Genomic DNA, 53,026 nt, shown 5'->3' on the forward strand with positions numbered 1-53,026 from the left:
AACACAGAAAGGCCGTCCATCGCCGTGCGCCTACCGCCGCACGCTGCAGCATCCCCAGCCCTCCTCGCAGCAGCCCGATCCGGCTTGCCCCATGCGTAGCCGCAGCGCCAGAAACAGCAAGCGCCGCGCAGTATAAAACCTGCAAACAACAAGCCGCGTGAGTTTCATCGCCTCCCGCATCGTGCCCCTTAAGGTCTCTCTGTGCGCACTGTGCAGCGTCATGCCGTCTTAACATCATCCTCAAAATACTGTATAAATATACAGTAAAAATCTGTCGCCTGATGCTGGCCCGATGTCGGGTGGGGCGAAGCATTACCCATTAAAAGAGCGTGTCTATGGCAGCAGCAATTCAGCTTGCGGCGACTGCACTGTCGTCGCAATTGCGGCGTCAGGTGTGGACGGGCAATGAGCTTGCCGAGGCGGACTCGCGGGTAATTTCCAGCGGCTACGCCGCGCTGGATCAGCTGCTGCCGGGGCAGGGCTGGTCGGCTGGTGGCTTGACGGAGCTATTGATCGAACATGGTGGCGTGGGAGAAGTACGCCTGCTTGCCCACACGCTTCGGCATCTCACGATACAAGCCGAACGGCATGTCATGCTCGTGGCGCCGCCTTATCAGCCCTGTGCCGCGGCGTTGAGGGCGTGGGGTGTCGATGTCGGGCGCGTCGTATGGGTGCGCTCGGAGGAAGATCAGTCTCTGTGGGCCGCCGCTCAAGCATTGAAGCAGGATGGCATCGGCGCGGTACTGGTGTGGCTGCCGAATGCGCGCGCCGATAAGATTCGGCGTCTTCAGGTGGCGGCTCAGGAATCGGCATCGCTGGCATTTTTGATTCGCCCTGTCGAAGCCGCCACGCAATCCTCGCCGGCGCCATTGCGAATGATCTGCGAGCCACTTTTGCCGGCTAATGCGCAGACGATCAACCGTCGTCAATGGTTGCAGGAGATCGGTATGTCGATCGATATCTTCAAGCGTCGAGGCCCGCCGCTAGCAGAACCCCTGCGCCTCATTTTGCCGTTGCAAGACGTCGTGTTGCCGGAGAACGGAGCCGGCAGCAATCAAGGGCGAGAGATCAATCATGTTGTGGATCGCAGTCACATTGCCACTCTTGTCGCTGGAAGCGGTGAAGCCTCTCGTGCCGCTTCCGGATGGTTCGCCCGCGAAGCCGAATCAGCCTGAGCCGCGCGGCGATGCAAGCCAACGTCTCGCCAGCGAAGATGTCGGCGGCGAGCATTGTTATGCGCTGGCGGATCACGCACACATTCTGCTGCCCGATTTCGCCGCATTGCGCGCCGGTGTGCGTGCCGGTCATTCGCGCTCGTATGCATTGGCGTTGGCACCAGGTCTCAAAATGCTTGTCGCAGATAGCACCCGTGAAACTCAGGCATTCGAAGCGATGGCGCTTGCCTTGCTGATGTACACACCGAAAGTATCGCTCGCCCACGCGCACACGTTGCTGCTGGAAGTCGGCTCCGGTTTGAGATTATTCGGCGGCTTGCGCGTGTTGTTGTCGCGAGTGTCGGCCACGGCGGCTGAGTTCGGCTATACGACGCGCATCGCGTGTGCGCCGACCGCCTGGGGTGCGTGGTTGCTGGCGCAAGCGCGCGCCAATTGTCAGGGGCATTGCTGGCATGTGGTGAAGGAGACTTCGCTTGCGCGTGTCCTCGACCGATTATCCGTGTTGTTGCTGCCGGTTGAACAGGCGCATCGCGATGCGTTCACGCAAATCGGTTGTGCTACGTTGGCCGATTTGCGTCAGTTGCCACGGGCGGGCGTCGTGCGGCGTTTCGGCAGCGGCATTCTGGATCTGCTGGCGCAAGCGTATGGCACGCGTCCGGATCCGCGCGAATCGTTTCGTGCGCCGGCGTCGTTTCATGCGCAGCTGGAGTTGCCGTCGCGGGTCGATAATGCCGACGCACTGTTGTTTGCCGCGCGTCGGCTGATCGTGCAGCTGGCCGGCTGGCTGAGCGCGCATCATGCGGCACTCAGTGGTTACACGCTATTGCTCGAGCATGAATTGGCGTCCCGTCATGCGCCGAAGACGTCGAGTTTGGCGGTCGCGTGGGCCGTACCGTCGCGCGATGCCGAACATCTGATCTGGCTGTTGCGCGAAAAGTTGAATCAGACCGTACTGGTGGCGCCGGTGATCGAGTTGAAGCTGATCGCGGATCAGATTGGCGAGTATGCGAGGCAATCGGACACCTTGTTTCCGATGCCGGAAACCGACGGTGATTCGATTGCGCGTCTGCTCGAACGCCTGAGCGCGCGATTGGGACCGGAGAACGTGCTGCAGATGTCTGAGCAGGACGATCATCGGCCTGAGCGGGCAATGCGTGTCGATCCATACCAGGCACAGGCGTTTTCACGCAAGAAGCGTTCGCCTGCTAAAACCAGGGTGAAGATCAAAGCGGATAAAACCTGGCTGACGGATGAGTTGCAACATGCAGCGTCTGAAGAAAATCACGCAGATGGCGATGCGGTGACGCGATCGGCAAACATGACGCGATGGCTGGCTGAAATGGCCGGCGATACAGGCAGCCATACGTCTACCCCGAAGCCGGGCGATGCACAGGTCTCGCTCGATCTGCCCGACAGCGCGTTGCCGTCGCAACCTCGTCCTGTCTGGATGCTCGACAAGCCACTGCGCCTGATGATGCGCGATCAGCGCCCGATCTATCGTCGGCCGCTGAAAATGCTCACGCGTACCGAGCGGATTGAAGCGGGGTGGTGGGACGGCAATCGCATCGAGCGGGATTACTACGTCGCGGCCGACGATCGCGGTTACATGTTCTGGGTATATCGAGAACGTATTGGCGGCGAGTGGTATTTGCAGGGTTTGTTCGGCTGAGCACCATCATGGCAACTTCCCGGTTTTCATTTTCATCGGAGCAGGCGCTTGCGGCCCAGTTGCCGGCGTATGCAGAATTGCATTGCCTGACCAATTTCTCCTTTCTGCGCGGCGCCTCGCACCCGCACGAGCTAGTCGAGCAGGCGATGTCGTGCGGCTACAGCGCGCTCGCGATCACCGACGAATGCTCGCTGGCGGGAGTCGTGCGCGCGCACACCGCGGTGAGAGAAATGACGCAGGAGCGGGAGCGCAAACAGAAAGAGCGCGAGGAGAAAGCGCAAGCCGCGCAGGCACGAACGCCCTCGGAAACCAAGGAGTCTGAAGAAACTAAAGAGGAAGCTGAAGAAGCGCTCAATCCCATTCCTCACCTGATCATCGGCAGCGAACTCAACCTGACCGGCGTTCAAGGCGAACCGTTCTGCACATTGGTTGCGCTGGCAACCAACCGCAACGGTTACGGCAACCTTTCCGAACTGATCACGCTGGCTCGCTCGCGTGCGGACAAGGGCAGCTATCGCCTCAGCCCATCCGACTTCACCGATTCGCTATCGCATCTCGAGCATCTCAAGACGTTGCCCGATTGCATCCTGATCCTCGTGCCGCAGCGCGCGGCGACGCTCGCGCACACACTGCGCTGCGCGCATTGGCTCGCCTCGTTCGCACCGCAGCGAGCATGGATTGCGCTCGAACTCTGGCAAACCGGCAGCGACGACCTTCAGATCGACGCATTGCGGATGATTTCAAAGGCCAGCGGTTTGCCTCTGGTTGCTGCGGGTGGCGTCCTGATGCATGTGCGCTCGCGCAAACCGCTGCAGGACACCATGACCGCAATCGGCCTGGTCACGCCGCTATCGGCTTGCGGTTATGCGCTCGAGGCGAATGCCGAGCGGCATATGCGTACGCGCGTGCGTCTCGGCAAACTGTATCCGCGCGATACGCTCGAAGAAGCGCTGCGTATCGCAGCCCTATGCCGCTTCTCGCTCGATGAACTCAAGTACGAGTATCCGGAAGAACTGGTTCCCACTGGCGAATCGCCATCGAGCTATCTGCGCAAACTGGTGATGGCCGGTGCAATGGAGCGCTGGCCGAACGGCATGGATCTCAAACGAATCGATCAGATCGAGAAAGAGCTGATGCTGATCGCCGAGCTCAAATACGAAAAGTATTTCCTGACAGTGCACGATATCGTGAGCTTCGCGCGCTCCAGAAACATACTGTGTCAGGGGCGGGGTTCGGCGGCGAATTCGGTCATATGTTATTGCCTGCATGTAACGGAAATCGATCCGGTGCAAATGAACATGCTGATCGAACGGTTTATCTCGCGCGCGCGTAACGAACCACCTGATATCGACGTCGATTTCGAGCACCAGCGCCGGGAAGAGGTGATTCAGTATATCTACGGGAAATACGGCCGTCATCGCGCGGCGCTGACCGCATCGCTGATCACGTATCACTCGCGCAGCGCGCTGAAAGACGTCGGCAAGGCGTTGGGGCTCGAAGCGTCGTTGATCGAGCGGATCAGTAAATCGCAGCAATGGTGGGACGGCACGGATGCGGTCGCCAAATATCTGGCCGAAGCGGGCTTCGATCCCAGTTCGCACATCACGCAGAATCTGATTCGCCTCACGAAAGAGTTGCGCAATTTTCCGCGTCATCTGTCGCAACACGTCGGCGGCTTTGTGATCGCGAAAGACAAACTGTCGCGGCTCGTGCCGATCGAGAACGCGACAATGAAAGACCGCAGCGTGATCGAGTGGGACAAGGACGATATCGATGCGCTCAATCTGCTGAAAGTCGACGTGCTGGCGCTCGGCATGTTGTCGGCAATCCGGCGCGCGCTGGAATTCGTCGCGTTGCGGCGCGGCTTCCCGGAATTCAGAGTGCAGGATATTCCGCGCGAGGATCGGGCCGTCTACGAGATGTGCGGCCATGCCGACACGATTGGCGTGTTCCAGATCGAATCGCGCGCGCAGCAAAGCATGTTGCCGCGGTTGAAGCCGAACAAATATTACGACCTCGTGATCGAAGTCGCGATCGTGCGGCCCGGGCCGATTCAGGGCGGCATGGTGCATCCGTATCTGCGCCGCAAGCAGGGTCTCGAGGCGGAGGACTACGCCAAGGATGAATTGCGGCCGGTGCTCCAACGCACGCTCGGCGTGCCGATTTTCCAGGAGCAGGTGATGCACCTCGCGATGGTTGCGGCGAAATACTCCGGTGAGCAAGCCGACCAGTTGCGGCGCGCGATGGCCGCGTGGCGGCGCACCGGCAACCTGGCGAAATATCAGAAGGATTTGACCGAGCGCATGCTCAAGCGAGGTTATGAACCCGGGTTTATCAACCGCATCTGCAAGCAGATCGAAGGCTTTGGCGAGTACGGCTTTCCGGAAAGCCATGCCGCGAGCTTCGCGTTGCTCGTTTATCTCAGTGCGTGGCTGAAGCGTTATGAACCGGCCGCTTTTCTGGCAGGCTTGCTGAACAGTCAGCCGTTGGGTTTCTATTCGCCGTCGCAGCTCGTGCAGGACGCGAAGCGTCACGGCGTCACAGTATTGCCGCCCGACGTGACGCTGAGCGACTGGGAATCGACCTTCGAAAGAAACGGTCCGCAGCAGCAGGGGCAGCGAATTTCAGCGGCCGAAACCTGTTTGCATCGTCAGCAGGCCGTACTATCCGCGCAGCAGTTGCGCGATCTGGCACTGCCGCGCTTTGCCCTGAGCCGGACAGTCCGGCGCGCGGCACAACGGCTGACCGCGCGTGTATTTCAGCCGCCGAACATTTATGGAGCGAAAGGGCCCGCTGTGCGCATCGGCATGCATCTGATCAAAGGCCTTTCACAGACGGCCGCGGAACGCATCATGGCGGCTCGCAGCGACGCGCAGTTTACCGACGTCGACGATCTGGCGCGCCGCGCGGCATTTACGCGCCGCGATCTCGAAGCGCTTGCCGCTGCGAACGCACTGGTCAGCATTGCGGGCCATCGGCGCGAAGCGTGGTGGGCGGTGACCGCGCAGCATACGGTGCCCAGACTGCTGCGCGATGCGCCGATCGCCGAAGCGCCGCTGGCGTTGCCGCAGGCTGCCGAAAGCCGCGAGATCGTCGACGACTACGCGAGCCTTGGCCTCACGCTCAATCGCCATCCGCTCGCGCTCTTGCGCGCGCGTCTTGCCCAGCAGCGTTTTCGCACGGCGGCCGAACTCGCCGCGTGTCGGCACGGCACGCTGGCGCGCGCATGCGGCATCGTCACCGTACGGCAGCGGCCGGGAACGGCGAACGGCACTGTGTTCGTTTCCATCGAAGACGAAACCGGCTCGATCAATGTGATCGTCTGGCCGTCGCTGGTGGAACAGCAGCGCAAGGTGTTGCTGGGTTCATCGTTGCTGGCGGTGTACGGCGTCTTGCAGCGTGACGACGGTGTCGCTACCGGCGGCGACAGCGCCGGCAACGTGGCGAACGTCGGTAAAGCGGGCAAGGCGAAACAGAAACACAAAGGCGAGGTGATTCACCTGGTCGCGCATCGACTCGAAGATCGCAGCGAATTGCTCGGCGAACTGGCCACGGCGAGCCGCGATTTTCATTGACGCCGGCTCGCCGCGGCTGACGTTGCATGCCAGATGCTAGGCCGGCTTATCGCCTGTATCGCCTGTATTGCCCGTATTGCCTGTATTGCCTGTATCGCCTCGCCATGGAAAGCTGGCCAGCACCTGCCGGATCGCGGTGTCGAACGGCGTGCGGCGGCCAATGCCGAGCACCTCGAGCCGGCTCGAAGCAAGGTGGCAGTTATGCGGACGCGGAGTCGCGTCGGTGGGCGTGTGCTGCGGCGTCAGTTGCGCATCGAGTTGCAGCGCTTCGGCGAGACGCAGGGCGATCTCGTACTTGGTCATCGGTTCGTCGCCCGACCATTGCACGATGCCGCGAATCGCTTGACCATGCGCATGCCGTTCGAGCATTTGCCGGATCACAAACGCGACGTCCGGCATGAACGTTGGATAACGGATCGCCCATGCATCCATGACGGCAGCCTCGCCATTGAGCGAAGCCGACGCGGCGATCGCCGGCACGAGACTCGTCACTGCCGATTCTGCCCAACTGACGATCGGCCCAAACAGCAGCGGTAAACGCAGCACGCAACCGAGATCGGTCGTCTCCGCCAGCGCTCGCTCGCCTTCGAGCTTGCTGCGCCCATAGGCATTGAGCGGCGCGGGCTCGGAATCATGCTGGTAGGGCGGGTGAGCGCCGTCGAACACGTAGTCGGTGGAGATCGACAGCGTCCACGCGCCGCGCCGTTTGGCCGCCGCGGCCAAGGTGCGCACCGCATCGACGTTCAGCGCACGGGCGAGCGCCGGATCGTGCTCGCACACATCCGGACGACGCTCTGCCGCCGCAATCACGAGCGCATCCGGCGCTTCGCGCTCGACAAACTGGTCGACCGCCTGCGCGTCGCGAATATCGAGCGCGACCGTGTTCGGGCCGGGCCGGCTGAATGCCGTGGCGACAACTTGCCAGCCGGTTTGCAGCGCCAGTTCACCGACGAGCGCGCGGCCAAGCAGGCCGGACGCACCAATGACTGCGACTTTGAACATGACAGGAGCGCGCCTTAGCGGGCCGCGCCGCTGGCCACGTTCGTGACCGTGTAACCGGCCTCGTCGATGGCGGCCTTCAGCATTTCGGCCGGCTGCGTCGATTCGACCGCCACGCGGCCGGTTGCCAGATCGACCTGCACCTGCGCGGCGCCGTCGTGTTCACGGATCGCCTGGGTGACCGCCGCCACGCAATGCTGACAGCTCATGCCTTCTACCTGGAATTCGATCGTCATCTGGATTGCCTCGGAAAAATGAATGTTGCGATGGTTGAATTATGCCTGCCGTGCGCACTTGAGTGGCTGACCTTCCCATTGTGGGAAGGTGTACGATCGACGTACATATTGGGGAAACAGTCATGAACATTGGTGCAGCGGCCCGCGCGTCGGGCGTCACGGCGAAAATGATTCGCTACTACGAAAGCGTCGGTTTGCTGGCAGCAAAGGCGCGCACGAGCGCCGGTTATCGCGTCTATGGAACGCCGGAGGTGCATTCGCTGCGCTTCATCCGGCAGGCTCGCCGGCTCGGTTTTCTGGTCGAAGACATTCGCCGGCTGCTGGCGCTGTGGCACGATCGATCGCGCGCCAGTGCCGAAGTCAAGGCGATTGCGCTTGAACACGTCGCGGATCTGGATCGCCGCATCGCCGAACTCACCGATATGCGCGACACGTTGGCGCATCTGGCCGATCATTGCCACGGCGACGAGCGTCCGGACTGCCCGATTATCGAGCGGCTTGCGGATACGGATCTGGTGTCGGGGAAGGGTTGTCATCCGAGTTAAGGGGTGGGGCGCAACCCAAACGAGGGATTTGTTGCAACCTGTCACGCGCATGCACCAATATTGTGCTGTTTTGATGCGGATAATTCCGTCAACATCGAAAAATCCGCAATACCTCTCATAAAATCAAAAACTTAGATGCACAATTTGCGTGCACCATTCCAAAACGGAATGCACGTCATGCGGGCATTTCACTAGCAAGGTTGCACCAGAAGGCTATAATCCGGGTTAACCCTTTTACGGGAAATCCCTGATGCATAACTCACCGGGGATTCAATCTGATCCTTGGAGAACATCATGTTTGCATACCTTCTTGAAAAGCTGAGCATCTGGTTTGAAACCGCAGAACGTAGCCGTCGTGAAGCCTATCTGGCCTCGTCGTCGGATATCGTTCAGCTTGAGCAACGCATCCGCTCGCTCGAAACCAACGGCTACTCGTTGTAAGCAGCGCGAGCATCAAAGTTTGACCCGGCAGCGCATGTTGCGCGGCCATAGCAGTACAGCGTTGAGCCCCGTATAGACGGGGCTTTGTCACATCTGGGCTTCCCGGATTGCGGGTAATCTGTGCCCGACAAGCGTCTGCAGGCCAATATCGACTAGCCTGAAGGTTGTCACCGCGGTAAGGTAAAGCGTTTTTTTGCGCAATCCGGCATTCTCAAAACTTATCCGGCCCGGTCATGCTTCCTGCTCGCTCGCTCCACTCCATTCTGGCTGCCGCCATCGCGGCATCGCTGACAACGGTTCTCGCAGTACCGGCAACTTTCGCCGCGTCGAGCAACGGCGGCAAGCCGTTGATCCTCGACACGCAGAGCGGCATTAGCGACGGCCAGAGCGGCACCGTGCTGCAAACCGCGCCGCTTTCGCGGCAGCGGATCGTCGAAGCACAGCCAATCGCTGCGCCCACCGAACTGGCGCCGAATTCGTCGATACCGATCGTTGTCGCGCCGTACATCCAGTTGCCTGTCGGCGGGGCAGCCCCGCAGTCGCAACCACAGGCGCAGCCACAACCACAGCCTCGCCCGGCGCTACGTCCGCAATAAGCGTCTTCCGCGCGATGCTCCTCTGTAGTTCCTCTGTGATCCGTTAACCTTTCGAGCGGTTCCGAGCGGCGAGCCCTGCGCGGCGCCGCCACGCGTCAACGCGCGCCTTCGGATCACGCGCATTGCATGGAGCCATTCGGGTTTCGGCGCATGGCGCGGGTGAAACCGTCCGATGACAATCGTTACGCGGTCTCTTGCTGACGACGTGGACCATGCACATTGCGCTGCGCCGCCGCATCGAACGAAAACAGAACAAGGAGACATCGAAATGCTTACTCACTGGATGCAGCGTGCCGCCTGCGCCACGCTGATCGCGCTCGTCGCGCTCCCCGGCGTTGCGCTCGCCAAGGACACCCCGGAAAAATCCACGCTGACGATGGCCGTCGGCGGCTTGCCGGGTCTTTACTATTTGCCGGTGCTCGCGGCGCAGCAGTTGGGATACTTCAAAGACGAAGGGCTCGACGTCACCCTCGAAGATTTCGCGGGCGGATCAAAGGCCCTGGAAGCGGTAGTGGGAGGCAGCGCCGACGTGGGCGCCGGCGCATTCGAGCACACGCTGTTCATGCAGGCGAAAGGGCAGCATTACCGCGCATTCGCGCTGATGGGCCGCGCGCCGCAGATCGTCGTTGCGGTGGTGAAGTCGAAGGCCGATCAGATCAAGACGCTGGCGGACTTCAAGGGCGCGAAAGTCGGCGTGAGCGCGCCGGGTTCGTCGACCGATCTGGTGCTGACCGTGGCCTTGCGCAAGGCCGGCGTGCAGCGCAACGAGATTTCGGCGATCGGTGTGGGCAGTGGTGCGACGGTACTGGCCGCGGTAAGCGGTGGTCAGATCGACGCGCTGTCCAACGTCGATCCGATGATGACCAAGCTGCAGCACAGCGGCGCGATCAAGGTGCTGGTCGACACGCGCACGGTGAAGGGCACGCAAGAGGTATTCGGCGGGACGATGCCGGCAGCGACGCTATATGCCTCCGAGAGCTTCATTCAGAAGTATCCGAAGACGACGCAGGCGCTCGCCAACGCCATCGTGCGCGCCGACCACTGGCTGCAGAGCGCGAGCGACGCCGACCTGCTGAAGATGGTGCCGCCGGCCTATCTGCTCAACGACTCGGCGCTCTACGTGGAAGCCTTCCACAACGTGCGCGACGCATATTCGCCGGACGGCCTGATGCCCGCGGACGGCCCGGCCACCGCGTTGCGCGCGCTGTCGTCGTTCGATAACCGGCTCGATCCGAAAAAGATCGACCTGAACGCAACCTATACCAACGACTTCGTTCGCAAGGCCGCGGCGCAACTCAAGTGAGCGGTTTAGCGGCTTAAGTCGCTCACCGTCAGGCCGCGCGCCGTACCGCTGCGGCGGCGCACCGCCTGCAAGAAAGATCAGTCGCCGCGGTATTCGACCTTGAACTGCGCCGCCTTGTCCTGACCGAGCGCATTGACCAACCAGGGCAGTTGCTCCTTCAGTATTTTTGCCAGCGTGTACGGCGGATTCAGGATGAACATGCCGCTGCCGAACAGGCCGAAACCGTCGGCCGGCGGATTGCTGACGGTCAGGCTCACATGCAGCCAGTTGCGCTCCTGCAGCTTCTTCAGCTGGTCGGGAAAGCGCTGCGATTCGGGGCGCTTCACTTGCGGGTACCAGACCGCGTAAGTGCCGGTCGGAAAGCGCTTCAGGCTCTCTTCGACGCAGCGCAATGTGCGCGTGTAGTCGCGCTTGTCTTCATACGACGGGTCGAGCAGTACCAGCGCGCGGCGCGGCGCCGGCGGCAGCAGTGCGAGAATGCCGTCGAAGCCGTCGCCCGCGTAGAGCATCGCGCGCCGGCCCGCATCGCGAAAGTTGTGGCGCAGCACGTCGATTTCGGTGGTGTGCAGTTCGAACAGACGCATGCGGTCCTGCTCGCGCATCTGCCGCCACGCGATGTACGGCGAGCCCGGATAGAAGCGCAACTGGCCGTCCGGATTCAGCGCGCTCACTTCGTCGACGTAGTCGGCGAAGATCGGCGGCAAGTCGTTGCGTTCCCACAGTTTGGCGATGCCGGTCTGAAACTCGCCGGTTTTGGTCGCGTAGCCTTCCTTCAACGAATAAACGCCGGCGCCCGCGTGTGTGTCGATATACCAGTAGGCTTTGTCCTTCTGGCCGAGGTAGCGCAGTAGCTGCAACACGACGGCGTGTTTCAGAACGTCGGCGTGGTTGCCTGCATGAAAGGCGTGGCGGTAGCTGAGCATGATGAGGAGACGCTGAAAGAGGGCGTGCCGGTCCAGGGCGGATTCGGCGATGCGGATGCAATGCGGCGGCACAACCGGTGTGCGGCGCGGTCGCGTATTGTACGCGACGCCCGCGCTGCACACCGTAGCGCGTCCCGCGCGACACGGCCCGAATGCTGTGCGGGCCGTGCTCGAGCGGTCCGGCGGCCGCCTGGTTGTGCCTGGTTCTGCCTGGTCCTAGCTGTAGGCGTCGCCGATGATCTCCTCGATCCGCTGCTTCACTTCCGGCGTGATGCGCTCCGCGACCTCCGCCGAGGCCATGTTCTCGGCGATCTGCTCGACTCGCGACGCGCCGGTGATGACCGTGCTCACATGCGGATTCTTCAGAATCCACGCAATCGCCAGTTGGCCGACCGTGCAGCCCAGTTCGTCGGCCACTTCGCCGAGCTTGCCGACCACGTTGTTCTTGCCGGCGTCGGTCACCTGCTTGCGCAGCCACTCGTAGCCTTGCAACTGCGCGCGGCTGTCGGCGGGCACGCCGTCGCGGTACTTGCCGGTGAGGAGACCGGACGCGAGCGGGCTCCAGGTTGTCAGCCCGAGGCCGATGTCCTCGTAAAGGCGTTTGTATTCCTGCTCGACGCGTTTGCGGTGGAACAGGTTGTACTGCGGCTGTTCCATGACAGGCTTGTGCAGATGATGCCGCTCGGCAACCTCATAGGCGGCGCGGATTTCATCAGCGCTCCATTCGGACGTGCCCCAGTACAGCGCCTTGCCGCGCGCGATCATATCGCTCATCGCCCAGACGGTTTCCTCGACCGGCGTGTTCGGGTCAGGACGGTGACAGAACACCAGATCGACATAATCGAGTTGCAGGCGTTTGAGGGAGGCGTCGATCGCGTTCAGCAGATATTTGCGGTTCAGCGTGTGGTACTGATTCGGCGTCTCTTCCAGACCCCAGAAAAATTTCGTCGACACTACGTAACTCACGCGTGGCCATGCCAGTTCTTTGAGCGCCTGGCCCATGATTTCTTCGGATTGACCGCCGGCGTACACCTCGGCGTTGTCGAAGAAGTTGACTCCCGCATCGCGCGCGGCGGCGAGCGATTCGCGCGCCGCATGGCTGCCGACCTGATTGCCGTAGGTGACCCATGAGCCAATGGACAGTTCGCTGACTTGCAGGCCGGAACGGCCCAGACGTCGATAATTCATGCATGCCTCCTTGGTAGTGATGCCGCCGGAATCCCGCTGAGACGTCCAGTTTAAAGAGATAAAGCCCGATGTGCGTTTTCCAGATGTGCTTCACACGGTTCATGCACAATAGCAGCGTTGGCCGCGGTGCAGCATCCGGCCGGACGGCCTATGCCGTCTGGCTGACTTCACGCCGCCTGCGGCTCGTGGTGTCATTGCTCATCAACTGCATGGAGGTTCTGGATGTCGTCACTGAACACGAATCTGAATGGCAAGGTCGCGGTGGTTACCGGCGCCGCGAGCGGCATCGGTAAGCAGATTGCGCTGACGCTTTCCGCGGCGGGCGCCGCGGTCGCGATTGCCGACCTGAACCAGGACGGCGCGAACGCCGTCGCTGAAGAAATCAAAGCGGGCGGCGGCAAGGCAATCGGCGTCGCGATGGACGTGACCAACGAAGATGCCGTCAACCAGGGGATCGACAAGGTCGCCGCCGAGCTCGGCTCGGTCGATATTCTGATTTCCAATGCCGGCATTCAGATCGTCAATCCGATCGAAAACTACTCGTTTTCCGACTGGAAGAAAATGCAGGCGATCCATGTGGACGGCGCGTTCCTCACCACCAAGGCAGCGCTCAAACACATGTACAAGGACGATCGCGGCGGCATCGTGATCTACATGGGTTCGGTCCATTCCCACGAAGCGTCGCCGCTGAAGTCCGCCTATGTAACGGCCAAGCATGCGTTGCTGGGTCTGTCGCGCGTATTGGCAAAGGAAGGCGCGAAGCACAACGTGCGCTCGCACGTCGTGTGTCCGGGTTTCGTGCGCACTCCGCTGGTCGACAAGCAGATTCCCGAGCAAGCCAAGGAACTCGGCATCGGCGAGGAAGAGGTGGTCAAGCGCGTGATGCTGGGCGGCACGGTCGACGGCATCTTCACCACGGTGGAAGACGTCGCGCAGACGGTGCTGTTCCTGTCCACTTTCCCGACTGCGGCGCTGACCGGTCAGTCCTTTATTGTGAGCCACGGCTGGTACATGCAATAAGGAGGCGCCCATGGCGCAACGCAATCTCAAGCAGGCACGCGTCGGCGCGCCTGGGGATGGCGGGGGCGCCGGCCCTGCGGCCGCCGTCCATCCCAGCCGGCACCTCGAATTGCCCAACTACGAAACCGTCGCGCTGATGCTGCAAGGCGGCGGTGCGCTCGGTGCCTATCAGGCTGGTGTCTTTCAAGGTCTTTACGAAGCAGGCATCGAGCCGAACTGGCTCGCCGGCATTTCGATCGGGGCGTTGAACACGGCCGTCATTGCCGGCAATCCGCCGGGCAAGCGCGTAGAACGGCTGCGGCAATTCTGGGAGACGATCTGTCAGCCGGCTTTCGGGCCGCCGCTGCCGGCCTTCATCGAGCACGCACTCTTCAACTCCAGCGAGGCCGTGCGTAAAGCTTTCACGGCGACGCAGGCCATGGGCGCGATCGTGGAAGGGCAGAAGGGCTTTTTCGTGCCGCGTTTCCCGCCGCCGTTGCCCACCGTGTCGGGGCCGCCGCAAATGGCCAGCTACTACGACACCACGCCGCTGAAAGCGACACTTGAAGCGATGTGCGATTTCGACCGGATCAATTCGGGCGAAACACGCGTGTCGGTCGGCGCGGTGAATTGTGGCACCGGTAATTTCGCGTACTTCGATAACACGCACACGAAACTGAAGCCGGAGCATTTCATGGCGTCGGGCGCGTTGCCGCCGGGCTTTGCAGCGGTTGAAATCGATGGCCAGTACTACTGGGACGGCGGCTTGATGTCGAACACGCCGCTCTACGAAGTGATCCAGACCACGCCGCGCCGCGACACGCTCGCGTTTCAGGTCGATCTCTGGAGCGCGATCGGGCCGGTGCCGGACAACATCACCGACGTCCAGGGGCGCGTGAAGGACATTCAGTATTCGAGCCGCACGCGTCTCGTGACCGACATGCTGCAACGCTCGCAGCGTTTCCGGCATGTGTTGCGCGAGGTGCTCGACCGCGTGCCGGCCGATCAGCGAGACGATCCGTGGTGCAAGCTGGCCGACGAGCTATCGTGTTCGAAGCGCTACAACGTGATCCACCTCATCTATCGGCAGAAGGAATACGAAGGGCACTTCAAGGACTTTCAGTTCGGCCTGACGACGATGCGTGAGCACTGGGAAAGCGGTTTGCAGGATATCCGCCGCTCGCTTGAGCAACCCGATTGGCTGGACATGCCCGAGAACGACGCGGGTTTTGTCACGCACGATATTCACCGGGATGCGCGCTGAAGCGATAGAGCCGTAGTCAGCGGCAAATGAAAACGGCGCCCGGGGAATGAACTGCACCCCAAAAGCGTGGACGAGTGTCCAACTCTTGGGGTGCAGTTCAGGAAGGGCGCCATTTCTACAATCAGTTTCAGCAAAGCGCACGCAATCAGCGCGTGCGCTTTGGAAAGCTTTACTTCAGCACGTGAGCGATCGCGTTAGCCACCACGTCGAGGTTGCGCGTATTCAGCGCAGCGACGCAGATGCGGCCCGTGCTCACAGCATAGATGCCGAACTCTTCGCGCAGGCGGTCCACTTGCGGCGCCGTCAGACCCGAGTACGAGAACATGCCGCGTTGCGCGTTCACGAAGCTGAAGTCGCGATTCACGCCGCTTGCCTTCAGGCGCTCGACCAGACCGTTGCGCATTGCGCGGATACGGTCGCGCATTTCGGCGAGTTCCGTTTCCCACGTGGCGCGCAGTTCGGGCGAGGCGAGTACCGCTGCGACCACTGAGCCGCCGTGCGTCGGCGGGTTCGAGTAGTTCGTGCGGATCACGCGCTTCAGTTGCGACAGCACGCGGGCGGCTTCTTCCTTGCCTGCCGTAATGATCGACAGTGCGCCGACGCGCTCGCCGTACAGCGAGAACGACTTCGAGAACGACGACGACACGAACGCGTTCAGTTCCTTGGCAGCGAACAGACGCACTGCTGCGGCGTCCGATTCGATGTCATCGCCGAAACCTTGATAGGCGATGTCGAGGAACGGCACGAGGTTTCGCGCCTTGACGACTTCGACCACCTGCTTCCATTGCTCGATGCTCAGATCGACGCCGGTCGGGTTGTGGCAGCACGCGTGCAGCACGACGACCGTGCCCGCGGCATAGCTGTTCAACGCGCTCAGCATGCCTTCGAAGTTCACGCCGTGGGTGTGCGCGTCGTAGTATGGGTACGACACGACTTCGAAGCCGGCGCTTTCGAACAGCGCACGGTGGTTTTCCCAGCTCGGATCGCTGATCGCGACCTTGGCGTTCGGGTTCAGACGCTTCAGGAAGTCGGCGCCGATTTTCAGCGCGCCCGTGCCACCCAGTGCCTGTGCCGTCACGACGCGGCCCGCGGCGATCAGCGGCGAGTCGTTGCCGAGCAGCAGCTTCTGCACGGCGGCGTCGTAGGCGGCAATGCCTTCGATCGGCAGATAGCCGCGCGGCAACGCGGCTTCGACGCGAGCCTTTTCCGCGTCGCGCACGGCGCGCAGCAGCGGAATCTTGCCTTCTTCATTGAAGTACACGCCAACGCCAAGGTTGACCTTGGTGGCGCGCGCATCGGCGTTGAAAGCTTCGTTCAGGCCCAGAATCGGGTCGCGGGGAGCAAGTTCGACGGCGGAGAACAGAGACATGATGGGTGGGCAGCAGTAGTAAAAAGAGGGGTGGCTTCGAGCGCGGGCGACCCGGCTTGAAGTGTCTGGCAGAAAATTGCAGACGGGCGGCGGGCAGCGGCGAGCGAGCGCAACTTGGCATTGTAGCGAATCCGCGGGCACTTTTCGGGCCAGAAAGGCCGTAAAAACCGAATTATTTGCTTGAAAATCAGGCACTCCGGCGCCAGGTGGCTGTGACGGGCCTACGCCGAATCGGCCCGGCAATGGTCGGGCAACGGCCGGGCAGCAGTCCGGCAAAAGGCGCCACAGCGCCTGATGAGCGCCGCGCCGGCCACTTAGGCCGGGGGCCTCGGAACAGCCCGGCGAACCCCGCAGACCTTACGCAGACCCGCTCGGCCCGCGCTCGCGCAAACCGCTAGAATAGTCCTTTGCCCAAGGCCCGGTGCCGCCCACATGTCCGAACACCATCTGACTGAAGTCGACGATACGCTCGACGAATCCAAATTCGTTACGTTCGAAGACTCGCCGTTCCAGCTCTACCAGCCGTATCCGCCGGCCGGCGATCAGCCGACGGCGATCGACACGCTCGTCGAGGGCATCGAGGACGGCCTGTCGTTCCAGACGCTGCTCGGCGTGACCGGTTCCGGCAAAACCTTCACGATGGCCAACACCATCGCGCGGCTCGGCCGCCCGGCGATCGTGTTCGCGCCGAACAAGACGCTTGCCGCCCAGCTTTACTCGGAGTTCCGAGAGTTCTTCCCGCGCAATGCGGTCGAATACTTCGTCTCGTACTACGACTACTATCAGCCGGAAGCGTACGTGCCGCAGCGCGACCTGTTCATCGAGAAGGATTCGTCGATCAACGAGCACATCGAGCAGATGCGGCTGTCGGCTACCAAGAGCCTGATGGAGCGGCGCGACGTGGTGATCGTCGCGACGGTTTCCGCGATCTACGGTATCGGCAATCCGTCCGAATACCACCAGATGATTCTGACGCTGCGTACCGGCGACAAGCTCGGCCAGCGCGACATCATCGCGCGGCTGATCGCGATGCAGTACAACCGCAACGAAGCCGACTTCCAGCGCGGTTCGTTCCGTGTGCGCGGCGACACGATCGACATTTTCCCGGCGGAACACGCGGAAATGGCGGTGCGCGTCGAACTGTTCGACGACGAAGTCGAGACGCTGCAACTGTTCGATCCGCTCACCGGCCGCGTGCGCCAGAAGATTCCGCGTTTCACCGTGTATCCGTCGTCGCACTATGTGACGCCGCGCGACACCGTGGTCCGCGCGGTCGAAACCATCAAGAACGAACTGCGCGAGCGGCTCGAATTCTTCTATAGCGAAGGCAAACTGGTCGAAGCGCAGCGGCTCGAGCAGCGCACCCGCTTCGATCTGGAAATGCTCCAGGAGCTGGGTTTCTGCAAGGGCATCGAGAACTACTCGCGGCACTTCTCGGGCGCCGCGCCGGGCGAGCCGCCGCCCACGCTGGTCGATTACCTGCCGTCGGACGCGTTGATGCTGCTCGATGAATCGCACGTGCTGATCGGTCAGTTGAACGGCATGTACAACGGCGACCGCGCGCGTAAAGAGAATCTGGTGGACTACGGTTTCCGCCTGCCGTCGGCGCTCGATAACCGGCCGCTCAAGTTCAACGAGTTCGAGCGCAAGATGCGCCAGGTGGTGTTCGTGTCGGCCACACCCGCCGATTACGAGCAGAAGACGGCGGGGCAGGTGGCCGAGCAACTGGTGCGTCCGACTGGCCTCGTCGATCCGGAAATCGAGGTGCGTCCGGCGCGCAGCCAGGTCGACGACGTGCTCGCCGAGATCAACGAGCGCGTCAAAGTCGGCGATCGCGTGCTGGTTACCGTGCTGACCAAGCGAATGGCCGAGCAGCTCACCGAGTTTCTGGCCGACCACGGCGTCAAGGTACGCTATCTGCACAGCGACATCGACACGGTCGAGCGGGTCGAAATCATCCGTGATCTGCGCCTCGGCACCTTCGACGTGCTGGTCGGGATCAACCTGCTGCGCGAAGGGCTGGATATCCCGGAAGTTTCGCTGGTCGCGATCCTCGACGCCGACAAGGAAGGCTTCCTGCGCGCCGAGCGCTCACTGATCCAGACCATCGGCCGGGCGGCGCGCAACGTGAACGGCAAGGCGATTCTCTACGCCGATAAAGTGACCGATTCGATGCGCCGCGCCATCGACGAAACCGAACGGCGGCGTGCCAAGCAGATCGCCTTCAACCTCGCGAACGGCATTACGCCGCGCGGGGTGGTCAAGCGGATCCGCGACATCATCGACGGCGTGTACAACGTCGACGACACCCGCGCCGAGCTGAAAGAGCAGCAGACCCGCGCAAAGTTCGAGGACATGTCCGAGAAGCAGCTCGCCAAGGAACTCAAGCGTCTCGAAAAGCAGATGATGGAGCACGCGAAAAATCTCGAGTTCGAAAAGGCCGCGCAGACCCGCGATCAGCTGGCGTTGCTGCGTCAACGCGTGTTCGGTGCGAACGTCGGCGATCACGTGTCAGGCATCGACTAAACCTTCCTATCCGCTCTGGGCGCGGCAATGTGCCGCGCTCTGTCGATCGACGTCGCTCATCCCGCCAAACACGTCCACACGCGCTTCCTTAAGCCTGCCTTAAGCCCCTGCTGGCATAAGGCTCGGCGTGCTTCCCCATTTGTTCTAGCTGTCGATCAATGATAAACTCGACCAATATTGAGAATGGTTCGCATTAACGTTACGTAAATGCGGTTACGTAAGTTACGTAAATGTGCGGTTACGTAAATGCGGTTCGTAGATGCAGTTCGGGGTCCGCTTGCTGCTTGTTCGAGCGCGCCGGCGTCCGCTGACAAGACACACGCAACGTACTGTTCCAATTGCTTCGGTTCCAGTCAGATAAAAACAAGGAGTTTCAATGCAGATTTCTTCATTTGTGCGTGGTGGCGCCGCAGCGGTGGCCGCAGTCGCGGCTCTGTCGGCAACGGCAGCGGAATACCCGATCGGCAAGCATCAGATTCAAGGCGGAATGGAAATCGGCGCGGTGTATCTGCAGCCGATCACGATGGAACCCGAAGGCATGATGCGCAAGGCGTCGGATTCGGATGTCCACCTCGAGGCCGATATCCACGCAGTCAAGAACAACCCGACCGGTTTCGCCGAAGGCGACTGGATGCCGTACCTGCAAGTGCGCTACGAACTGACGAAAGCCGGTTCGAATCAGACCCAGAAGGGCGACATGATGGCGATGGTCGCGAACGACGGTCCGCATTACGGCGACAACGTCAAGCTGCAAGGCCCGGGCAAGTATCACCTGAAGATGGTCGTCGAAGCGCCGATGCAAACCGGCCATATGGCGTTCGGCCGCCACGTCGACAAGGAAACCGGCGTGGGTCAGTGGTTCAAGCCGATCACGCTCGAATACGACTTCACGTTCGCGGGTATCGGCAAGAAGGGCGGTTACTGATCGCCGCGGATCTTCACGGTTTGGTTTGTCACGGTTTGCCACGCGGAGCCCCGCGTGGTCATCGCGTAAGTGAATGAATGCAGCAGACGGCGCCCGGGCGATGGCTCCTGGCGCCGCGTTCTCCGGAAGGGCTAATGAGAATCAACCGAAAGATCGCGATCCTCGCCACGATGGCGTCGCTGGCCGGCGCCGCGCACGCGGCCGATTTGCTGACCTTCAAGCTGGAAATGAATGACGGCAAGCTGAATCCGGCACGTATCGAGGTGCCCGTAGGGCAGCGCATCAAGATCGAAATACGCAATACCGGCAAGGGTGCGGCCGAGTTCGAAAGCGTTCAGTTGCGCAAGGAAAAGGTGCTGGCGCCGGGGGCGGAGTCGTTCGTCGTGATCGCGCCGCTGGAAGCGGGCGAGTACAAGTTTTTCGACGATTTCCACCAGCAGGCGCAGGGCGTGATCGTCGCGAAGTAAGGGCTTGGGCCGCGAGCGCACATCGAATCGCGCGTTCGCCACAGCAGTAGACGGAGGGCTAGATGGGTCAGGTGTTGTTCATCGTATGGCGGGAAAGTGTCGAGGCGTTGCTGGTCGTCGGCATCCTGTACGCTTGGTTGAAGAATGGCGACGACGACGCGCGCCGCGGTTTGCCGTACTTGTGGGGCGGCGTCGCGGCCGGCGTGATCGCAGCGGTCGCACTCGGCGCGGCGCTGGTCGGCTTTACCGAGGTGCTGTCCGGCGACGCGCAGGATTATTTCCAGACCGCCATGGTGCTGGTCGCCTGCGTGCTGATCGTGCAGATGGTGCTGTGGATGAAGCAGCATGGCCGGTCGCTCAAGCGCGATATGGAACAGTCGCTGCAAAAGAGCACGCGCGACTCGAACTGGTGGGGCGTGGCATTGCTGGTCGCGTTGGCGATCGCGCGTGAGGGCAGCGAAACGGTTATCTTCCTGTACGGCCTCGGCTTCGGCCAGTCGGGGCACGTGGACGGCGGCCAGATGCTCGCGGTGTTTATCGGCCTCGGTCTCGCGCTCCTGACCTTCTACGCATTGCAGCTGGGCGGCAAGTTCTTCTCGTGGCGGCTCTTTTTCCGCGTCACCGAAATCATGCTGCTGTTCCTCGGCGCGGGCCTGTTCCAGACCGGCGTCGACAAGCTGATCGACAAGGAAATCCTGCCGACGCTGGTTGACCAGATGTGGAATTCGTCGGCGATCCTCGACGATTCGAACACCTTCGGTTCGCTGGTCGCCACGCTCACCGGCTATCGCGCGCATCCGGCGCTGATGAATCTGATCGCTTACGCGCTGTACTGGGCGGTCGTCTATCTGCTGGTGCGTCGCGCGAACCGCAAACCGGCGCAGCAGGCCGCCGGGCGCGCGGCATGAGTACAGTCATGACGCGCCCAGGCCGCCTCGCTGCGGCCGGTCAGTGGATGCAGCGTCACGGCGGGCTGATTCGCGGCATTCAATGGGTCGTCGTGGCGGTGTACGCGTTTCTGATTCTGGTGCCGGCAGCGATGCCGCTGCCGGGCGACACCGCGCATCTGTGGAATAACCTGACGCTTGCCGCGCAGTTCGTGTTCTGGGGCATCTGGTGGCCGTTCGTGCTGCTCTCGATGGTGATGCTCGGCCGCGTATGGTGCGGCGTGCTATGCCCGGAAGGCGCGCTCGCCGAGTTCGCCAGCAAGTACGGCCGCGGCTGGGCGATTCCGCGCTGGATGCGCTGGGGCGGCTGGCCCTTCGTTGCATTCGGCCTCACCACCATCTACGGCCAGATGGTGAGCGTTTATCAGTATCCGAAGGCGGTGCTGCTGGTGCTCGGCGGCTCGACCTTCGCGGCGATGATCATCGGCTTGCTGTACGGACGCGAGAAGCGCGTCTGGTGCAAATATCTGTGCCCCGTCAACGGCGTTTTTTCGCTTCTGGCGCGCCTCGCGCCGTTTCACTACAAAGTCGATGAAGACGCATGGCGCCGTTCGTACAAGAACGGCGAGCATGGGCATCGCGTGATTCCGATCAATTGCGCGCCGCTCGTGCCGTTGCGCAATATGACGGGCGCGGCGGACTGCCATATGTGCGGCCGTTGCAGCGGGCATCGCGACGCGATTGCGTTGAAGTGGCGTGTGCCGTCGTCGGAAGTGGTGCAGCTCGGCGACAAGAAGGCGAACCCGTGGGACACGGCCTTGATTCTGTACGGTCTGCTCGGCATCGCGATCGGCGCGTTCCACTGGACCGCTTCGCGCTGGTTCGTCGACCTGAAGATGTTCTTCGCCACGTGGCTGGTCGATCACGACATCACCTGGCCGCTCGACACCAACGTGCCCTGGTTCCTGTTCACGCACTACCCCGAGCAGAACGACGTGTTCTCGTGGCTCGACGGCACTATGGTGATCGGCTACATCCTCGCCACGGCGCTGGTGTACGGCACCGCGCTGCTGGTGCTGCTGACGGGCGCAGCGCGCATGCTGGGGCGTTTCAATAGCGTGCGTCTGCATCATTTGACGCAAGGGCTGATTCCGATTGCCGGCGCGGGCGTGTTCCTCGGCCTGTCGGCGACCACGCTGTCGCTGCTGCGCGCGGAACATGTGCCACTTTGGTGGGCGTCGGATCTGCGCATTGCCATTCTCGCGATCGCCAACCTGTGGAGCGCCTGGCTCGCCTGGCTGGTCACCCGCCGCTATAGCGAGCGCTTCGTTCAGCGCGGTCTCGCGATGGCGTGGTTCGTCGCGGCGCTGGCCGTGGTCGATAGCGCATGGTGGCTGATGTTCTGGGGCTGGGCGTCGAAGTAATTGAAGCAAGCGTGAAGTAAGCGCATTACCGTCACGTTTGGGCCATAAAAAAGCCGTGGAGATGAAAACATCCCACGGCCTTTTTATTTTCTTGATCTGCGACACACGACGTTTCGTGCATCCGCATTGGGTGACAAACCAGACAAGAACCAAAATGAGAACCAAAAAAGCGGCCTGGCTGGCTGCGACGGCTGGCTTGGTGTCTGCACGAAGGGGTCTAGTTCTCACGTGCAAGCCGTCGTGGCTGGCTAATGCCCAACACCTCTCGAGGAGGTGGTCCCCACAATACCCGGTAGTTACCTCTGTTCGTTACTTCGTCAGGATCAGCTTGCCCAGACGCGTGGCGCGCAGCTGGTAGGTTTCGCCGTTATGGAGGATGCTGACGTGGCTATGTCCTTGCAGCAGTGCGTCGCTGCGCACGACACGATCCGATCTCTCGCCTGAACTGCTGACACGGTTTGCGGCGGGCTTCGTGGCGGTGGCCGTAGCCGTCGACGGTTTCGGACGGCTGGTCAGTGCGGCCGCCGGGCGGCGCAGACTGAGCGTGGAAGAGCGCGTGAGATCGGTCATTCGTTTTTGCTGTTGGTCGATTCGATGGATTAATTCTAAATGATAACCATTCCTATTTACAAGAAAGAGAAATTGATCGGATTCGACTTTCGATAGCTGATGGGATGGGGAGCAGGGCGACGAGAGACGGGAGACACGGATAAGGGCGCGCCTTCGACGTGGCCGCCCCCTTCTTGACGGGCGCGTGCGGGAAGTGCGCGCCCGCACGCGGAAATTCAATGCAACGAACCGGGTTCCTGCTTCGTTTGCACGTACTGGCGAATTAGCCGGACGGTATCGATGTCGTTCTCGCGATACGCCGACTTGACGATTTCCTGGGTCTGCACGGCATCCTGGTCGTCGGAGACAGGCAGGGTGGTCGCATATTCGAAGCGCAGGAACAGCTGCAGTTCATCGGGCTGCTCGATGGTCATGGTCAGCGAGCCGCCGACATGGTCCGCGGTCGGCAGAATGTCGTAGCGCACGCTCTGGCTTTTCTGCAGCGTGACGCGGTCGCGCACGGTGGCCTGGCCGTAGTGCAGCTCTCGCTCGAGGATGTTGCCTTCACGCGAAAGGATGGTGCAACTGTCGAGTCCGATCACAAACAGTTGCGGCTGCTCGGCGCGCAGCACGAGACCCTCCCATAACTGCTCGCGGGTCATCGCGTCGACAAACGGATTCAACGGATCGTTGATCTGGATAAGGTGTTCGAAATTCAAGACGACAGCTTCCTATGAAAGCGTTGCATTACGTTCTGCCCTGTTCAGCTGGGTCTTGCGCGTTTCGCCGCGCTCTCGCGCGACGTTACGCGACGGCGAGTCCCGAGCGGATCGTGATCGAATGCGTCAGGATCTTGTGAACCGGACACGCATTGGCAATTTGCAAAAGCCGTTCCCGCTGCTCGTCGGACAGTTCGCCCTCCAGCACGATCCGGCGCTCGATGGTCGAGCCGGCGTCGCCGGTTTCCATCGATAGCCCCACGCGCACGCCGGCGAGCGGCCAGCTCTTGCGCTGCGCATACATCTTCAGCGTGATCGACGTGCAGGCGCCGAGGCTCGACAGCAATAGCGCGATGGGCGCCGGCCCGCGATCACCACCACCCAGCGACTCGGGTTCGTCGGCGAGCCACGTGTGCTTGCCGTCGTCGAAAAGAACCTGGAAATTGGTCGAGCCGATGTGGGCGGTGACGGTGGACTCTGCCATGCGCGCTCCTGAACAGGGACGGAAATCGCCGCGCGCCGGCGCTCGTTTGGCTACACAGCGGGCTAAACGGCGCGTCGCGCGGCATGAATCGCTATTGTGAACGAATTTAGCGGTGTCCGCGCCACAGGGTGCGGCGCAGCGGCGCGCGATTTGACGCGATGCCAGGAGCGCCGCGGCGTTGCCGCGTGCGGCCAAGCGCGCGCAGCGTCCGATCAATGCGTGATGCAGCCCATGCGTCCGGCCTGGTAGTCGGTGACAGCCTGGCGGATCTCATCTTCGGTATTCATCACAAACGGGCCGTAACGCACCACCGGCTCCTTCAGCGGTACGCCGCCGAGCAGCAGCACTTCGAGCGGCTCGGCGCCGGCTGTGAGCGTGACGCTGTCGCCGTCGTTCTGAAATACGACCATCTTCCGCGCGTCGATCTCCTGGCGCGCTTCGCCTTCGCCGTAGAAGCCCTTGCCCGACAGGCCGTAGGCGAACACACGATAGTCCGCCGGCACCGGCTGCGTAATCGTCGCGCCCGGTTGCAGCGAGAAATGCTGATACAGGATCGGCGTGCGCGTTTCGATTGCCGCCTTGACGCCGAGCGCCTCGCCGGCGATCACCTTGACGCGCACCTTGCCGTCCGTGGAAGTCGCTACCGGAATGCTCGACGACGGCATTTCCTGGTAGCGCGGCTCGATCATCTTGTCGCGGCGCGGCAGATTCACCCATAGCTGCAAGCCGTGCACACGCCCGCCGGTGCGGACAAACGCCGGATCCGGCATTTCGCTGTGCACGACGCCGGCGCCCGCGGTCATCCATTGCACGTCGCCGGCACGCAGCGTGCCCGAATGGCCTGCTGAATCCTTATGGCCGAACTGGCCCTCGAGCGCATAGGTGACCGTTTCGAAGCCACGGTGCGGATGGTCCGGCGCGCCTTTGGCCTCGCCGGGCGCGTAATCGATCGGTCCCATTTCGTCGAGCAGCAGGAACGGGTCGAAATCCATCAGCATGCGGGTCGGAAACGGTCGGTGGACGATAAAGCCGCCACCTTCGGTCGTGCGAACGGCGGGATACGTGCGTTCGATCGTGCGGATCGTGCTCATCAAAGTCACCTTGAAAAATGGGGAATAGCATTATTTTTGAAACATGGAGCTATTATAGGGACCGTTTTTCGAGGTGCCAGCCACCGTCACGCAATGGATTGTTCTATTACTGGAACGATGAGATGAAGATCGATTCACATAATCTGAATGACCTGATGTACTTCTCGCAGGTCGTCGAACATGGCGGTTTTTCCGCCGCCGAGCGCGTGTTGGGCATCTCGAAGTCGCGGCTTTCGCGCCGGCTGACCGAACTGGAAGCGTCGCTGGGCGTGCGTTTGCTGCAGCGCTCCACCCGCAAGCTGGCGCTGACCGAAGCCGGACAGCTGTTCTATCAGCATTGTCAGGCGATGCTCAGCGAGGCGCAGGCAGCCGTTAACGTGGTGCAGCAGTTGCGCTCGTCGCCGCGCGGCACGGTGCGCGTGAGCGTGCCGGTGACCATTTCGCAGACCATCCTGTCGCAGATCCTGCCGGAATTCATGCATCGCTACCCGGAAGTGCGCGTCGTGATGCGCGTGACGAACCGCGTGGTCGATCTGTTCGAAGATTCGATCGATGTCGCGTTGCGCGTGCGCTCCGATCCGCCGGACAACGCCAACATCGTCGTGCGGCCGCTGTGGCGGACACAGCAGATGCTGGTCGGTGCGCCGAGCCTGTTGCAGCAGAATGCGCCGCCGCTGTTGCCCGCGGACCTGAGCCGTTTCGAAACGCTCGATGTGCCGACCGGCGACGGTCGCCACGTATTCAACCTGATCTCGCCTGACGGCGCGCGTCACGCTCACGAACACGAGCCGCGTCTGGTGACCGCCGATCTGATGACCATACGCGAAGCGGTGCTGGCCGGCGTCGGTATCGCGGCGCTGCCGGAAATGATGTACGGCGCCGCGCTGCGTGCAGGGCAGTTGTCGCCAGTCATGCCCGGCTGGACCTTGCCGACGCCGCAGTTGTATGCCGTATTCGTGTCGCGGCAGGGGATGGTGCCGGCGGTGCGCGCGTTCGTCGACTATCTGGTCGAGATGCTGGACCCGGACGACGGTAAACACATCGCGGGCGAATGCCCGGCGCGCGAGGAAAAGAAGACCGGCGCGCAGCAGGTTCTGGCCGTCGCGTCATAGCACTTCTTGCGCGGTACGGCATCGCTTTTAGCATTTAAGCGCCGTTTGTCATGAGTACTTTCAATGGCTGGTCACTTGAATGCACGCGCTCACAGGCATATATTGAAATCCCTTCGCTAAGGAGTCTCTTATGCGGAAACTCATGGCCGCTATCATAGCCGGCCTGATAGGGCTGACCGCGCTGTCCGTGTCGACCACGGCTGTCGCATGCGATGGCTCCGGCTATCATTCCGATGGCAAGTGAACCCGCCGCCCGAAGGCGCCGAGTGCGCACAAAAAAAGGCCTTCATCTGACGATGAGGGCCTTTTACTTTTAGCCCTTGAAACAAGGGCTTTTCTGTTCTTCGGCAGGCGCTGCTTAACAGCGTTTTACCTCGCGCTTATCGGGCTTCATTTGGCCTTGGGCTGGGTAACGAAGCCGATCTTGGTCAGGCCGCCGGCCTGTGCCGCCGACATCACCTCAGCCACTTTCTCATACGCGACCTTGCGGTCCGCATCCAGATGCAATTCCGGCTGCGGGTTCGCTTGCGCGGCCTGGGCGATCTTTGCGTGCAGCGTTGCTTCGTCGACCTTTTGCTGGTCCCACGACACATTGCCGTCCGCGTCGATCGAAACCGGGATCTGCGCGGGCTTGGTGTCTTCTTTCTGGCTGCTCGCATGCGGCAGATCGATCTTGACCGCGTGACGGATCACCGGAATCGTCACCATGAAGACGATCAGGAGAACCAACATGACGTCGACGAGCGGCGTCATGTTGATTTCGTTCATCAGGCCGTCGTCATCGTCGCCGGCGAAGGGGCTCATTGCCATCGGAGTGCCTCGCTGATCAGTTGACGCGCGTGGCGAGGCGCAGACCGTCGCCGCGCCTGGACGACGACAGACGGGCGCCCGTCACGAAGAACGCGTGCAGGCCGTGCGCAAAGCGGCTCAGCTTGGCGACAATCGCCTTGTTGGCGCGCGTCAATGCGTTGTAGCCGAGCACGGCCGGAATCGCGACGAACAGGCCGAACGCGGTCATGATCAGCGCTTCGCCGACCGGACCAGCCACTTGATCGATCGACGACTGACCGCTCGCACCGATCGCCAGCAGCGCGTGATAAATGCCCCACACCGTGCCGAACAGGCCGACGAACGGCGCCGTGCTGCCGATCGACGCGAGAATCGCGAGACCGCTCTGCATGCGCGCCACGCTTTCGTCCATCGTGTCTTTCAGGCAGCGCGTGACCCAGTCTGACACATCCATGCGGTCGTGCAGATGCGGTTGCGTCTGATGATGGTGGTCGGCCGCTTCCTGGCCCGACAGCGCCAGCGCGAGGAACGGGTTGTCCTGCGGCTTCGACGATTCCGCGCCGAGCTTTTTCACGCCGTCGGCGAGATCGTCCGAATGCCAGAATGCCTGCTCGGCATTCTTCGTGAGACGCTTCAGTCGTATCACGTTCCAGCCCTTGATGACGATCACGCTCCACGACATCACGGACATGATCAACAGCGCGAGCGCGATACCGCGCGTCACAAAATCCCCTTGCGCCCAAACGTGCGCCAATCCGTAGTTTTGCATTGCAATTCCTTTTTCTTTGAAATCTGCCTCAATCGTTCAGATTGAAGTCGTAAGGCTGGGTGTACGCGGCCCGAATCGGCTGGCCGTTCTCGAGATAGGGTTTGCAGGCGCTCGCACGCACGGCGGCGAGCGCGGCGTCGTCGAGACGGCTAAAGCCGCTGCTCTTCTTCAGTTCGATGTTTTCGAGCTTGCCGGTCAGGCCCACTACGAACTTCACATACGCGGTGCCGGTTTCGCCGCGCCGCTTGGACAGCGATGGGTATTCCGGCTTGGCGATATTGCAGTCGAGGTGCGAGACGTTCTTCGGCGCGGTGATCTCCATCGTCTGACGGCCGATCGCTGGCGTGGCCTGAGCGGCGGGTGCCGCCGGCGCTGCGGGTGCGGGTGCGGGTGGAGCCGGATCGGGCGCTGCGACCGGCGTCGGCGACGGCGCGGCGGCCTGCGGCAGCGGCGTAGGCGCCGGTTTGGGCGTTGGCGTGGGCTTCGGCTGAAGCTTCGGTTTGGTGTGAACCGGCGGCGTCGGTTTAGGCGGCGGCGCGATCGACTGCAGCGCGACGGGTGCCGCGACCGGTGCGGAGCTCAGCAACTCGGCCGTCATGGTGCGCGACTCGATCGGCCGTACGACGGGTTCGTTGCGCAGGGTGAGCGCGACGGCGAGCAGCGCGACGTGAATCGCGACCACCGCGGCAGTCACGCTCAAGGCGCGGGAATTCATTCGGACGGAAGCGGCCGGCGCGGCGCCGGCTGAGACGGTATGCGAAGCCTGCATGTTAGCGTGGCGGCGCGCCGTCGATACAGCACGTCAGACAAGACAGCGTCATGTTCGGAAGATCAGCAGCGAAATGCACAAAGTAGTCACGAAACCGATCAGCAATTCCATCTCAAGCTCCTTTTAACGGGGAGGCGGGTAGCTGGCTGGTACGGGTACTGGCTTGCTGACGGCAGTGGGATAACGCGTGAAGCAGCGTTTGAAGCAGGGTGAGGCGGCGAAACGGGGCGACAAGCGAGCGACAAGCGAGCGACAAGCGAGCGATAGACGAGCAATAAGCGCTTCTGGCGCGGCATGGGCCGCGCGGTGGATGAGGCTTCAGGCCGCCTTGCGTTCGTAAAACGTCAGCGGCATGGCTTGCGGGTGATGCTCGAAGCCGCAGCGGCTCGCGCAGACGCCGCTTTGCATCATGAGGTCGCGCACGGAGTCCGCGCACTTGCCGCAGCAGGATGCGACGCCCAGTTCGAACTGGAGCTCGTCGAATGAATCGACGCCATCCGCGATCGAGGCACGGATCTTTCGGTCAGAAACAGACTTGCAGACACAGACAATCATGGTAGGGCGTCATAGCTAACGTTAATGCGAATTATTATCATTTTGTTTGAGGCGTTTGGCAAGCGTCCTGCGGGAATTTTTGTAACAAAACCAGACTGTTAGAAGGGTTTCGTCTACGGAGGCGACGGGGCGCAAACGGCCGAAAAAGGGGAACGCGGCAAGAAAGCCCCCGGCGCGTCGCCAGGCAGGGCTCTAAGCGGACGTCGGTCAGGCTGGCTGGGAATCCGGCGCTGCGGTACGGCGAGATGGGATCAGTACCCGTTCGACCGCCGCGTCAATATGCAGCAGGGTGGCGGCGAGTTGCTGCTGGTGAGCGCCATCGCCGGTCGAATAAAAACGGGGCAGAGCACTGCCGTTTTGCGGGGCGGCGCGCAGGCCGTGCTGGTCGAGCACCCGCTCCAGCTGGCGCGCAATCGCGATGCTCGTATCGATCAGCGTCAGCCGGTCGCCGACGATGTCGCGGATCGCCGCATCGAGAAAAGGGTAGTGGGTACAGCCGAGCACCAGCGTATCGGCGCCGGCGTCCAGCATGGGCTGCAGATAGCCGCGCAGCAGCGCGCGCAATTCGGCCGAATTCACGTCGCAGCGTTCCACCGCCTGCACCAGCCCGTGGCCCGGCTGGCACAGAAAGCGGCAATCCTCGGCGTAGCGTTCGAGCAGAGCCTGAAAGCGGGCGCTGCGCAAGGTGACTTGCGTGGCCAGCACGCCGGCGACGCGCGTTTTCGATTGCAGCGCGGCCGGTTTGACGCCGGGCTCCACGCCCACTAGCGGAATCGGCAGCTTTTCGCGGACCAGTGCGATCGACTGCGCGGTCGCCGTATTGCACGCGACCACCAGCACTTTCGCACCTTGCTTGACTAGCCATTCGCCGATCGCGAGGGTGCGGTCGGCGATGAAATCGTCGTCGCGTTCGCCGTAGGGCGCGTACCGCGAGTCGGCGACATACAGGATCGCTTCGTCAGGCAGTTGCGCGCGCACCGCACGCAGTACCGACAATCCACCGAGGCCCGAATCGAAAATACCGACCGGTGCACGCAAGCCGGCACCGGCAAGCGGAGCAGCCGAAGAAGGCGATTCTGTAGGCATAGGCGAAGAGGACGCTCGCGGCACGGCGGTCAGGGAAAAGTCGCGAAAATGGCGAAGCACGCGGGAAAATGCGTAGGAAAGCACGCCAGTATATCGCCCGCGCGGCGCATAGCCATGACACATGGTCTGGCGTATGAGCGCGGACATGAGCACGCGAGCGGGCTTTCCAACCTGGTTCGATCAGGACTCGACCGAACCCATTGCCGTTTGCTGGTAGTTTTGAATGCCGACCTTGTCGATCAGGTCGAGTTGCGTTTCGAGCCAGTCGATGTGCTCTTCGGTGTCGTCGAGAATCTTGACGAAGATTTCACGCGAGATGAAATCGCGAACCGATTCGCAATACACGATCGCTTCTTTGCAGGTGCCTTGCGAAATCTGTTCGAGCTTCAGATCGCATTCGAGGATTTCCTTGGTTTCCTCGCCGATCAGCAGCTTGTGCAGGTCTTGCAGGTTCGGCAGGCCGTCGAGCATGAAAATGCGTTCGATCAGCCAGTCGGCGTGCTTCATTTCGCCGATCGATTCGTCGTATTCATGCTTGCCGAGTTTTTCGAGGCCCCAGTGCTTATACATCCGAGCGTGCAGGAAGTACTGATTGATGGCGGTCAGCTCGTTCTTCAACTGAGCGTTCAGATACTCGATAACTTTTTTGTCGCCTTGCATGATGATTCCTTATTGGGGCTTTAAATTTTCAACAACAATAAACGCCAGACCTGAAAAAGCCAAGAAAACGGATGCATCTTTTAACATTGTTTCCAGCCTCACGCGCCGCGTTTGCCGCAGTCACAAAAAAGCCGGGACCGCGGCCCCGGCTTTTTCGATACACGTGACAGGCGTTAGCAGCGAATCAAACCGTCGCGACCGGAATCTTACCGATCTTTGCTTGCCACTCCTTCGGGCCGGTCTGGTGCACGGACGTGCCGTTCGAATCGACCGCAACCGTCACTGGCATGTCCTGCACGTCGAACTCGTAGATCGCTTCCATGCCGAGGTCTTCGAACGCGAGAACCTTCGCGCTGCGAATCGCTTTCGACACGAGGTAGGCAGCGCCGCCCACGGCCATCAGATACGCGGCATTGTGCTTCTTGATCGCCTCGATCGCGACCGGGCCGCGCTCGGCCTTGCCGATCATCGAAATGAGACCGGTTTGCGACAACATCGTCTCGGTGAATTTGTCCATCCGCGTGGCGGTGGTGGGGCCGGCCGGGCCGACTGCTTCGTCGCGCACCGGATCGACCGGGCCGACGTAGTAGATCACGCGGTTCGTGAAGTCGACCGGCAGCTTTTCGCCCTTGGCCAACATGTCGGCGATGCGCTTGTGCGCGGCGTCGCGGCCCGTCAGCATTTTGCCTGACAGCAGCAGCGTCTGGCCCGGCTTCCAGCCGGCGACTTCTTCCGGCGTCAGCGTGTTCAGGTCGACGCGCTTGCTGGTTTCGGTGTTCGGTTCCCACTGTACTTTCGGCCATGCGTCGAGCGACGGCGCTTCGAGCCTGGCGACGCCCGAGCCGTCCAGCGTGAAGTGCGCGTGGCGCGTGGCGGCGCAGTTCGGGATGATCGCGATCGGCTTCGACGCGGCGTGCGTCGGCGCGGCCATGATCTTCACGTCGAGCACCGTGGCGAGACCGCCGAGGCCTTGTGCGCCGATACCCAGCGCGTTGACCTTGTCGTGCAGTTCGACGCGCAGTTCTTCGATCCAGTCTTTCGGGCCGCGTGCGATCACGTCCTGGATGTCGATCGGATCCATCAGCGATTCCTTGGCCATCACCATCGCTTTCTCAGCGGTGCCGCCGATGCCGATACCCAGCATGCCCGGCGGGCACCAACCGGCGCCCATGGTCGGCACGGTCTTCAGGATCCAGTCGACGATCGAGTCCGACGGGTTCAGCATCGCGAACTTCGACTTGTTCTCCGAGCCGCCGCCCTTGGCTGCGACCTGCACGTCGACCTTGTCGCCCGGCACGATCTCGTAGTGGATCACGGCCGGCGTGTTGTCTTTCGTATTCTTGCGCGCGCCTTCAGGCGGGCTCACGATCGAGGCGCGCAGCACATTGTCCGGGTTCAGATAACCGCGGCGCACGCCTTCGTTGATCATGTCGGTGACGCCCATCGTCGCACCGTCCCAACGCACGTCCATACCGACCTTCACGAACACCGTGACGATGCCGGTGTCCTGGCAGATCGGCCGCTTGCCTTCGGCGCACATGCGGCTGTTGGTCAGGATCTGCGCGATTGCGTCCTTCGCGGCCGGACTCTGTTCGAGTTCGTACGCGCGGCCCAAGGCCTGGATGTAATCGAGCGGGTGGTAGTAGCTGATGTACTGAAGCGAATCAGCAATGCTCTGAATCAGATCTTCCTGTTTGATGACGGTCATGGCTAGCTCAGTGGGGACAGTGGCGCTTGTTTTCTGGTCGCGGGCTATGCGGTCAGTCGTGCGCCTTCAGGGGAGTGGAATCGTGTGAACTGTGTGAACTCACGACATGCAATGCCGCGGGTTCCTGAAAATGTTTGGGATGCGTGTGCGTGGTGAGGCGGTCGACCAGCGCCATTACCAGTGCCGAGACGAGGAACGCGACGTGAATGATCACCTGCCACATGACGGCGTGCGTCGAATTCTGGTCAGGGCTGATGAAGGTCTTCAGCAGATGGATCGACGAGATGCTGATCAGCGCCATCGACAGTTTTACTTTCAGCACGCCGGCGTTCACGTGGTCGAGCCATTCCGGTTCGTCCGGATGACCCTCCACGCCGAGGCGCGATACGAAGGTTTCATACCCGCCGATGATCACCATGATCAGCAGGTTCGAGATCATCACCACGTCGATCAGGCCGAGCACGACCAGCATGATGCTGGTTTCGTCGAGCGTCATCGAAGCCGAGACGAGATGCCAGACTTCTTTCAGGAACAGCACTACGTATACAGCCTGGGCGACGATCAGGCCCAGATAGAGCGGCACTTGCAGCCAGCGGCTCATGAAGATGATGACGGGCAGCGGGCGCATCGGACGGCGCTGACGGGCAAAGTCGGGTCGCGTGGCGGACATAGGCTAGAGTCGGATGAGGCGCAGGTGATGGAATGCGGATTAGATACGCGGATTAAATGCACCGGCTTGGCGCTCAGGCCCAACGGCCGGATCAGGCACGCGGCAAAGCACCTAGGCCAAGCGCGGACGGCGCGGTGAACGGCCCGGGCGGGCCGGAAAACTCGCGCCAGGCGCGCTATTGTACAGCGCCTCCTGAATTTGCCGTGACGGCACGGGTAGGATGGGCGGGCGGACGATGCCTCGCGGGGTCTTCGCGGACCTCGAAACTCACGAGGCCGCCGGCGGCGCGCGTTTGATCCTCAGACTCGCGGGACCGATTCCCGCGACCACGCAGGCGAGCGCAATACCGTGCGCGAGTGTCGGCCGCTCGTCGAGAAAGACGATGCGGTAAATCGCCGCGGCCACCGGCAGCACCGCGCGATTTCAAGCTGGAATCCGGACGGCTAGTTCAGTTAGCATTGTAAAAGGGTGCATTCGCCAGCGTGAATGCCGGCGCGGGCGGCGCGCCGCGGCGGCACACGTGATGATTGCCATGCGTTGCCGTGAGCCGGTCTGAACGCATGAATGGAAAGTAGCGCGTAGCATGCGGTACATGAATTGCTTGAACGTTGAACGGCTTGAACGCATTGGGGTTTTCGCTGGCAACTCGATGCCGCTCGCGTAAGTGGCCGGTAAGTTGCGACGCTTATCTTTGCTGCAAGAGCGGACATTTCATTGAACGCGCATCCATGCTGCGCCGCAGCATGGATGCGCGTTCAAGCGGATGGCTTGCTGTGCTGCGGCCTATTCGGCCGGGCACGAGGGTTGGAGACAAGGCGCCGTGCTGCACGGCGTCACCATGACATGGCGCGTCACTGGCGCGCCGGCACAGGTTTTACGTTTCATCTTCACCAAGGGGTTGTCGATGTCTGCGATTGAATCGGTTCTTCAGGAACGCCGCGTTTTCCCGCCCTCCGCTGAAGCAGCGGCCGGTGCGGCGATTTCCGGCATGGACGCGTACCGGGCGCTTGCCGCCGAAGCGGAACGCGATTACGAAGGTTTCTGGGGGCGCCTCGCCCGCGAGACGCTCAGCTGGCACAAGCCCTTCACGAAGGTGCTCGACGAATCGAACGCGCCGTTCTATGCGTGGTTCGAAGACGGCCAGCTGAACGCTTCGTATAACAGCATCGACCGTCACGTCGAAGCCGGCAACGGCGAGCGCGTCGCGGTGATCTTCGAAGCCGACGACGGCACCGTCACCAACGTCACGTATAACGATCTGCTGCAACGCGTGTCGCGCTTTGCGAACGCGCTGAAGAAGCGCGGCGTGAAGAAGGGCGATCGCGTCGTGATCTATATGCCGATGTCGATCGAAGGTATCGTCGCGATGCAGGCGTGTGCGCGAATCGGCGCGACGCATTCGGTAGTGTTCGGCGGCTTTTCATCGAAGTCGCTGAACGAGCGGCTGGTGGACGTAGGCGCGGTCGCGCTCGTCACTTCCGACGAACAGATGCGCGGCGGCAAAGCGCTGCCGCTGAAGAACATCGCCGACGAAGCCATCGCCATGGGCGGCTGCGAAGCGGTCAAGAGCGTGATCGTCTACCAGCGCACTGGCGGCAAGATCGCGTGGAACGAAAGCCGCGACCTGTGGATGCACGAAGTCATGCGGGCCGAGTCGGATCAGTGCGCGCCCGAGTGGGTCGGCGCCGAGCATCCGCTCTTCATACTCTATACGTCTGGTTCGACCGGCAAGCCGAAGGGCGTCCAGCACAGCACCGGCGGCTTTCTGCTGTGGGCCGCGCAGACCCTGAAGTGGACCTTCGACTGGAAGCCCACGGATGTGTTCTGGTGTACCGCAGACATCGGCTGGATCACCGGCCATAGCTACATCGGGTACGGGCCGTTGACGCTTGGCGGCACCCAGGTCGTGTTCGAAGGCGTGCCGACCTATCCGAACGCCGGCCGCTTCTGGGACATGATCGCCAGGCACAAGGTCTCGCTGTTCTATACGGCGCCCACGGCGATCCGCTCGCTGATCAAGGCCGCCGAAGCGGACCCGAAAGTGCATCCGAAGAGCTACGACCTGTCGACGCTGCGCGTGATCGGCACGGTCGGCGAGCCGATCAATCCGGAAGCGTGGGTCTGGTATCACGAGAACGTCGGCGGCAGCCGTTGCCCGATCGTCGATACGTGGTGGCAAACCGAAACCGGCGGCCACATGATCACGCCGCTGCCGGGCGCCACGCCGCTCGTGCCGGGTTCGTGCACGCTGCCGCTGCCGGGCATCATGGCAGCGGTCGTCGATGAAACCGGTCAGGACGTGCCGAACGGGCAGGGCGGCATTCTGGTGGTGAAGCGGCCGTGGCCGTCGATGTTGCGCAACGTGTGGGGCGATCCGGACCGCTACAGGAAGAGCTACTTCCCCGAAGAACTCGGCGGCAAGCTCTATCTCGCCGGCGACGGCGCAGTGCGCGACAAGGAAACCGGCTACTTCACGATCATGGGCCGTATCGACGACGTGCTCAACGTGTCCGGCCACCGCCTCGGCACGATGGAGATCGAGTCGGCGCTGGTGTCGAACCCGATCGTCGCCGAGGCGGCCGTGGTCGGACGCCCCGACGATACGACCGGCGAAGCCGTGTGCGCATTTGTCGTGCTCAAACGCGCGCGTCCGGAAGGCGAGGAAGCGGTGAAGCTCGCCAACGAATTGCGCGCGTGGGTCGGCAAGGAGATCGGTCCGATCGCCAAGCCGAAAGACATCCGCTTCGGCGAGAACCTGCCGAAGACGCGTTCGGGCAAGATCATGCGCCGCCTGTTGCGTTCGCTCGCGAAGGGCGAGGCCATCACGCAGGATGTGTCGACGCTGGAGAACCCGGCGATTCTCGATCAACTCGGCGAGTCGCTCTGAGCCCGAGTTGCCTGGATAGTGCGGCAAGGGCGCAAGCAATCATGCGCCCTCGATCGACTGCCAGTATCGAGCACCCAGGCCAGTTCATTGAAGCCACCGCGCGGACAATCCCGATTGCCTGCCCGGTGGCTTTTTGGTACATAGGCGCATGGCCGCGCCGCATCACTCCTCTCACGCTACGCTCAATCCAGCGCCCGAACCGCCAGCGGTCTCGGCAGCGATGGCGCGCGCACATCAGAAGTACTGGCGCTTCAATATCACGCTGATCGTGACGTTGATGACCTTGGGCTTCGTCGTGTCGTTCGTCGTGCCGCTGGTGGCGCCGGCGTTGGCGCAGGTGCGCATCGGCGGCTTCAGATTGCCGTTCTACTTCGGCGCGCAAGGGGCGATTCTCGTGTATGTGGCGTTGATCGTCGTCTATATCGTGCTGATGCAGCGCGCCGACCGACAGTTGCAACGCGCTCTCGATACCGACGCCGGCGCGGATTCCAGCGCGCGCGGAAACTGATGAAGCTCACGCATCGGCTGATCCGCTCGTACGCGCTCTATACGCTTGGCTTCCTGCTATTCATCTATGTGATGTGGCGCATCGAGCGCACCAGGGGTCCCGGCGTGTGGATCGGCTATGTATTCCTGTTCGTGCCGATCGCGGTGTATGCGGTGATCGGCTTGCTGTCGCGCACGTCCGATCTGGTCGAATACTACGTCGCGGGGCGGCGCGTGCCGTCCGCCTTCAACGGCATGGCGACCGCCGCCGACTGGCTGTCCGCGGCCTCCTTCATCGGCCTCGCCGGGTCGATCTATGCGACGGGATATGACGGTCTCGCGTACGTGATGGGCTGGACCGGCGGCTACTGCCTCGTCGCGTTTCTGCTTGCGCCTTACGTGCGCAAGCTCGCGCGCTACACGATTCCCGATTTTCTCGGCACCCGGTTTTCGAGCAACGCCGTGCGTGGGCTCGCGGCGTTGGCGGCGATCCTGTGCTCGTTCGTTTATCTGGTCGCGCAGATTCAGGGCGTCGGTCTGATTGCGACACGTTTTATCGGCGTCGATTTCGCCGTCGGCATTTTCTGCGGACTGGCTGGCATTCTGGTGTGCTCGTTTCTGGGCGGCATGCGGGCCGTGACGTGGACCCAGGTCGCGCAATACATCATCCTGATCGCGGCGATTCTGATTCCGGTGTCGATGATCGCGCATAAGGACGGCCTCGGCTGGGTGCCGCAGTTCAACTACGGCCGCCTGATGGAGCGCGTGGAAGGATTGGAGAAGCAGGTGCGCGACGCGCCTCTCGAGCAAACCGTACGCGACGACTATCGGCGGCGCGCAGCGCTGATGCAGACGCGCCTCGATACGTTGCCGCAGTCGTTCGTCGACGAGAAGCAGCGGCTCACACAGGAAGTGGCGGACTTGCGGCGCCACAACGGTCCGCTGCGCGAGATCAAGGAGCGCGAGCGGGCGCTCGAACAGTTTCCACACGATGCCGCCGCCGCGCAGATCGTCTGGACCCAGCGCCGCGACGAGATGCTGATGCGTGCCGCCGCGCCGGTGCCGATGCATGAACCGTTTCCCGCGACGAGCGATGAGGACCGGCGCACCCATGAGCGCAATTTTCTGTCGCTGCTGTTATGTCTGTCGCTCGGCACGGCGAGTCTGCCGCATATCCTCACGCGCTACAACACGACGACCTCGGTGGCTTCCGCGAGGCGCTCGGTCGGCTGGACGCTGTTCTTCGTCGCGCTGTTTTATCTGACGGTGCCGGTGCTCGCCGTGCTGATCAAGTACGAGATGCTGAGCAATCTGGTCGGTCATCACTTCGCCGATTTGCCGCAATGGCTGACGCAATGGCGCAAGGTCGAACCGAGTCTGATCAGCCTTGCCGATACGAACGGCGACGGCATTGTGCGCTGGAGCGAGATCCAGATGCAGCCGGACATGGTGGTGCTGGCCGCGCCGGAGATCGCGGGGCTGCCGTATGTGATGTCCGGGCTGATCGCGGCGGGCGCGCTGGCCGCGGCGCTTTCGACCGCGGATGGTCTGCTGCTGACGATCGCCAATGCGTTATCGCACGACGTCTACTATCACATGGTCGATCCGTCGGCATCGAGCCAGCGTCGCGTGACGATCTCGAAGATTCTGCTGCTGGGGGTGGCGCTGTTCGCGTCATATGTGGCGTCGCTGAATACGGGGAATATTCTGTTTCTGGTGGGCGCGGCGTTTTCGCTGGCGGCGTCGAGTCTGTTTCCAGTGCTGGTGCTGGGCGTGTTCTGGAAGCGCACCACGCGCCTTGGCGCCGTAGCGGGGATGGTGGCGGGGCTGGTGGTGTGCATTTACTACATCGTGTCGACGTATCCGTTCTTCACGCAGATGACGGGCTTCGCGGGCGCGCGGTGGTTCGGAATCGAGCCGATCAGCTCGGGCGTGTTTGGCGTGCCGGCCGGGTTTCTGGTGGCGATCGGCGCGAGTTTGATCGACCGGAAACCGGATGCTTATACGCGGGCGCTGGTGGACTACATCCGGCATCCGTAAGGGGTTTTGCAGGCGGGTGTGGCGCAAGGCCCGAAGTTTGCTATAATTCGGCTCCCCGCCGGAGAGATGGATGAGCGGTTTAAGTCGCACGCCTGGAAAGCGTGTATAGGTTAATAACCTATCCGGGGTTCGAATCCCCGTCTCTCCGCCACCCGCCACATAAGGTGTTCGGACGTTTCTCGTTCCTCCGTTGTGCCATAGAATCGGACCTGTGCCATAGAATTCTCAGCGCAGGGGCTTGACACGTTCCGGTTTCCGTCGATAGACCCTTTCCGTGACTTTGCCGTCGGCGTGAGCCAAGAGGGCCCGTGCGTGCTCGAGCGTCTCCGCGTCGCTGGCGCATTTGGCGCGCAGGTCGTGCTCCGTAAAGTGCTCCTTTACCTTTGTTTCGGTGAGGACACGATCCATGAAGTTGCGCCACATCGTGTCCCAGCCACCTGCGCGTCCTGCATCGTTGAAATAGCATTCCCCCTTGCGGTTGCAGAATAGCCATGGAGAGAGGAGGACCGGACGAACTGATTTCGCTGCGGCGACTGCGGCGCGCAACTCCTCAGTCCATTCGATGATAAGGCGCTTTCCGGTTGAGCCTTCGGTCTTGCCTGGTGTTAAATGAATGCCGTCAGCCCTCAAATTCGACATTGCCAGACGAAGCAAGTCTCCTCGTCGCATCCCTGTCAGCAACTTGATGCGCATGTATGCCTGGATCGCGAGCACACTGCCTGAGTTGCGTCGTGACTGCAGAGAAAGACATTCAACGATCTCCCAATCTTCGACATATCGTGTTCGCGCCTTTTCTCCGCTTAGCCGGACCTCGCCTTTAAATGGGTGCCGGTCAAGGTATCCCCACTCCACGGCTTTTGTATAAGCGTGAGACAGCACTTCGACCTCGCGCCTTGCCGCGGTTTTTGCCGAACGCTTATCTATGTATTGGTAAACGTGGCGCGGCTTAATGGATGCGAGTGGCATACCGCCAAGAACGGCGCGTAACCGTTTGATTGCGACAGCATTGTGCGCTTGGGTCGTGATCTCCTTTTTAGGCACGACCTCGAGTGCATAGCGCTCTAGCAAGTTACCGACCGTCTTCGCATCGTCGATTGCTCCGAGACGATCGGCCCATACCCTGTAGGCTTCTGGAAGAGTCTTGCCTAGCCGAAATTGTTTCTTTCCGTCCCAGGCATCCTCAAGTCCGACTGGCACCCGGTAGTAGTAGGCTCCGTGAATACTGCGCCAACGCGGCGGCAGTCCTCGGTTTTCAGGGTTCCTCTTCTTAGGCATTATGCTGCGCTCCAATTCGGCGTAGGTTCAACGGCGGTTCTGCGTTCGGCTGTGGCGCCAAATAGCAGCTCCACGTGCCGTCGCAGCACTACGATATGGCCGTCAGGGCGGATCCGATGCTGGATGCCCATTGCGCGAAGTGCCTGCGCCTGACTACCCCGCTGACGACGTCCAGTTAGGTACGTCAGTTCCTCTCGTGTCAGGAACATGAGATTGGTCGCTTGCTGCGACTCCGTGATCGTCAGTCGCTCGCTCATTGTTCCTCCAGTCGCCAATCTTTCGGTACGAAGGCAGGCGATTTGCCCGGTGCCTGAGCGGCCACGTTGGAGGCCGACGGGACACGGGCTTTCTGCGCGTCGTGTGCAGCTTGGGTCTTGGATCGCAGCGAAGCCAGGACCTCAGTGCGCCGATGTTCCAGCAGAATGCGACCCGGAGGACGAACCAGCGCGACGGTAGGTGACCCTCGCAGCGCAATCAGATCGGCTACGGTGAGTTGGTACACAGGCGGAACCAAGTCGAACCTCCCGCAGCTGCGCAACATCGCAACTGCGGAAGATGCTGCCTGTTTCAGTTGAGCCTGAAGACGCTGCAAGCGGTTCGGCTCGACAGGGTAGAGACCTTGCTCGACGGTCGTCGTGGACGCTTTGGCAAGAAGCTCTCCGAGCAGATCTTTCAGCGGGGCCGACGCAAAACCGTACACAACGTCGACGGCTTCGAGCTGAAGCCGGGCCTTGCTGAGATCGAAGGACTTCCAGGGGCAATTGTCACGTGTGATCTCCAGTTCCAGACCGAATTTCCAGACTAGCCGGAACATCCGGACCGCCAGATCCACGCAAGTTGTCCGCTTGCCCAATTTGTACCAAGTGAGAAACTCGTCCTCAGCGCGGATCGCCACCAGGGGCGGGTCACCGCACTCGGAGAAAAACTCCCGAAGAATGGTCAGTTCGCGCGTCCGGCGCGCACTAGCGTACGCGCTACTCAGAGGCAGTGAACATTTGACGAAGGCGCTGAGCAATCCGAGTGCTGTAGTGGGCATAACCATCCTCGCTTGCGCATGTTGCTCCGCGACCCACCGCGAACATGCGATATGACGGTCCTTGCCCAAGACGAGTTTCTCTCCACCGGGACGAACCATATAAAAGGTGGATGTGCCATCCCGATTTCGACGTGCGCGCATGCCGGTCGGATGCCTTTCTTTTTTAGGCATGTGCTTTCCTCCGCGGCGTGTATGCGAGCGAGATCTCGGGACGGAGATGCCCCAGTTCCTGAGAGACGATTTCCAAACAGTCCAGAGGATCGAGTCCCAAGGAGATGAGCACTTCAAGACGACGTTGGGCGTACGCATGACGCAAGCCGTGGAGTCCAAGCGAAAAGCCAAGCGCGAGCTTACTCACGGACGAAAAGGATTCGGAAAGGCTGTGTCCTCCGCCTAAGTCGAAGACGCGTGTTCGATGCACGTTCCGATCAATTACGGCAACGGGCGCTTCGAGCCGGCGCAACTGCAACTGCTCATGCAATTCGAGCGGAATCCAGACGCTCCGGGCCAATCCGCCCTTGCCGGTCGTCCGATAGATGACGCCCGCAGGCATTCCTAAGAACAGATCGCTTCGCCATGGGCGGTCCGACTCCGGAGCAAGTTCGTGTGCCTCTCTCAGCTCGATCAGATCTGTTGCACGCAATCCTGCGTGGAATGCGATGCGCGCGCCCAGGGAGTTGTGTGGCTCCTGACGGGATGCGACCTGCTCCATCTCTTCGTGCGTGTATGCCCGTCCGTCGGTGAACGTGGGAATTTCTGCGTCAAAATTCGGCAGTATCACGCAGAACACGAGACTTAGCGCCTGCCTGTGCTGGTCCATTGTCTTTTGGCGCCAACGCACACATTCCTCTAGCAGGTACTCTTCCAGCTCGGCGCGGGTGACGGGCGCGTTAATACTTGTTCCGCTGGCGATGCGCCACGTCAGAAACTCGCGGATACATTGCTCAAAGTTGCGCGCTGTGCCGACTGAGAAAATTACGTGGTTGGCCAGATCGCTGAGCGCGGACTTTTTCTGTCCAAGTGCGATCACAGACGAAACAAGCGCTCGGGCCAAACCCTGAACCGAGGGCGTTTTTTTTGTTCGGTTCACTTCGTCTTCTCCCACGCGAAGTTGATTCCGAGCTCTTTCAGGAATCGGTGGATCGTCGACTTGTGTGCCTTGACGCCGAAACGCTGGTCAATTTTCTTTGAGAGCTGTTGAAGGGAATAGGCATGCTTGTCGATCGCTCTTAGTCGCGCCACGGTCTGACGGCGCAGGTATGCGACGATTTTGGGGCGATCAAGCTTCGAATGTTTGTTACGTGTGCGCATCACAAATCCTCCGAAAGGGAATCTCGCATCCGTCAGCTCGGATGCAACCCGCGCAGCAAAACGCTGCCGTCGTTCGCACGGGGAGCGACGGGTCAAAAAGCTTTGCGGGTTGATGCGGAGCGGCCGGGACCAGGGGCCGCCACGGTGGCGTCAATGCCGTTTCGGAGGAAATGCAGCGAGCTCGTCGAAAGATCGACGAATCTCAGATATTGTGTGTGCTTTTCGGGGGAAAGAAGTTGCGAGGACCGGATGGCATATCAGGCTTACGGCAGGCCAGGCGCCACGGATTGACGCAGACGCGAACGGAGGCGCCAATGCCCCACTGCTTAGATGCGGGCGGTCAGTCGGACCGGATTTTCAGTCGGACTGCGCATGCTTTTTCTCGCGAACGAGCAAAGAGTGCACGTTTCAGAATCGCAGGTAGCCCTGCTTGAATGGCGAGCAATTCCAAGTTGGAACTGTTCGACTGGGGTGCCCCGAAGGGCTCATGCCGGATGGGCGGCGTGTAGACATTTTATAGAGACATCTGGCCAACGTAAAGTATCTGTTCTCGTGTTGTGTTCGTGCAATAAAAAGGATAACGAAATAGTCGATTGAAGGGTCGCTGAATCCGCCCCCACAACAACCTATGGAAGCAGGGATCTATCACGCGGCCGAACGCCTATGTTCGTTTTCGGCATGGTCCTAATCGCCTTCGACTCGCGAAGGCATGAAGTCAGAAAGAGCATTGGCAAAGAAGATATCCCCCAAGTCGGTAATTACGGTGGGCTGCGGCGGTAGTGGGGTGTCACTGGTATCAATGGCCGGTTGCGAACCTATCCCACTGCCATTTCCTCCGTTCACTCCCATCTTTTCTAGCATGCGTCCAAGATTGGCATATTGAACAAGCAAGCGCGAACGCCGCCGGGGGGATGTCTCGCGTGCGAGGACTTCGGCAATATGGGAATCTTCTACTTCGTGAACCGTAAACCGACCTTTCAGCAGTTTCATCGCTTCCCCTTAAATGTGGCCTCGCCCGCCATCAAAAACCCGATCGCATTAGCGAATCGGGGCTGCTCGAGCAGCTTGATTTCGCAACCGAGCGCCTCGCGAAGAGCCGGCACGTAGTAATGTGCTGCGCCTCCAGTAGCGAAAACAGTCAAATCCTCTTGTGTCTTAATAGTGGTCATAACCGACCTGGCTATTGGAATCGTGACGTGCAACGCTGCGCTGAGAAACGGCTGAAGGTCAATCTCTTCGCCCCCCATGTATGAGGGCCTTGCCGGTCACAATCGCCCGATCGATCCGGTCCAAATTGCTAAACCGTCCCTTGTATTTCCGCTGCAACAGTGTCGCGATCTCTCTCAACACGATTGCCGCTCCACCTTGCAAACCGCCGCACCGTGCCCGATCAACCTTAAAACTAGATGAGGACACGAAAGTATCGGTGGTATTCCACCCTGAATCGACGATGCAGCACGACGTATCACCGTAAAATGCATTCGGGTTTGTCGAGCGCAAATATACATAGGCTCCGAGCGGTTGAGGCAAAACGGAAACATTGCGGATAGTGAAGATCCCGTGCCGTCCAAAATCATGGTTGCCACGGAATTTCTCGATTAGGACTTGTGCCCACATTTGATACGTCGGGAGAGGAAGCCCCAGTACCAATTCGTCGACGTGCCTTTGCCCACACCGAATAAGGGCGGACACCACCAGAGCAACGTATTCGTCCGTATTAGGGAAATCATCAGTCTCGGTGCGGATGATGCTCGAAGCGACAACCTCGCGGTCGGAGGTGTCCACCAGATACTTTGCGCCATTGACTTCGATTTCCAGATCGGCCTCACGTGCACCAACGTCCTCCATAGTGGACTCAAAGGCAATTCCGGCGGCACGGCGAGCGATCGACGGCATACTTCCTGTAGTGATTCCGTCGTGCATGAAAGCAAATTTGGTAAAGGAGTACCCGACATCGATGCCTACGGCAATCGGTCGCTTTGTGAAACTGGGTTCGTTAAACATGCGTTCTCCCGGTAGGGTGGGTTAAATGTGTTAGCGAGTCTCTGATTCGATCTACGCTCGGCTTAGGTCGTTTGTTCGTCTGCCACCACTAATACTTCGTGTTTCAGGCAGCCATGTTGCAGGCGCTCGCGCGCGATGCAAGTCGTGTGATAGTGGCAACCAACTGTGATGCGATGCTGCTTGGTCCCGCCGGACCACTCGGTGGAGTCTGTAGGGTCCTGCGCTGTTATGAAAGATGATCGGCTCCAGGCCGTGCGTGCCCCCGCAGGGACGCGGCTTGCCGCCATGCTGCTTTTTCTGGAACGGTCTGCATGCGCGGCCTGCGTGCGAGGACTGTAATGCTTGAGAATTTCGGGAGATTCATTTGGCGCGCCGCGCGACGGCAACGCGTGTGAGGACCGGAACCCGCGGGCGCGGCGGTCGAATTTGCGGGTGCCAAAGAGGCAGGTGCGGGTAAGCCGCTCCGGTTGGATGGGCGCGCGGCATGGCTGCGGCGCGCCGAACTTCACTTTGGAATGCTCGCTTTTGAGGGGTACCGCAGGCGCTGCACGAGTCGGTCTTGGCTCGGCCGCAAGTCAAAGCGCGTCCGGCTGGGTGATCGCACGTTGTGCACCGGCTAGCACGTCGTTGTGACGAGCTATCGGACAACTTGCGTCCAAGTCCTCGGACGTTGCTAACTTGATGTGAGCACGCAAGGGTGCTCATCCAATGGGGGTGTCAATCAATTGATCGACGTCATGCCGCAGTGGCGGCGGATATTTCAAGCCAGAGCATAAGAGAAGTCGCTCGGCTTTGCAAGTGCCGTCCGCAAAGGAATATCAACTAGTTAGGGTTGCTGACGACAATCGGGTCGAGTGAGTCGGTTCTCAGCGATCAGTGAGGCGGTCAGATAGGGTAGTCAGACAACTTCGCAGGCAGCCTAACTGAGATCGCGATTGTTGCGTCTAAGGGCTCTTGTCGTTCGTTGGTCGGAGTATCTAAACGCTTGCGGGGCGTGAGGTTGGAGGGATGCTCGCCCTGTCGATCGTCCCTGACACAGCCGTGTTTCTAGAGCAATGCGATCAAGGGGGGTATTACTGAACTTCGCTTCTCGTTACGCCAGTTGAGGTAGGTCGATACCTGAGTTGTGTTTTGAAGGCGATCATAGGTGGCGCACAAGTGGCACTTAGCGGCGCTGGAAAGCGCGAAACTTGACTTTCACTAGAGCAAAGTGGCGTTCAAGTGGCGCTTTGTTAGCGCGATGGACGCCGTCGTGCTGCGGAGAAGGTATAGCCCTTTGGAGACTTGTTGCAAGCCTGCCTTGTGCGGTCAGATTCAACTCGTAGCTAGCAGGGGAGACCCGAAACGGCATGGACAGGCTTCGTGCGCGTTTTCTCTCGTACTGTCTCCCCTCGATCAAGGGATCGAGGGCGTTCGATTCTGTCCTCGATTTTCCGCGTCGACTAGATCGTTGCATATAAGCTAGGCAGTGGTACACAACGGACGGCCATGAAAGCCTTGTCCGGAAAGGGTTTCCGACAATCCAGGCACATCGACAATCGCCCTGACACAGCCGTATTCATTGCAACTTTCGACACTCGTTCATTCATCGGTTCCCTTCGCTGGTCGATCGCTGTTGGACGGCAAAATGGTCTGCGTTGACTCTGATGTGGGAGATGCTGCACTCGGTCATGGTGAGCCAGGAGTCCGGGCACGTGTACGCGAATGTCATCGCTGCGTTAACACCCGCTATCACGGCATTCGCGTGGGGGGCCGTGCCACGGCGACACGGGTGGGGCGCAGGGCGCAGTTTTGTGCGTAGGTCCAACTCAACCGGTCGATGCCCGCAGATTTTCATCTTTATCCGCAGGGAGTGTGTTGCGCCACCGTGATTGCCCTACGGGTCACCGGTTCAGACACAGGGCTCGACAGACTGGCGGTATGACTGCTGATGATAGACGGGCGGCCCCAATCCTGCCCTTCCCGGCAACATTCAAACGCTGCCAATGCAGCTTGCATCGAATGTGACGAAATCTGGCTTCGTATGTCTCGTCGGAAGGCTCGCCAGCACGCCCGACAATGATTGTTCAGTCAATCGGATATCGGTCACATGGCGCTCAAAACAGGTACTCCGGCGCCCGACGGGCGCGGTGATATCGACACAGCCGTTGCGCAACTCGTATGAGGCATACGGAGTTCCACGTGCATGATGCGGCGCTCTCGGTCCAGGTCGAAGCTGACGCGCGGGCAAGTCCTCCCGACGCACAGCCGGGAAGGTGGGACTATGCGTTACGCCGGTTGCGCTGTCATTCAAGGCGAACGCCAAGCGCCTGGAGGCGCGAAACCCGCTCCGGGTTCAGCCGACCCTGCCCGAAACGAATTCTCTGCGCGATCAGCCATTTGCCGAGTGGCGTGCCATCCACAGCAACGAACCTCCGTGGGAGGTTTGGATCGTCTCCCGTCTCCTGAACGTGGCTTTCGAGTACCCGGATTGTCATTTCAAACCTCGCGTCGCCGGGGTTCATCTGAACACCCAGGGCCACCAGACACGCGAGTCGGTCCGGACTCAGCTTTTCCTTCCTGTACGAGGATCGCTGGGCCTGGACCCATTGCCAGAGTCGAAAACCACTCGGCGTTACATGTCTGCGTGGCACATTCACGTTACCTGTTTCGGCCTTGAAGGTCTCGAGTTCGCGTAACCCCTGTTGCCAGTCGCTCTTGTGAGCACGCAGGTTCCGCAGAAAATTCACATGGCCCTGTGCCTGCACGAGGGCCGTAGTTACGCTAAATGATTTTTCCCAGTCGTCGATGCGAGGCTCCATCTGAACACGCAGGGCCACCAGACACGCGAGTCGGTCCGGACTAAGCTTTTTCTTCCTGTGCCGGGATCGCTGGTTATCGACCCATTGCCGGAGTCGAAAGCCACTCGGCGTCACATGTCTGCTAGGTACATTCACGTGACCTGTTTCGGCCTTGAAGTTCTCGAGTTCGCGTAACCCCCGTCGCCAGTTGCTCTTGTGAAGACTCTCGACGAACCCAATTGCAGTTAGACGTGCAAGGCGTTCGGAGTTTAGCTTTTCCCGGCTCAACTTAATGCGCTGAGTGCGGACCCAAACGCCAAGACGAAAGCCACTGTCCGTCACATAATCCAGATGTACGCGACCATGCCCATTCTCAAGCCAGTACTGCTGATACGCCCTGAAGCCGGCTTCCCACGCATCTGTCCTGGAATGCGGAACCACTCCCAGCGTCATCAGCCGTTCAAGGCGATCGGCCTGCAACCAACCCCGTCTGGCTCTAGTGCGCTGGTACTCGAGCCACATTCCGAGAGCAGAGTGGCGCGACAGACCTTTGAGACCATGCTCCCGATGGTAATCCTTCAACTGCTGAAACATCTCATTCCACCGTCTGTCCAGGTCAGCAGCGCTATTCCTGCTGAAAACCCGAACCTCGATGGCGGCGCGCAAACGCCGGACGATTTCCGGCGGCGCGAACAGCTTGATCTTCGACATGATGGCATCGGTGTTATCACGCCCGCCAGCATCGCCTCGACTCAAGGTAAGCGTCTGGGCAACAGCATCATCGATCGCGGCCATCGCATGGATCGCGTCGAGTGCATGGGCAAACCCAGCGCCGGCGATCGCAGTCTCTGGATCTGGTCCAGCCTGGTCCAGGTACATGGGAACGAAGATGTAGCCGATTTCCTTTCCGGTTTCCGGACTCAGCCTCAAGACACGGCCGCACATCTGCGCGACATTGATCGGATTTCTGTGCGTCGCCATGAGAGCGACGAGGTCGACCTCGGGTACGTCGATTCCTTCAGCAAGGCAATTTACGTTTGTTGCGATTCCCCGCTGCGCATGACGAAACGCGTCGAGGGCCGCGTCGCGCTCTTTCATCGACATGGTCCCGTTGACGTGAAATCCCGGGATCGGCTCACCTGTATGCGCGGAGGGGATAGCGTCAGACAGTGCGGCGAATGCACCTGCGGTCCTGACGCGATCATGGAACGTGATGGCCTTCCGGGCTCCGACTTCCGCCATCGCTTTCTGCAGTGCGATGAGCGCAGCGAGCTCCGGCGTATTGGCGCCGGCGTTACCATCTAGCGACAGTTTCCCGCGTTCAAGCCAGTGACTATCAACGCCAAAGCGCCGATTGACGCAGGCAAGGATGATCTGGTAGTCGCAGACCAGACCCTGGCGAATCGCTTCACGCAGCGTCAGGCGATAGACGACGCGCCCATAGACGGACTCATCGTCCATCGAATAAATCGCCTCGTTATCGTCCCCATCTGCACGAACGAGCCGCGGTGTCGCCGTCATGAAGAGGCGCTTGGCAATCGGGATCCCGACATCGTCCAGAGCCAGCGAAAACTCCTTTTCCGCCAGCCCGGTTGTGCAGTGTGCTTCATCGAATACGCCAAGGTTAAAAGCGAACCCTGCGGGCAGTGCCTGTGCAAGGACGGCGGCTGACTGGTAGGTCGAGAAGACGACGAGCCCTCGCCGGGCTGCGCGAATGACATCGCGTGCGACGTCCACGCTGGTCGTAACCGGGCAGTCAAAGGCCGATAGGGCGACAGGTATCTCTTCGGTGTCGTCGGGCACCACGGTCGGGTCCGAGCAGACGCAAAGCGCATTGGCAACCCGTACTGGATGCTGGCGCAACCACGTCTGGATCGTCTGCGACAGCAGACCGAGGGTCGGTGTGAGCACAAGCGTGAACCGCGCGCCCATGCGGGCATCAATCTCTGGCTCAAGCAACGTCTTGCCAGTGCCGCATGCCTTGACGACGGTAGCGCGATCAGCGGTCCTGAATTCAGCACAGACCGCGTCGATCGCTTCCAACTGGTGGGCGCTTGCCTTACCCTGGCTCAGAACGGGACTGAGGCGAAGTCAGGCGATATCGGGTGCGTCGCCGGCAGCGCGGGACGCGAACACGCCCAGACGCCCGCAGGCTCCAACCGCGGGCGCCGCGCCAGTCTCACGCTGAGACGGAATTCACCGGTCCGGCCTTTGATTTGTATAGAGAAAAGACGATCGGGTTTACGCAAAACAGCCGTAGGGCTGCGTAAATCCGTTCGGAAATGGGTGCGACGCGCTCAGCCAGATCCGATCGTCCATGCCAGATGGACAACGACCGGACTGCTCAGGCCGCGCGCCGCCTAGACCGGCTTGCGGAAAAGGTCCCCAAAGCCGTGGCTGCACAGCCCGTGATCAGCCTGATGCGCGACGCGCTACTTGAGGCAGAGGTGATCCACTGCGACGGGACAACTATCCAGGTCCTGAAAGAGAAAGGGCGTCGCCCGCAGACGAAGAGTTACCGGTGGGCGCAGATGACCGGTTCGGGTATCCCGACACGATGCTTCACTTATACATCCGGACGCGGCGATAAACGGGCCGACAAACTGTTCGCCGGCATCCGCGATGGTGCAGTCCTGATGACCGACGGGTATGCATCGGTGAGCGCTTCAAGGAAGCGGCGCCGGAACAGGCGCGAGAGCACCCGCACCGGCAGGAAGAAGCCGGGCCGGCAGGCGATCCAGCGCTCGCCGTCGAGCGACAGCCCACCGCCCGGGACGATGCCGTGCACGTGCGGATGATGCGTGAGCGCTGAGCCCCAGGTGTGCAGGACAAATGTGGCACCGATGTGGGCGCCGAGGTGCCTGGGATCGGCGGCGATCGTGCGCAGCGTGTGGGCGGCGATGTCGAACAGCAGCCCGTAGATGACGTGCCGTGATTGACCAGATGCAGCTGGTGGCCGCGCAGGTCCTCGACGGTGGCAGTATCAGGCGAACGCCCAAGGTATCGGGAGAACTCGCGCACGATGCGCAGATAGTTGGCTTGCGTCCTGGGAGAAAGCTGGCAAAATCATCCCTAGCAACTTCATACTTGATCCGCGAGTAGCGTAAATGCATCTCTATGATGCGAACAACTTCCCGCCCTCGTGCCCAGCGTCGACTATCGAGGCGACTGACTCGGCAGGCATGCACTCATTTGCGGGCAACTATTCGCTAGCACATGGCTGCAACCATAGCTCCGGTCTTTATAACTATTTATGGCATTGTCAACTTACCGAAGGAGGGATGGCACGACGGCAGCTGCGACGACTGGTCAGAAGGTAGTCGACGGATTTTGGGCGAGTTCGGCGAATTCGCGCCATGCAACGAACCGGGCTTCGAGTTGTTTGCGATAAAGTGAGGCGCGTATCACGTGCCGCTTCAGTGCGAAGTGTTGCCGGATTGGCCCGAAGCACGCGAGAAATTTTTGAGTGCGTTTTGGGTCGCGAAAGCCGCAGCAATGCCCATGTCGAAGTAGGCATCCACAATCCACGGAACGTCTGCGGAACCGACGGCGAGGATGAGTTGTCCGAGCGACTCCTGATCGTGCGCAGATAGCCGTCCCATGATGCCGAAATCATGGAAGCACAATCGGCCATCGGCACGGACAAACACGTTGCCGGGGTGCGGATCGCCATGGAAGAAACCGTGCTCGAACACCTGCTTCAGGAACGACGCCATCAGATTTGCGGCAAGCCGTTTCCGATCCGCCGGGTCAGCGTCTGTCTGCTCAGCCATCTTGTGCCCCCAGGCTTCGCTCCATCGTCAGCACACGCGGACTGGTGAAGTCGCAGTAGATGCGGGGCACAAACACACCGGGATCGTCCTGCAAATCCTCTCTCAGATGGTCGCCATTGCGTCCTTCGGTTCGATAGTCCAGCTCTTCCGTGATGATCTGGGCGAACTCCTCGACGAGATCCAGTGGTCCGAACCGGCGGCTCTCGGGCACATATCGTTCCAGCCGCCGTGCCAGAAAGCGCAGGACGTTCAGATCAGCCTGAATAATCGGCTCGATACCCGGGCGCTGCACCTTGACGACGACACTGGTGCCGTCGAAGAGGCGGGCAGCGTGAACCTGACCGATCGACGCGGCAGCAAGAGGCGAATCGTCAAATTCGAGAAATAGTTCGTGAACCGGCCGACCTAGCTCGCGCTCGACAATGGCACGCGCTTGTGCACCGGAAAATGGCGCGACGTCATCCTGAAGTTTCTGTAACTCCTCGATGTAAATCTCCGGGAGCATGTCGCGCCGCAGACACAGGAGTTGACCAAACTTGACGAATGCAGGCCCAAGCCGTTCGAGCGTTTCCCGAAATTGCTTCGCATCATCATCGCTGGTGTGCCCCGCCTGTGAAGCGATGCCCGACACGTTCCGCCTGAGGTGCAGCCGCTGCACGTAATGCGCCCAACCTGCTTCGATGAAGGCGCGCATGATGTGGGCGAGCCGCGGCAACTCCGGGGAGCCCAGTCCACCGCTTCCCTCATTGGGGAGACTCGAATGCGTCACAGAGCTCATCAGGTTTCTCCGCGCTTGCGCTTGCACATCGGTGTGAGGAGCGCGTCTTCCCACAGACGCGCGGCGTCGGGATAAGTTGTCGTTTACATCGTTCATTTGATTTGCAGACTCCCCCAACGCACTACGCCTGCGCGTCACACATTCCAACAATACGACTACAGGCTAGTGGGTTCGGCCATCACCGGCTTGATGTGGGTCAAGCTTAAAGGGCAATTGAGGTGGACAATTCCGAAGCATGCCCGATTGCCCGATCGCAGCAGGCTGCGCAACGCGCGGAAATTTTGCCGCTATGGGTTGTCGCCTGGCGCCATAGCAGAGCGCGAATTCGGGCAAGCATGGCTCCACAACTTTCGTCGTCTTCGCATTCGCTTTGAGCGTCGCGCCGACATTCACGAAGCATTCCTCAAACTCGGTTGCTCCCTCGTCTGCTGGAACATCTTCAGGCATACGGAGCAGTCATTTTGAAACGGTCTCTTAAAAGCAGCTCCAGCAATGGGCGTCTGCCCATGATCATTGCGCAGGTTCGGATCGGCGCCACGCTCCAGCAGCACCCGCACTGCATCCACGTGTCCGTGATAATTCGCCAGCATCACAAGACTGTCGCCCTTGTTTGCGCAAATTCGGTGGTACGCCGTTCTCAATCACCGAAGCGAGCATCACGGCATCACCGCGTCGTGCGAGCTCAAAGACTTCATGCGCCAGCTCGAGCAAATCCTGATCGAGCTGCGGCTTGGAGGGCGAGGAAGAATCAGCGTGGTCCGTCAATGGAAACTCCTTGCAATGAATCAGGCCGTCTCGGCGGCACCGGGAACATCGGTCAGAATGCACATGTCGCGCTGCCAACGCCCGCAGCGGCGCGCTACAGCTTGCCGAGCAGCATCACCAGCAATCCGAACACGCCGATCGTAACGGTGACGCCCGCGCACAACACGACGAGCGAGAGAACCAGAATCAGGGGCGCTTTGAGGCGGCTGGGTGTCGACATGATGGCCGTTCAGGTAAGAGGCGAGCAGTGCAGGACGCGCCAGATGCGGATCGCCGTCGCGCACATAGCCTAAACAGCTTAAACGTATTCACGATAACGTGCGCTTGAAGTCATGCGCGAAACTAGTGTTCTGAGTTAGAAATTCATTGAAAGATGTCAATCCCGTACTAAAGTGTCTTGTATGGCACTTGATACGGGA

46 protein-coding genes, 1 tRNA gene and 7 pseudogenes are annotated in these 53,026 nt (G+C 60.9%); 21 read left to right on the top strand and 33 right to left on the bottom strand.

The window, feature by feature from the left end; all coding sequences use genetic code 11:
- Nucleotides 1–335 precede the first annotated feature (335 nt).
- From imuA to AC3WLT_RS31240, 3 genes are read left to right on the top strand one after another with little or no spacing between them, the layout of a single operon-like run.
- Nucleotides 336–1,175: a translesion DNA synthesis-associated protein ImuA gene (gene imuA / locus AC3WLT_RS31230; protein WP_492595501.1), complete on the top strand. Its 840-nt coding sequence runs from the start codon at nucleotides 336–338 to the stop codon at nucleotides 1,173–1,175.
- Nucleotides 1,075–2,844, top strand: a complete 1,770-nt coding sequence (locus AC3WLT_RS31235) for a Y-family DNA polymerase (RefSeq protein WP_492595502.1) — start codon at nucleotides 1,075–1,077, stop codon at nucleotides 2,842–2,844. The genes imuA and AC3WLT_RS31235 overlap by 101 nt, the downstream gene beginning before the upstream one ends.
- Nucleotides 2,845–2,852: 8 nt before the next feature.
- Complete coding sequence (locus AC3WLT_RS31240) at nucleotides 2,853–6,419, top strand: error-prone DNA polymerase (RefSeq protein ID WP_492595503.1); 3,567 nt, start codon at nucleotides 2,853–2,855, stop codon at nucleotides 6,417–6,419.
- Between the two features lie 36 nt (nucleotides 6,420–6,455).
- Here the strand turns inward: AC3WLT_RS31240 and AC3WLT_RS31245 are convergent, their stop codons facing one another.
- Together AC3WLT_RS31245 and AC3WLT_RS31250 are read right to left on the bottom strand one after the other, a co-directional pair.
- Nucleotides 6,456–7,421, bottom strand: coding sequence for a dTDP-4-dehydrorhamnose reductase family protein (locus AC3WLT_RS31245; protein WP_492595504.1), 966 nt, complete (start codon nucleotides 7,419–7,421; stop codon nucleotides 6,456–6,458).
- A 14-nt stretch (nucleotides 7,422–7,435) separates the two neighbouring features.
- Complete coding sequence (locus AC3WLT_RS31250; protein WP_492595505.1) at nucleotides 7,436–7,654, bottom strand: heavy-metal-associated domain-containing protein; 219 nt, start codon at nucleotides 7,652–7,654, stop codon at nucleotides 7,436–7,438.
- A 122-nt stretch (nucleotides 7,655–7,776) separates the two neighbouring features.
- On the opposite strand from AC3WLT_RS31250, the gene cueR reads away from it, so the two are divergent.
- The 4 genes from cueR to AC3WLT_RS31270 all read left to right on the top strand — a co-directional run bounded on the left by cueR (nucleotide 7,777) and on the right by AC3WLT_RS31270 (nucleotide 10,539).
- Complete coding sequence (gene cueR, locus AC3WLT_RS31255) at nucleotides 7,777–8,199, top strand: Cu(I)-responsive transcriptional regulator (protein ID WP_492595506.1); 423 nt, start codon at nucleotides 7,777–7,779, stop codon at nucleotides 8,197–8,199.
- Between the two features lie 294 nt (nucleotides 8,200–8,493).
- The gene (locus AC3WLT_RS31260) at nucleotides 8,494–8,640 is read left to right on the top strand and encodes a DUF3563 family protein (RefSeq protein ID WP_492595507.1); all 147 of its coding nucleotides are present in this window, start codon (nucleotides 8,494–8,496) and stop codon (nucleotides 8,638–8,640) included.
- A 233-nt stretch (nucleotides 8,641–8,873) separates the two neighbouring features.
- Entirely contained in the window at nucleotides 8,874–9,236 is a 363-nt protein-coding gene (locus AC3WLT_RS31265; protein WP_492595508.1) for a hypothetical protein, read from the top strand.
- Between the two features lie 268 nt (nucleotides 9,237–9,504).
- Nucleotides 9,505–10,539, top strand: a complete 1,035-nt coding sequence (locus AC3WLT_RS31270; RefSeq protein ID WP_492595509.1) for an ABC transporter substrate-binding protein — start codon at nucleotides 9,505–9,507, stop codon at nucleotides 10,537–10,539.
- 77 nt (nucleotides 10,540–10,616) lie between these two features.
- Here AC3WLT_RS31270 and AC3WLT_RS31275 read toward each other — a convergent pair whose 3' ends face one another.
- Nucleotides 10,617–11,462, bottom strand: coding sequence for a 23S rRNA (adenine(2030)-N(6))-methyltransferase RlmJ (locus AC3WLT_RS31275; RefSeq protein WP_492595510.1), 846 nt, complete (start codon nucleotides 11,460–11,462; stop codon nucleotides 10,617–10,619).
- Between the two features lie 216 nt (nucleotides 11,463–11,678).
- On the bottom strand, nucleotides 11,679–12,650 hold the full coding sequence (locus AC3WLT_RS31280; RefSeq protein WP_492595511.1) for a potassium channel beta subunit family protein: 972 nt from the start codon (nucleotides 12,648–12,650) through the stop codon (nucleotides 11,679–11,681).
- A gap of 222 nt (nucleotides 12,651–12,872) precedes the next feature.
- Between AC3WLT_RS31280 and AC3WLT_RS31285 the strand changes: the two genes are divergently transcribed.
- Nucleotides 12,873–13,670 (top strand): 3-hydroxybutyrate dehydrogenase, encoded by a 798-nt coding sequence (locus tag AC3WLT_RS31285; protein ID WP_492595512.1) that lies wholly within the window; start codon nucleotides 12,873–12,875, stop codon nucleotides 13,668–13,670.
- A gap of 10 nt (nucleotides 13,671–13,680) precedes the next feature.
- Nucleotides 13,681–14,913: a DUF3734 domain-containing protein gene (locus AC3WLT_RS31290; protein ID WP_492595513.1), complete on the top strand. Its 1,233-nt coding sequence runs from the start codon at nucleotides 13,681–13,683 to the stop codon at nucleotides 14,911–14,913.
- Nucleotides 14,914–15,082: 169 nt separating this feature from the next.
- Here the strand turns inward: AC3WLT_RS31290 and AC3WLT_RS31295 are convergent, their stop codons facing one another.
- On the bottom strand, nucleotides 15,083–16,282 hold the full coding sequence (locus AC3WLT_RS31295) for an amino acid aminotransferase (RefSeq protein WP_492595514.1): 1,200 nt from the start codon (nucleotides 16,280–16,282) through the stop codon (nucleotides 15,083–15,085).
- Between the two features lie 432 nt (nucleotides 16,283–16,714).
- Here AC3WLT_RS31295 and uvrB point away from each other — a divergent pair, with 432 nt between their 5' ends.
- From uvrB to AC3WLT_RS31320, 5 genes are all read left to right on the top strand, one after another.
- On the top strand, nucleotides 16,715–18,808 hold the full coding sequence (uvrB, locus tag AC3WLT_RS31300; protein ID WP_492595515.1) for an excinuclease ABC subunit UvrB: 2,094 nt from the start codon (nucleotides 16,715–16,717) through the stop codon (nucleotides 18,806–18,808).
- A 376-nt stretch (nucleotides 18,809–19,184) separates the two neighbouring features.
- Nucleotides 19,185–19,733, top strand: a complete 549-nt coding sequence (locus tag AC3WLT_RS31305) for an iron transporter (RefSeq protein WP_492595516.1) — start codon at nucleotides 19,185–19,187, stop codon at nucleotides 19,731–19,733.
- 134 nt (nucleotides 19,734–19,867) lie between these two features.
- Nucleotides 19,868–20,200: a cupredoxin domain-containing protein gene (locus AC3WLT_RS31310; RefSeq protein WP_492595517.1), complete on the top strand. Its 333-nt coding sequence runs from the start codon at nucleotides 19,868–19,870 to the stop codon at nucleotides 20,198–20,200.
- Between the two features lie 62 nt (nucleotides 20,201–20,262).
- Entirely contained in the window at nucleotides 20,263–21,108 is an 846-nt protein-coding gene (locus AC3WLT_RS31315) for an FTR1 family iron permease (protein WP_492595518.1), read from the top strand.
- Nucleotides 21,105–22,511 carry a 4Fe-4S binding protein gene (locus AC3WLT_RS31320; RefSeq protein ID WP_492595519.1) on the top strand — a complete coding sequence of 469 codons (1,407 nt, stop codon included), beginning with the start codon at nucleotides 21,105–21,107 and terminating at the stop codon, nucleotides 22,509–22,511. Before AC3WLT_RS31315 ends, AC3WLT_RS31320 begins: the two co-directional genes overlap by 4 nt.
- Nucleotides 22,512–22,820: 309 nt before the next feature.
- Here AC3WLT_RS31320 and hemP read toward each other — a convergent pair whose 3' ends face one another.
- The 4 genes from hemP to AC3WLT_RS31340 all read right to left on the bottom strand — a co-directional run bounded on the left by hemP (nucleotide 22,821) and on the right by AC3WLT_RS31340 (nucleotide 25,354).
- Nucleotides 22,821–23,081 carry a hemin uptake protein HemP gene (hemP, locus tag AC3WLT_RS31325; RefSeq protein ID WP_492595520.1) on the bottom strand — a complete coding sequence of 87 codons (261 nt, stop codon included), beginning with the start codon at nucleotides 23,079–23,081 and terminating at the stop codon, nucleotides 22,821–22,823.
- A gap of 215 nt (nucleotides 23,082–23,296) precedes the next feature.
- Nucleotides 23,297–23,779 carry an SRPBCC family protein gene (locus AC3WLT_RS31330; RefSeq protein ID WP_492595521.1) on the bottom strand — a complete coding sequence of 161 codons (483 nt, stop codon included), beginning with the start codon at nucleotides 23,777–23,779 and terminating at the stop codon, nucleotides 23,297–23,299.
- 85 nt (nucleotides 23,780–23,864) lie between these two features.
- Nucleotides 23,865–24,263 (bottom strand): OsmC family protein, encoded by a 399-nt coding sequence (locus AC3WLT_RS31335; RefSeq protein WP_492595522.1) that lies wholly within the window; start codon nucleotides 24,261–24,263, stop codon nucleotides 23,865–23,867.
- A gap of 212 nt (nucleotides 24,264–24,475) precedes the next feature.
- Nucleotides 24,476–25,354, bottom strand: coding sequence for a pirin family protein (locus AC3WLT_RS31340; RefSeq protein WP_492595523.1), 879 nt, complete (start codon nucleotides 25,352–25,354; stop codon nucleotides 24,476–24,478).
- A 122-nt stretch (nucleotides 25,355–25,476) separates the two neighbouring features.
- Here AC3WLT_RS31340 and AC3WLT_RS31345 point away from each other — a divergent pair, with 122 nt between their 5' ends.
- Nucleotides 25,477–26,466: a LysR family transcriptional regulator gene (locus tag AC3WLT_RS31345; RefSeq protein WP_492595524.1), complete on the top strand. Its 990-nt coding sequence runs from the start codon at nucleotides 25,477–25,479 to the stop codon at nucleotides 26,464–26,466.
- Between the two features lie 390 nt (nucleotides 26,467–26,856).
- Here AC3WLT_RS31345 and AC3WLT_RS31350 read toward each other — a convergent pair whose 3' ends face one another.
- The 9 genes and pseudogenes from AC3WLT_RS31350 to AC3WLT_RS31390 all read right to left on the bottom strand — a co-directional run.
- Nucleotides 26,857–27,276 carry an ExbD/TolR family protein gene (locus AC3WLT_RS31350; protein ID WP_492595525.1) on the bottom strand — a complete coding sequence of 140 codons (420 nt, stop codon included), beginning with the start codon at nucleotides 27,274–27,276 and terminating at the stop codon, nucleotides 26,857–26,859.
- A 16-nt stretch (nucleotides 27,277–27,292) separates the two neighbouring features.
- Nucleotides 27,293–28,024: a MotA/TolQ/ExbB proton channel family protein gene (locus tag AC3WLT_RS31355; RefSeq protein WP_492595526.1), complete on the bottom strand. Its 732-nt coding sequence runs from the start codon at nucleotides 28,022–28,024 to the stop codon at nucleotides 27,293–27,295.
- Between the two features lie 28 nt (nucleotides 28,025–28,052).
- On the bottom strand, nucleotides 28,053–28,793 hold the full coding sequence (locus tag AC3WLT_RS31360) for an energy transducer TonB (protein WP_492595527.1): 741 nt from the start codon (nucleotides 28,791–28,793) through the stop codon (nucleotides 28,053–28,055).
- Nucleotides 28,794–29,111: 318 nt separating this feature from the next.
- Nucleotides 29,112–29,348 carry a (2Fe-2S)-binding protein gene (locus tag AC3WLT_RS31365; RefSeq protein WP_492595528.1) on the bottom strand — a complete coding sequence of 79 codons (237 nt, stop codon included), beginning with the start codon at nucleotides 29,346–29,348 and terminating at the stop codon, nucleotides 29,112–29,114.
- 207 nt (nucleotides 29,349–29,555) lie between these two features.
- Nucleotides 29,556–30,434, bottom strand: coding sequence for a glutamate racemase (murI, locus tag AC3WLT_RS31370; RefSeq protein WP_492595529.1), 879 nt, complete (start codon nucleotides 30,432–30,434; stop codon nucleotides 29,556–29,558).
- Nucleotides 30,435–30,614: 180 nt separating this feature from the next.
- Nucleotides 30,615–31,094, bottom strand: a complete 480-nt coding sequence (gene bfr / locus AC3WLT_RS31375; protein ID WP_120293330.1) for a bacterioferritin — start codon at nucleotides 31,092–31,094, stop codon at nucleotides 30,615–30,617.
- Between the two features lie 184 nt (nucleotides 31,095–31,278).
- The gene (locus AC3WLT_RS31380; protein ID WP_492595530.1) at nucleotides 31,279–32,802 is read right to left on the bottom strand and encodes a fumarate hydratase; all 1,524 of its coding nucleotides are present in this window, start codon (nucleotides 32,800–32,802) and stop codon (nucleotides 31,279–31,281) included.
- A 52-nt stretch (nucleotides 32,803–32,854) separates the two neighbouring features.
- Complete coding sequence (locus tag AC3WLT_RS31385; RefSeq protein ID WP_492595545.1) at nucleotides 32,855–33,430, bottom strand: TIGR00645 family protein; 576 nt, start codon at nucleotides 33,428–33,430, stop codon at nucleotides 32,855–32,857.
- Between the two features lie 309 nt (nucleotides 33,431–33,739).
- Nucleotides 33,740–33,889: pseudogene (locus AC3WLT_RS31390) on the bottom strand (DMT family transporter); the annotation flags it as partial.
- 487 nt (nucleotides 33,890–34,376) lie between these two features.
- Here AC3WLT_RS31390 and acs point away from each other — a divergent pair.
- The 4 genes from acs to AC3WLT_RS31410 all read left to right on the top strand — a co-directional run bounded on the left by acs (nucleotide 34,377) and on the right by AC3WLT_RS31410 (nucleotide 39,036).
- Nucleotides 34,377–36,359: an acetate--CoA ligase gene (gene acs / locus AC3WLT_RS31395; protein WP_492595531.1), complete on the top strand. Its 1,983-nt coding sequence runs from the start codon at nucleotides 34,377–34,379 to the stop codon at nucleotides 36,357–36,359.
- 148 nt (nucleotides 36,360–36,507) lie between these two features.
- Complete coding sequence (locus tag AC3WLT_RS31400; protein ID WP_492595532.1) at nucleotides 36,508–36,867, top strand: DUF4212 domain-containing protein; 360 nt, start codon at nucleotides 36,508–36,510, stop codon at nucleotides 36,865–36,867.
- A complete protein-coding gene (locus tag AC3WLT_RS31405; RefSeq protein WP_492595533.1) occupies nucleotides 36,867–38,885 on the top strand; it encodes a sodium:solute symporter family protein in 2,019 nt (672 codons plus the stop codon). The genes AC3WLT_RS31400 and AC3WLT_RS31405 overlap by 1 nt, the downstream gene beginning before the upstream one ends.
- Before the next feature lie 60 nt (nucleotides 38,886–38,945).
- A tRNA-Ser gene (locus tag AC3WLT_RS31410) sits at nucleotides 38,946–39,036 on the top strand.
- Between the two features lie 74 nt (nucleotides 39,037–39,110).
- On the opposite strand, the gene AC3WLT_RS31415 is transcribed toward AC3WLT_RS31410, so the two are convergent.
- From AC3WLT_RS31415 to AC3WLT_RS31450, 8 genes are all read right to left on the bottom strand, one after another.
- On the bottom strand, nucleotides 39,111–40,160 hold the full coding sequence (locus tag AC3WLT_RS31415) for a tyrosine-type recombinase/integrase (protein WP_492595534.1): 1,050 nt from the start codon (nucleotides 40,158–40,160) through the stop codon (nucleotides 39,111–39,113).
- On the bottom strand, nucleotides 40,160–40,417 hold the full coding sequence (locus tag AC3WLT_RS31420) for a DUF4224 domain-containing protein (RefSeq protein WP_492595535.1): 258 nt from the start codon (nucleotides 40,415–40,417) through the stop codon (nucleotides 40,160–40,162). Before AC3WLT_RS31420 ends, AC3WLT_RS31415 begins: the two co-directional genes overlap by 1 nt.
- Entirely contained in the window at nucleotides 40,414–41,367 is a 954-nt protein-coding gene (locus AC3WLT_RS31425) for a hypothetical protein (protein WP_492595536.1), read from the bottom strand. The genes AC3WLT_RS31420 and AC3WLT_RS31425 overlap by 4 nt, the downstream gene beginning before the upstream one ends.
- Entirely contained in the window at nucleotides 41,360–42,286 is a 927-nt protein-coding gene (locus AC3WLT_RS31430; RefSeq protein ID WP_492595537.1) for a site-specific integrase, read from the bottom strand. The genes AC3WLT_RS31425 and AC3WLT_RS31430 overlap by 8 nt, the downstream gene beginning before the upstream one ends.
- Nucleotides 42,283–42,507 carry a hypothetical protein gene (locus tag AC3WLT_RS31435; RefSeq protein ID WP_492595538.1) on the bottom strand — a complete coding sequence of 75 codons (225 nt, stop codon included), beginning with the start codon at nucleotides 42,505–42,507 and terminating at the stop codon, nucleotides 42,283–42,285. Before AC3WLT_RS31435 ends, AC3WLT_RS31430 begins: the two co-directional genes overlap by 4 nt.
- 684 nt (nucleotides 42,508–43,191) lie before the next feature.
- A complete protein-coding gene (locus tag AC3WLT_RS31440; protein ID WP_492595539.1) occupies nucleotides 43,192–43,497 on the bottom strand; it encodes a hypothetical protein in 306 nt (101 codons plus the stop codon).
- Between the two features lie 237 nt (nucleotides 43,498–43,734).
- On the bottom strand, nucleotides 43,735–44,511 hold the full coding sequence (locus AC3WLT_RS31445) for a ParM/StbA family protein (protein ID WP_492595540.1): 777 nt from the start codon (nucleotides 44,509–44,511) through the stop codon (nucleotides 43,735–43,737).
- A gap of 2,285 nt (nucleotides 44,512–46,796) precedes the next feature.
- Entirely contained in the window at nucleotides 46,797–49,334 is a 2,538-nt protein-coding gene (locus AC3WLT_RS31450) for a helicase associated domain-containing protein (protein ID WP_492595541.1), read from the bottom strand.
- 353 nt (nucleotides 49,335–49,687) lie between these two features.
- Here AC3WLT_RS31450 and AC3WLT_RS31455 point away from each other — a divergent pair.
- Nucleotides 49,688–49,942, top strand: a pseudogene (locus tag AC3WLT_RS31455) (IS66 family transposase); the annotation flags it as partial.
- Here the strand turns inward: AC3WLT_RS31455 and AC3WLT_RS31460 are convergent.
- The 5 genes and pseudogenes from AC3WLT_RS31460 to AC3WLT_RS31480 all read right to left on the bottom strand — a co-directional run.
- Nucleotides 49,939–50,217: pseudogene (locus AC3WLT_RS31460) on the bottom strand (transposase); the annotation flags it as partial. The pseudogenes AC3WLT_RS31455 and AC3WLT_RS31460 sit on opposite strands and share 4 nt — an antisense overlap.
- A pseudogene (locus AC3WLT_RS31465) lies at nucleotides 50,214–50,351 on the bottom strand (phage integrase N-terminal SAM-like domain-containing protein); the annotation flags it as partial. The pseudogenes AC3WLT_RS31465 and AC3WLT_RS31460, both read right to left, overlap by 4 nt.
- A gap of 249 nt (nucleotides 50,352–50,600) precedes the next feature.
- Nucleotides 50,601–50,780 (bottom strand): annotated as a pseudogene (locus AC3WLT_RS31470) (IS6 family transposase); the annotation flags it as partial.
- Nucleotides 50,708–51,064 carry an AarF/UbiB family protein gene (locus AC3WLT_RS31475; protein ID WP_492595542.1) on the bottom strand — a complete coding sequence of 119 codons (357 nt, stop codon included), beginning with the start codon at nucleotides 51,062–51,064 and terminating at the stop codon, nucleotides 50,708–50,710. The gene AC3WLT_RS31475 and the pseudogene AC3WLT_RS31470, both read right to left, overlap by 73 nt.
- Nucleotides 51,057–51,842: an ABC1 kinase family protein gene (locus AC3WLT_RS31480; protein WP_492595543.1), complete on the bottom strand. Its 786-nt coding sequence runs from the start codon at nucleotides 51,840–51,842 to the stop codon at nucleotides 51,057–51,059. The genes AC3WLT_RS31475 and AC3WLT_RS31480 overlap by 8 nt, the downstream gene beginning before the upstream one ends.
- Before the next feature lie 333 nt (nucleotides 51,843–52,175).
- Between AC3WLT_RS31480 and AC3WLT_RS31485 the strand changes: the two are divergent.
- Nucleotides 52,176–52,307, top strand: a pseudogene (locus AC3WLT_RS31485) (IS5/IS1182 family transposase); the annotation flags it as partial.
- An 8-nt stretch (nucleotides 52,308–52,315) separates the two neighbouring features.
- Here AC3WLT_RS31485 and AC3WLT_RS31490 read toward each other — a convergent pair.
- Together AC3WLT_RS31490 and AC3WLT_RS31495 are read right to left on the bottom strand one after the other, a co-directional pair.
- A pseudogene (locus AC3WLT_RS31490) lies at nucleotides 52,316–52,607 on the bottom strand (ankyrin repeat domain-containing protein); the annotation flags it as partial.
- 94 nt (nucleotides 52,608–52,701) lie between these two features.
- Nucleotides 52,702–52,827, bottom strand: a complete 126-nt coding sequence (locus AC3WLT_RS31495; protein WP_492595544.1) for a hypothetical protein — start codon at nucleotides 52,825–52,827, stop codon at nucleotides 52,702–52,704.
- Nucleotides 52,828–53,026: the final 199 nt, after the last annotated feature.

Source organism: Paraburkholderia sp. FW306-2-2C-D06C, assembly GCF_058781505.1.

What these genes read in the sequence shown, in the direction of transcription:
- imuA (WP_492595501.1), top strand. Translation starts at nt 336, where the DNA reads ATGGCAGCAGCAATTCAGCTTGCGGCGACTGCACTGTCGTCGCAATTG.
- AC3WLT_RS31235 (WP_492595502.1), top strand. Translation starts at nt 1,075, where the DNA reads ATGTTGTGGATCGCAGTCACATTGCCACTCTTGTCGCTGGAAGCGGTG.
- AC3WLT_RS31240 (WP_492595503.1), top strand. Translation starts at nt 2,853, where the DNA reads ATGGCAACTTCCCGGTTTTCATTTTCATCGGAGCAGGCGCTTGCGGCC.
- AC3WLT_RS31245 (WP_492595504.1), bottom strand. Translation starts at nt 7,421, where the DNA reads ATGTTCAAAGTCGCAGTCATTGGTGCGTCCGGCCTGCTTGGCCGCGCG.
- AC3WLT_RS31250 (WP_492595505.1), bottom strand. Translation starts at nt 7,654, where the DNA reads ATGACGATCGAATTCCAGGTAGAAGGCATGAGCTGTCAGCATTGCGTG.
- cueR (WP_492595506.1), top strand. Translation starts at nt 7,777, where the DNA reads ATGAACATTGGTGCAGCGGCCCGCGCGTCGGGCGTCACGGCGAAAATG.
- AC3WLT_RS31260 (WP_492595507.1), top strand. Translation starts at nt 8,494, where the DNA reads ATGTTTGCATACCTTCTTGAAAAGCTGAGCATCTGGTTTGAAACCGCA.
- AC3WLT_RS31265 (WP_492595508.1), top strand. Translation starts at nt 8,874, where the DNA reads ATGCTTCCTGCTCGCTCGCTCCACTCCATTCTGGCTGCCGCCATCGCG.
- AC3WLT_RS31270 (WP_492595509.1), top strand. Translation starts at nt 9,505, where the DNA reads ATGCTTACTCACTGGATGCAGCGTGCCGCCTGCGCCACGCTGATCGCG.
- AC3WLT_RS31275 (WP_492595510.1), bottom strand. Translation starts at nt 11,462, where the DNA reads ATGCTCAGCTACCGCCACGCCTTTCATGCAGGCAACCACGCCGACGTT.
- AC3WLT_RS31280 (WP_492595511.1), bottom strand. Translation starts at nt 12,650, where the DNA reads ATGAATTATCGACGTCTGGGCCGTTCCGGCCTGCAAGTCAGCGAACTG.
- AC3WLT_RS31285 (WP_492595512.1), top strand. Translation starts at nt 12,873, where the DNA reads ATGTCGTCACTGAACACGAATCTGAATGGCAAGGTCGCGGTGGTTACC.
- AC3WLT_RS31290 (WP_492595513.1), top strand. Translation starts at nt 13,681, where the DNA reads ATGGCGCAACGCAATCTCAAGCAGGCACGCGTCGGCGCGCCTGGGGAT.
- AC3WLT_RS31295 (WP_492595514.1), bottom strand. Translation starts at nt 16,282, where the DNA reads ATGTCTCTGTTCTCCGCCGTCGAACTTGCTCCCCGCGACCCGATTCTG.
- uvrB (WP_492595515.1), top strand. Translation starts at nt 16,715, where the DNA reads ATGTCCGAACACCATCTGACTGAAGTCGACGATACGCTCGACGAATCC.
- AC3WLT_RS31305 (WP_492595516.1), top strand. Translation starts at nt 19,185, where the DNA reads ATGCAGATTTCTTCATTTGTGCGTGGTGGCGCCGCAGCGGTGGCCGCA.
- AC3WLT_RS31310 (WP_492595517.1), top strand. Translation starts at nt 19,868, where the DNA reads ATGAGAATCAACCGAAAGATCGCGATCCTCGCCACGATGGCGTCGCTG.
- AC3WLT_RS31315 (WP_492595518.1), top strand. Translation starts at nt 20,263, where the DNA reads ATGGGTCAGGTGTTGTTCATCGTATGGCGGGAAAGTGTCGAGGCGTTG.
- AC3WLT_RS31320 (WP_492595519.1), top strand. Translation starts at nt 21,105, where the DNA reads ATGAGTACAGTCATGACGCGCCCAGGCCGCCTCGCTGCGGCCGGTCAG.
- hemP (WP_492595520.1), bottom strand. Translation starts at nt 23,081, where the DNA reads ATGACCGATCTCACGCGCTCTTCCACGCTCAGTCTGCGCCGCCCGGCG.
- AC3WLT_RS31335 (WP_492595522.1), bottom strand. Translation starts at nt 24,263, where the DNA reads ATGGCAGAGTCCACCGTCACCGCCCACATCGGCTCGACCAATTTCCAG.
- AC3WLT_RS31340 (WP_492595523.1), bottom strand. Translation starts at nt 25,354, where the DNA reads ATGAGCACGATCCGCACGATCGAACGCACGTATCCCGCCGTTCGCACG.
- AC3WLT_RS31345 (WP_492595524.1), top strand. Translation starts at nt 25,477, where the DNA reads ATGAAGATCGATTCACATAATCTGAATGACCTGATGTACTTCTCGCAG.
- AC3WLT_RS31350 (WP_492595525.1), bottom strand. Translation starts at nt 27,276, where the DNA reads ATGGCAATGAGCCCCTTCGCCGGCGACGATGACGACGGCCTGATGAAC.
- AC3WLT_RS31355 (WP_492595526.1), bottom strand. Translation starts at nt 28,024, where the DNA reads ATGCAAAACTACGGATTGGCGCACGTTTGGGCGCAAGGGGATTTTGTG.
- AC3WLT_RS31360 (WP_492595527.1), bottom strand. Translation starts at nt 28,793, where the DNA reads ATGCAGGCTTCGCATACCGTCTCAGCCGGCGCCGCGCCGGCCGCTTCC.
- AC3WLT_RS31365 (WP_492595528.1), bottom strand. Translation starts at nt 29,348, where the DNA reads ATGATTGTCTGTGTCTGCAAGTCTGTTTCTGACCGAAAGATCCGTGCC.
- murI (WP_492595529.1), bottom strand. Translation starts at nt 30,434, where the DNA reads ATGCCTACAGAATCGCCTTCTTCGGCTGCTCCGCTTGCCGGTGCCGGC.
- bfr (WP_120293330.1), bottom strand. Translation starts at nt 31,094, where the DNA reads ATGCAAGGCGACAAAAAAGTTATCGAGTATCTGAACGCTCAGTTGAAG.
- AC3WLT_RS31380 (WP_492595530.1), bottom strand. Translation starts at nt 32,802, where the DNA reads ATGACCGTCATCAAACAGGAAGATCTGATTCAGAGCATTGCTGATTCG.
- AC3WLT_RS31385 (WP_492595545.1), bottom strand. Translation starts at nt 33,430, where the DNA reads ATGCGCCCGCTGCCCGTCATCATCTTCATGAGCCGCTGGCTGCAAGTG.
- acs (WP_492595531.1), top strand. Translation starts at nt 34,377, where the DNA reads ATGTCTGCGATTGAATCGGTTCTTCAGGAACGCCGCGTTTTCCCGCCC.
- AC3WLT_RS31400 (WP_492595532.1), top strand. Translation starts at nt 36,508, where the DNA reads ATGGCCGCGCCGCATCACTCCTCTCACGCTACGCTCAATCCAGCGCCC.
- AC3WLT_RS31405 (WP_492595533.1), top strand. Translation starts at nt 36,867, where the DNA reads ATGAAGCTCACGCATCGGCTGATCCGCTCGTACGCGCTCTATACGCTT.
- AC3WLT_RS31415 (WP_492595534.1), bottom strand. Translation starts at nt 40,160, where the DNA reads ATGCCTAAGAAGAGGAACCCTGAAAACCGAGGACTGCCGCCGCGTTGG.
- AC3WLT_RS31420 (WP_492595535.1), bottom strand. Translation starts at nt 40,417, where the DNA reads ATGAGCGAGCGACTGACGATCACGGAGTCGCAGCAAGCGACCAATCTC.
- AC3WLT_RS31425 (WP_492595536.1), bottom strand. Translation starts at nt 41,367, where the DNA reads ATGCCTAAAAAAGAAAGGCATCCGACCGGCATGCGCGCACGTCGAAAT.
- AC3WLT_RS31435 (WP_492595538.1), bottom strand. Translation starts at nt 42,507, where the DNA reads ATGCGCACACGTAACAAACATTCGAAGCTTGATCGCCCCAAAATCGTC.
- AC3WLT_RS31440 (WP_492595539.1), bottom strand. Translation starts at nt 43,497, where the DNA reads ATGAAACTGCTGAAAGGTCGGTTTACGGTTCACGAAGTAGAAGATTCC.
- AC3WLT_RS31445 (WP_492595540.1), bottom strand. Translation starts at nt 44,511, where the DNA reads ATGTTTAACGAACCCAGTTTCACAAAGCGACCGATTGCCGTAGGCATC.
- AC3WLT_RS31475 (WP_492595542.1), bottom strand. Translation starts at nt 51,064, where the DNA reads ATGGCTGAGCAGACAGACGCTGACCCGGCGGATCGGAAACGGCTTGCC.
- AC3WLT_RS31480 (WP_492595543.1), bottom strand. Translation starts at nt 51,842, where the DNA reads ATGAGCTCTGTGACGCATTCGAGTCTCCCCAATGAGGGAAGCGGTGGA.
- AC3WLT_RS31495 (WP_492595544.1), bottom strand. Translation starts at nt 52,827, where the DNA reads ATGTCGACACCCAGCCGCCTCAAAGCGCCCCTGATTCTGGTTCTCTCG.